General features: G+C 51.7%; 54 protein-coding genes (1 of these 54 only partly in view). 16 read left to right on the top strand and 38 right to left on the bottom strand.

The window, feature by feature from the left end:
- From KK062_RS02525 to KK062_RS02485, 9 genes are all read right to left on the bottom strand, one after another.
- On the bottom strand, positions 1-2,321 hold the 5' portion of the coding sequence (locus tag KK062_RS02525) for a TonB-dependent receptor (RefSeq protein ID WP_254082654.1). It extends 388 nt beyond the left edge of the window; 2,321 of the gene's 2,709 nt are visible here — the first part of the coding sequence; the start codon lies at positions 2,319-2,321; its stop codon lies off the left edge, out of view.
- 95 nt (positions 2,322-2,416) lie between these two features.
- Positions 2,417-3,463 (bottom strand): agmatine deiminase family protein, encoded by a 1,047-nt coding sequence (locus KK062_RS02520; protein WP_254082653.1) that lies wholly within the window; start codon positions 3,461-3,463, stop codon positions 2,417-2,419.
- A 67-nt stretch (positions 3,464-3,530) separates the two neighbouring features.
- Positions 3,531-4,409: a carbon-nitrogen hydrolase gene (locus KK062_RS02515; RefSeq protein ID WP_254082652.1), complete on the bottom strand. Its 879-nt coding sequence runs from the start codon at positions 4,407-4,409 to the stop codon at positions 3,531-3,533.
- A gap of 226 nt (positions 4,410-4,635) precedes the next feature.
- The gene (locus KK062_RS02510; protein WP_254082651.1) at positions 4,636-6,111 is read right to left on the bottom strand and encodes a glutamate synthase subunit beta; all 1,476 of its coding nucleotides are present in this window, start codon (positions 6,109-6,111) and stop codon (positions 4,636-4,638) included.
- 30 nt (positions 6,112-6,141) lie between these two features.
- Positions 6,142-10,689, bottom strand: coding sequence for a glutamate synthase large subunit (gltB, locus tag KK062_RS02505; RefSeq protein ID WP_254082650.1), 4,548 nt, complete (start codon positions 10,687-10,689; stop codon positions 6,142-6,144).
- A 242-nt stretch (positions 10,690-10,931) separates the two neighbouring features.
- Positions 10,932-11,600, bottom strand: a complete 669-nt coding sequence (gene mnmC2, locus KK062_RS02500) for a tRNA (5-methylaminomethyl-2-thiouridine)(34)-methyltransferase MnmC2 (RefSeq protein WP_254082649.1) — start codon at positions 11,598-11,600, stop codon at positions 10,932-10,934.
- A gap of 3 nt (positions 11,601-11,603) precedes the next feature.
- Complete coding sequence (ispF, locus tag KK062_RS02495; protein ID WP_254082648.1) at positions 11,604-12,083, bottom strand: 2-C-methyl-D-erythritol 2,4-cyclodiphosphate synthase; 480 nt, start codon at positions 12,081-12,083, stop codon at positions 11,604-11,606.
- Positions 12,084-12,105: 22 nt separating this feature from the next.
- Positions 12,106-12,855, bottom strand: coding sequence for a tRNA pseudouridine(38-40) synthase TruA (truA, locus tag KK062_RS02490; protein ID WP_254082647.1), 750 nt, complete (start codon positions 12,853-12,855; stop codon positions 12,106-12,108).
- A complete protein-coding gene (locus KK062_RS02485; protein ID WP_254082646.1) occupies positions 12,852-14,054 on the bottom strand; it encodes a thiolase family protein in 1,203 nt (400 codons plus the stop codon). The genes truA and KK062_RS02485 overlap by 4 nt, the downstream gene beginning before the upstream one ends.
- Before the next feature lie 60 nt (positions 14,055-14,114).
- Between KK062_RS02485 and KK062_RS02480 the strand changes: the two genes are divergently transcribed.
- Entirely contained in the window at positions 14,115-14,579 is a 465-nt protein-coding gene (locus KK062_RS02480; protein WP_254082645.1) for a DUF4293 domain-containing protein, read from the top strand.
- Between the two features lie 104 nt (positions 14,580-14,683).
- A complete protein-coding gene (gene htpG / locus KK062_RS02475; RefSeq protein ID WP_254082644.1) occupies positions 14,684-16,585 on the top strand; it encodes a molecular chaperone HtpG in 1,902 nt (633 codons plus the stop codon).
- Positions 16,586-16,773: 188 nt separating this feature from the next.
- On the opposite strand, the gene KK062_RS02470 is transcribed toward htpG, so the two are convergent.
- Positions 16,774-17,532 (bottom strand): LOG family protein, encoded by a 759-nt coding sequence (locus KK062_RS02470; protein ID WP_254082643.1) that lies wholly within the window; start codon positions 17,530-17,532, stop codon positions 16,774-16,776.
- A gap of 49 nt (positions 17,533-17,581) precedes the next feature.
- Positions 17,582-18,490: a TIGR01777 family oxidoreductase gene (locus KK062_RS02465; protein WP_254082642.1), complete on the bottom strand. Its 909-nt coding sequence runs from the start codon at positions 18,488-18,490 to the stop codon at positions 17,582-17,584.
- Positions 18,491-18,533: 43 nt separating this feature from the next.
- Here KK062_RS02465 and KK062_RS02460 point away from each other — a divergent pair, with 43 nt between their 5' ends.
- Positions 18,534-19,235 carry a hypothetical protein gene (locus KK062_RS02460; protein ID WP_254082641.1) on the top strand — a complete coding sequence of 234 codons (702 nt, stop codon included), beginning with the start codon at positions 18,534-18,536 and terminating at the stop codon, positions 19,233-19,235.
- A 294-nt stretch (positions 19,236-19,529) separates the two neighbouring features.
- The gene (locus KK062_RS02455; protein WP_254082640.1) at positions 19,530-20,498 is read left to right on the top strand and encodes a hypothetical protein; all 969 of its coding nucleotides are present in this window, start codon (positions 19,530-19,532) and stop codon (positions 20,496-20,498) included.
- A gap of 187 nt (positions 20,499-20,685) precedes the next feature.
- Here KK062_RS02455 and KK062_RS02450 read toward each other — a convergent pair whose 3' ends face one another.
- The 3 genes from KK062_RS02450 to KK062_RS02440 all read right to left on the bottom strand — a co-directional run bounded on the left by KK062_RS02450 (position 20,686) and on the right by KK062_RS02440 (position 26,216).
- A complete protein-coding gene (locus tag KK062_RS02450; protein ID WP_254082639.1) occupies positions 20,686-21,900 on the bottom strand; it encodes a beta-helix domain-containing protein in 1,215 nt (404 codons plus the stop codon).
- Positions 21,901-21,997: 97 nt separating this feature from the next.
- Entirely contained in the window at positions 21,998-24,823 is a 2,826-nt protein-coding gene (locus tag KK062_RS02445; protein ID WP_254082638.1) for a TonB-dependent receptor, read from the bottom strand.
- 406 nt (positions 24,824-25,229) lie between these two features.
- Positions 25,230-26,216: an AAA family ATPase gene (locus KK062_RS02440; protein WP_254082637.1), complete on the bottom strand. Its 987-nt coding sequence runs from the start codon at positions 26,214-26,216 to the stop codon at positions 25,230-25,232.
- 99 nt (positions 26,217-26,315) lie between these two features.
- On the opposite strand from KK062_RS02440, the gene KK062_RS02435 reads away from it, so the two are divergent.
- Positions 26,316-27,005, top strand: a complete 690-nt coding sequence (locus KK062_RS02435) for a metallophosphoesterase (RefSeq protein WP_254082636.1) — start codon at positions 26,316-26,318, stop codon at positions 27,003-27,005.
- Between the two features lie 7 nt (positions 27,006-27,012).
- Here the strand turns inward: KK062_RS02435 and KK062_RS02430 are convergent, their stop codons facing one another.
- The 5 genes from KK062_RS02430 to KK062_RS02410 are packed head-to-tail and all read right to left on the bottom strand — an operon-like array spanning position 27,013 to position 29,857.
- A complete protein-coding gene (locus KK062_RS02430; RefSeq protein ID WP_254082635.1) occupies positions 27,013-27,729 on the bottom strand; it encodes a 3'-5' exonuclease in 717 nt (238 codons plus the stop codon).
- A 22-nt stretch (positions 27,730-27,751) separates the two neighbouring features.
- Positions 27,752-28,153 carry a hypothetical protein gene (locus tag KK062_RS02425; RefSeq protein ID WP_254082634.1) on the bottom strand — a complete coding sequence of 134 codons (402 nt, stop codon included), beginning with the start codon at positions 28,151-28,153 and terminating at the stop codon, positions 27,752-27,754.
- Positions 28,150-28,866: a lipoyl(octanoyl) transferase LipB gene (gene lipB / locus KK062_RS02420; RefSeq protein WP_254082889.1), complete on the bottom strand. Its 717-nt coding sequence runs from the start codon at positions 28,864-28,866 to the stop codon at positions 28,150-28,152. The genes KK062_RS02425 and lipB overlap by 4 nt, the downstream gene beginning before the upstream one ends.
- Positions 28,847-29,650: a hypothetical protein gene (locus tag KK062_RS02415; RefSeq protein WP_254082633.1), complete on the bottom strand. Its 804-nt coding sequence runs from the start codon at positions 29,648-29,650 to the stop codon at positions 28,847-28,849. Before KK062_RS02415 ends, lipB begins: the two co-directional genes overlap by 20 nt.
- Positions 29,651-29,665: 15 nt before the next feature.
- Positions 29,666-29,857 (bottom strand): hypothetical protein, encoded by a 192-nt coding sequence (locus KK062_RS02410; protein WP_254082632.1) that lies wholly within the window; start codon positions 29,855-29,857, stop codon positions 29,666-29,668.
- Positions 29,858-29,988: 131 nt separating this feature from the next.
- On the opposite strand from KK062_RS02410, the gene KK062_RS02405 reads away from it, so the two are divergent.
- Positions 29,989-30,345, top strand: a complete 357-nt coding sequence (locus KK062_RS02405; RefSeq protein ID WP_254082631.1) for a YraN family protein — start codon at positions 29,989-29,991, stop codon at positions 30,343-30,345.
- Here the strand turns inward: KK062_RS02405 and KK062_RS02400 are convergent.
- Positions 30,338-31,162 (bottom strand): toxin-antitoxin system YwqK family antitoxin, encoded by an 825-nt coding sequence (locus KK062_RS02400; protein ID WP_254082630.1) that lies wholly within the window; start codon positions 31,160-31,162, stop codon positions 30,338-30,340. The two genes, KK062_RS02405 and KK062_RS02400, sit on opposite strands and share 8 nt — an antisense overlap.
- 117 nt (positions 31,163-31,279) lie before the next feature.
- On the opposite strand from KK062_RS02400, the gene KK062_RS02395 reads away from it, so the two are divergent.
- The 5 genes from KK062_RS02395 (at position 31,280) to KK062_RS02375 (ending at position 34,793) form a co-directional block, all read left to right on the top strand.
- Positions 31,280-31,807, top strand: coding sequence for an NADPH-dependent FMN reductase (locus KK062_RS02395; protein ID WP_254082629.1), 528 nt, complete (start codon positions 31,280-31,282; stop codon positions 31,805-31,807).
- Between the two features lie 77 nt (positions 31,808-31,884).
- Positions 31,885-32,838, top strand: coding sequence for a lytic transglycosylase domain-containing protein (locus tag KK062_RS02390; protein ID WP_254082628.1), 954 nt, complete (start codon positions 31,885-31,887; stop codon positions 32,836-32,838).
- A gap of 11 nt (positions 32,839-32,849) precedes the next feature.
- Positions 32,850-33,632 carry a creatininase family protein gene (locus KK062_RS02385; protein ID WP_254082627.1) on the top strand — a complete coding sequence of 261 codons (783 nt, stop codon included), beginning with the start codon at positions 32,850-32,852 and terminating at the stop codon, positions 33,630-33,632.
- 51 nt (positions 33,633-33,683) lie between these two features.
- Positions 33,684-34,157 carry a response regulator transcription factor gene (locus KK062_RS02380; RefSeq protein ID WP_254082626.1) on the top strand — a complete coding sequence of 158 codons (474 nt, stop codon included), beginning with the start codon at positions 33,684-33,686 and terminating at the stop codon, positions 34,155-34,157.
- A 102-nt stretch (positions 34,158-34,259) separates the two neighbouring features.
- Positions 34,260-34,793, top strand: coding sequence for a DUF4199 domain-containing protein (locus KK062_RS02375; RefSeq protein ID WP_254082625.1), 534 nt, complete (start codon positions 34,260-34,262; stop codon positions 34,791-34,793).
- A gap of 26 nt (positions 34,794-34,819) precedes the next feature.
- Here the strand turns inward: KK062_RS02375 and KK062_RS02370 are convergent, their stop codons facing one another.
- The 9 genes from KK062_RS02370 to lysA all read right to left on the bottom strand — a co-directional run bounded on the left by KK062_RS02370 (position 34,820) and on the right by lysA (position 44,392).
- Positions 34,820-35,761: a proline dehydrogenase family protein gene (locus tag KK062_RS02370; RefSeq protein ID WP_254082624.1), complete on the bottom strand. Its 942-nt coding sequence runs from the start codon at positions 35,759-35,761 to the stop codon at positions 34,820-34,822.
- Between the two features lie 115 nt (positions 35,762-35,876).
- The gene (locus tag KK062_RS02365; RefSeq protein WP_254082623.1) at positions 35,877-36,731 is read right to left on the bottom strand and encodes a DUF2306 domain-containing protein; all 855 of its coding nucleotides are present in this window, start codon (positions 36,729-36,731) and stop codon (positions 35,877-35,879) included.
- Positions 36,732-36,819: 88 nt separating this feature from the next.
- A complete protein-coding gene (locus tag KK062_RS02360) occupies positions 36,820-37,902 on the bottom strand; it encodes a DNA alkylation repair protein (RefSeq protein ID WP_254082622.1) in 1,083 nt (360 codons plus the stop codon).
- A gap of 80 nt (positions 37,903-37,982) precedes the next feature.
- On the bottom strand, positions 37,983-38,444 hold the full coding sequence (locus KK062_RS02355) for a hypothetical protein (protein ID WP_254082621.1): 462 nt from the start codon (positions 38,442-38,444) through the stop codon (positions 37,983-37,985).
- Between the two features lie 5 nt (positions 38,445-38,449).
- Entirely contained in the window at positions 38,450-39,364 is a 915-nt protein-coding gene (locus KK062_RS02350; RefSeq protein ID WP_254082620.1) for a hypothetical protein, read from the bottom strand.
- Positions 39,365-39,376: 12 nt separating this feature from the next.
- The gene (locus KK062_RS02345; RefSeq protein WP_254082619.1) at positions 39,377-40,297 is read right to left on the bottom strand and encodes a pirin family protein; all 921 of its coding nucleotides are present in this window, start codon (positions 40,295-40,297) and stop codon (positions 39,377-39,379) included.
- A gap of 127 nt (positions 40,298-40,424) precedes the next feature.
- Positions 40,425-40,835: a hypothetical protein gene (locus tag KK062_RS02340; RefSeq protein ID WP_254082618.1), complete on the bottom strand. Its 411-nt coding sequence runs from the start codon at positions 40,833-40,835 to the stop codon at positions 40,425-40,427.
- An 88-nt stretch (positions 40,836-40,923) separates the two neighbouring features.
- The gene (locus KK062_RS02335) at positions 40,924-43,059 is read right to left on the bottom strand and encodes a protein-disulfide reductase DsbD family protein (protein WP_254082617.1); all 2,136 of its coding nucleotides are present in this window, start codon (positions 43,057-43,059) and stop codon (positions 40,924-40,926) included.
- A 100-nt stretch (positions 43,060-43,159) separates the two neighbouring features.
- Entirely contained in the window at positions 43,160-44,392 is a 1,233-nt protein-coding gene (gene lysA, locus KK062_RS02330; RefSeq protein ID WP_254082616.1) for a diaminopimelate decarboxylase, read from the bottom strand.
- 76 nt (positions 44,393-44,468) lie between these two features.
- Here lysA and KK062_RS02325 point away from each other — a divergent pair, with 76 nt between their 5' ends.
- The gene (locus tag KK062_RS02325) at positions 44,469-45,248 is read left to right on the top strand and encodes an alpha/beta fold hydrolase (protein ID WP_254082615.1); all 780 of its coding nucleotides are present in this window, start codon (positions 44,469-44,471) and stop codon (positions 45,246-45,248) included.
- Between the two features lie 12 nt (positions 45,249-45,260).
- Here the strand turns inward: KK062_RS02325 and KK062_RS02320 are convergent, their stop codons facing one another.
- The 4 genes from KK062_RS02320 to KK062_RS02305 form a co-directional block, all read right to left on the bottom strand.
- Positions 45,261-45,899 (bottom strand): CBS domain-containing protein, encoded by a 639-nt coding sequence (locus KK062_RS02320; RefSeq protein ID WP_254082614.1) that lies wholly within the window; start codon positions 45,897-45,899, stop codon positions 45,261-45,263.
- Positions 45,900-45,958: 59 nt separating this feature from the next.
- Positions 45,959-46,711 carry an alpha/beta fold hydrolase gene (locus KK062_RS02315; protein ID WP_254082613.1) on the bottom strand — a complete coding sequence of 251 codons (753 nt, stop codon included), beginning with the start codon at positions 46,709-46,711 and terminating at the stop codon, positions 45,959-45,961.
- A 63-nt stretch (positions 46,712-46,774) separates the two neighbouring features.
- Entirely contained in the window at positions 46,775-47,272 is a 498-nt protein-coding gene (locus KK062_RS02310; protein ID WP_254082612.1) for a CvpA family protein, read from the bottom strand.
- Positions 47,273-47,278: 6 nt separating this feature from the next.
- Positions 47,279-47,731 (bottom strand): GatB/YqeY domain-containing protein, encoded by a 453-nt coding sequence (locus tag KK062_RS02305; protein ID WP_254082611.1) that lies wholly within the window; start codon positions 47,729-47,731, stop codon positions 47,279-47,281.
- Positions 47,732-47,811: 80 nt separating this feature from the next.
- On the opposite strand from KK062_RS02305, the gene KK062_RS02300 reads away from it, so the two are divergent.
- Positions 47,812-48,528 (top strand): pyridoxine 5'-phosphate synthase, encoded by a 717-nt coding sequence (locus tag KK062_RS02300; protein ID WP_254082610.1) that lies wholly within the window; start codon positions 47,812-47,814, stop codon positions 48,526-48,528.
- Between the two features lie 12 nt (positions 48,529-48,540).
- On the opposite strand, the gene KK062_RS02295 is transcribed toward KK062_RS02300, so the two are convergent.
- A complete protein-coding gene (locus KK062_RS02295) occupies positions 48,541-50,883 on the bottom strand; it encodes a lamin tail domain-containing protein (RefSeq protein WP_254082609.1) in 2,343 nt (780 codons plus the stop codon).
- Between the two features lie 52 nt (positions 50,884-50,935).
- On the opposite strand from KK062_RS02295, the gene KK062_RS02290 reads away from it, so the two are divergent.
- Positions 50,936-51,931, top strand: coding sequence for an aspartate-semialdehyde dehydrogenase (locus tag KK062_RS02290; RefSeq protein WP_254082608.1), 996 nt, complete (start codon positions 50,936-50,938; stop codon positions 51,929-51,931).
- A 263-nt stretch (positions 51,932-52,194) separates the two neighbouring features.
- Here KK062_RS02290 and KK062_RS02285 read toward each other — a convergent pair whose 3' ends face one another.
- Both KK062_RS02285 and prfA read right to left on the bottom strand, forming a co-directional pair.
- A complete protein-coding gene (locus tag KK062_RS02285) occupies positions 52,195-52,785 on the bottom strand; it encodes a LemA family protein (RefSeq protein ID WP_254082607.1) in 591 nt (196 codons plus the stop codon).
- A gap of 44 nt (positions 52,786-52,829) precedes the next feature.
- Complete coding sequence (gene prfA / locus KK062_RS02280; RefSeq protein ID WP_254082606.1) at positions 52,830-53,909, bottom strand: peptide chain release factor 1; 1,080 nt, start codon at positions 53,907-53,909, stop codon at positions 52,830-52,832.
- 114 nt (positions 53,910-54,023) lie between these two features.
- Here prfA and KK062_RS02275 point away from each other — a divergent pair, with 114 nt between their 5' ends.
- Positions 54,024-54,524: a transposase gene (locus KK062_RS02275; protein WP_254082605.1), complete on the top strand. Its 501-nt coding sequence runs from the start codon at positions 54,024-54,026 to the stop codon at positions 54,522-54,524.
- Here KK062_RS02275 and KK062_RS02270 read toward each other — a convergent pair.
- A complete protein-coding gene (locus KK062_RS02270) occupies positions 54,521-54,754 on the bottom strand; it encodes a Kazal-type serine protease inhibitor family protein (RefSeq protein WP_254082604.1) in 234 nt (77 codons plus the stop codon). The two genes, KK062_RS02275 and KK062_RS02270, sit on opposite strands and share 4 nt — an antisense overlap.
- A 63-nt stretch (positions 54,755-54,817) precedes the next feature.
- Positions 54,818-55,072 carry a Kazal-type serine protease inhibitor family protein gene (locus tag KK062_RS02265; RefSeq protein ID WP_254082603.1) on the bottom strand — a complete coding sequence of 85 codons (255 nt, stop codon included), beginning with the start codon at positions 55,070-55,072 and terminating at the stop codon, positions 54,818-54,820.
- Between the two features lie 129 nt (positions 55,073-55,201).
- Between KK062_RS02265 and KK062_RS02260 the strand changes: the two genes are divergently transcribed.
- Positions 55,202-56,791, top strand: a complete 1,590-nt coding sequence (locus tag KK062_RS02260; protein WP_254082602.1) for a M20/M25/M40 family metallo-hydrolase — start codon at positions 55,202-55,204, stop codon at positions 56,789-56,791.
- Positions 56,792-56,839 lie beyond the last annotated feature (48 nt).

Genomic DNA, 56,839 nt, shown 5'->3' with positions numbered 1-56,839 from the left:
TGGTCATAGTTGGAGGGGTAGCGCTTACCCTCGTTTACCTTCTCTTCGTCCAGGGGACCGTCTACCTTACGCCAGGACCGCGAGTAGGTATAGCTCAGCGTCGTTAACAACCGGCCTTTTACTTTACTGCCCGAAACTTCGACGCCATATGCCTCAGCTTTTCCCGGCAATAGCGCTGTCTCCAGATTCTTGTTGAGAATTAAGTTTGCACCGTCTTTAAAGTCCAGGACGTTATCGATGGTCTTATAAAAACCTTCGACGTAGGCCTCGTAGGTGTTATCCTGAATCGCCCTATAATACCCCAGCGATATTTGGTCCGCTACTTGCGGTTTAAAATATGTATTGCTGGACTGCCAAATATCCACCGGGGTTATGGCGGCCGTGTTTGAGATCAGGTGCATATACTGATACATGCGGTTGTACCCCAGCTTTACCGATGCAAAGGCCGTCAGCGTATAGCGCAGCGACAGACGCGGCTCCAGGCCGACGTACGTCTTCATGTTTTCGCCAGCCCCATACACTGTCGAATCGACGACGTTCTGTGGTTGGCGCGGTTGGCCTTCGGCATACTGATAGGTCGTTCCACGACCAACCCGATTGTAGAGGGAGGCTCGCAGGCCAGCTTCCAACAGGAATTTTTCGCGCCAATAGAATGCATCACTCAGGTACAGCGCCGATTCGGAGGAGCGCTCGTGAAGCATGTGGGTCGCCTTCACATTAGACTCAGCAGCGGTGGGTGTCAGCGATCCGGGCGCAAAGTCATACCACGTGTGGTGGGCGCCGAACGACAGCTTGTGTTCTCCTTCATAGTTGAAGTCCAGCTTAACCGAGGGATAGGTTACATCGTAGGTCAGATCGAAGGCTCTATTCGGATCTTCTTCGCGCATGCTGTAGGCATATTTGCCAAACGATACTGACATGGTACCAAATAGTTTTTCGCTAAAGGACCGGTCATAGTGTATCGATGCGGCAATGTTGCGCGAAGTATATAATGTGTCGTTGGTTAGGCTGAATCGGTCGTAGCTGGTGTAGCCGGACAAGGTCAACTTGGACTTGCTGTTTATTTTGTGAATGAGCTTGAGGGAGGCATCATAGAAGGAGACGGAGCTGTTGCGCAGGCTTTGGTAATCGGACTTGATGGTATTTAACATCCAGTCGGAGTACGAGCCACGTACCGAAGCAATTATGGACGTGGTGTCGGGTTTGATCGGTCCGCCGGCTGTGAGGTAGCTCGAAATGATACCGATGCCACCGCCGCCGTGCCATTTATCGAGCGGGCCCTCTTTTGACTTGATGTCGAGCACCGACGACACACGACCACCGAACTCGGCCGGTATACCGCCTTTGTAGAATGACACCTGACTCACGGCGTCTGCATTAAACGCGGTAAAGAAGCCCAGGGCGTGCGAGGTATTAAAGACGGGAACGCCGTCGTATAACACGAGGTTTTGATCGACTCCGCCACCGCGTACGTTAAAGCCGGAGGCGACTTCACCGACGGTCGTTACGCCGGGTTGATTTTGCACTTGCTTGATGAGGTCGACTTCGCCGAGAAAGGTTGGCGCGCGCTTCATATCTGTCACCCGCAGCGTGGTTTGGCTCACCCGGCGGTTTAGCACGGCCTGGTCGGAGATCACTACTTCGTCCAGCACAGTGGGAGCCTCCTCGAGTATGATGTCAAGCGTTGCATTGGTATATACCTTCGCATCAATTACCTTTTCCCTAAAATTTATATACCGAAAGTGGATCATATTCTCGCCGGTCGACATGGTAGCGGTATAATTTCCTTTTTCGTCGGTCACAGCGGTTTCCTGGTCGTTGACCAATATTACTACCCCTACCATGGGATGTTTGGTGGACTCGTCACGGACAAATCCTGTCACGGTTGCGCGGATGCCGGGCTTGTAGTTTCGGCGGTCGCCGAGCTCGCGTAATTCTATTGCCTTTTTTTCGGCGATGGCCGTTTGCAGCCGTGCTTCGTGGTCGAGCGCTCGCTGGGGATCGCGCACAAAGATGACGGCATAGCCAAACATGAAGGAGTAATGAATGTCACTGCCTTTCAGAAGTTGGTCTAATGTTGCTTTTAAGGATTGGCCGTTAAACCGAGCGTCGACGGTATAAGGCTCCAGCCATTCGGGTGCAAAGAAAAATCGGACCGGATTGGTCTTTTCCAACCGGACGAGCACATCGGCGAGCGGCTCGTCGTTTTGCATGCCGGTCAGGGTAATTGCCGGCAAGTCCTGCCTCGCGGCAGGCAAGTCTTGTGCGTCTATCCAAAACGGAGTGGCCGCGAATACACACAGCAGTAATAATCTTTTCAATAGGCAACAGTTTATAGCTATTAAATATAGCTACAACGCGCCGTCTTATCACAAAGCGGCGGTGTAAAAAATGACCTCCATAAACGGGTGATATGTTATACCGACGGCTCCTGCTGGCTGAGGCAGTGGAACGAGCCCAGGCCCCAGATGATATCAACCGAATCCAGGCCGATCACTTTCCGATCGGGGAAACATTTCTGGAGTATGTCCAGCGCGCGGTCGTCGTTTTTGTCGCGGAAGGTTGGCACGACCACGTATTTATTGCTGATGTAGAAATTGGCGTACGAGGCGGGCAGGCGCATGTCGTCGTATACCACGGCACCCGGCATGGGCAGTTCCACGACGTTCAGCTGCTTGCCGTCTTCCAGGCGCAGGCGGTGCAGCTCGTGCAGGTTCTCTTGCAGAAGTGTGTAGTTTTCGTCGCTTTTATCTTCCTCCACCACGGTCACAACGGTGTCGGCATTGACAAAGCGCGTCAGGTCGTCGATGTGGCCATCGGTGTCGTCGCCCACAATGCCGTCGCCGAGCCACAGGATGTGGTCGACGCCGTAGTAGTTGCGCAAGTATGTTTCGATCTGTTCCTGCGTCAGGTGCGGGTTGCGGTTTTCGTTTAACAAGCAGGCGCGCGTCGTTAGTAGCGTGCCACGACCGTTAAATTCCACTGAGCCACCTTCCATGACGATACCGGGATATACCACCGGCACGCCATAGTGCTGTGCTATGAGTGTCGGTATATTATCGTCGAGGTCAAATGGAGGATATTTACCACCCCAGGCATTGTATCCCCAATCGACGATTATTTTCTTCTGCGCTGCTTTTGGATTGATCAAAAATGCAGGGCCGTGATCACGGCACCAGGCATCGTTGGTGGGGTGCATAAAAAACTGCACGCTGCCCAGGTCTGCACCGGCTTGTTGCAGGTACCCCAGGGCTTTTTGTTTCATCGCCTCGCTTAGCACGTTGATGTTTACCTTCTCTCCTTCGGCTACGCGTTTGATAAACTCGGCATATACCGGATAGATGGCTTCAATCTTACCGGGCCATGAGGCTTCTTTGTGCGGCCAGCTAAGCCAGGTGGCGTCGTGTTTGGCAAACTCTGCCGGGAAAAAATATCCTTGTTGCTTGGGAGTAGTCGTGCTCATGAAAATGCTCTGCGAGATAATGGATGGTGCAAAACTCCCGGCAGGATCGCTGCCGGAAGTTTCGATATTATTCTTCGTCTATGTAACGTTTGGTGATCGGCTGGTAGGAGTCGATGCGACGGTCGCGCAGGAACGGCCAGTGTGTTCTGTAGCGATCGCTCTTATCCATGTCGAGTGTATGTACATGTACTTCTTCTTTGTCGTGCGAAGCCAGGTACTCGATCTTACCGAAGGGGTTGGAGATGAATGAGCCGCCCCAGAATTTCATGGCCCCTTGTTGCTCGAAGCCCACGCGGTTTACGCTTACTACATATACACCATTGGCAACAGCGTGACTGCGCTGAATGGTTTGCCAGGCGTTGTATTGCTCGGTGTTGGTGTCTTCATCTTGCGAAGTAGCCCAACCAATGGCGGTGGGATAAAACAAAATCTCGGCACCCATCAGCGATGTGATGCGGGCGCCTTCGGGATACCATTGGTCCCAGCAGATGAGCACGCCGATCGTGGCGAACTTCGTCTTGAACACTTTGTAGCCGAGATCGCCGGGGGTGAAGTAAAACTTCTCGTAGTATGCCGGGTCATCGGGAATGTGCATTTTGCGATACTTGCCCAGGTACTTGCCATCGGCGTCCAGCACAGCAGTGGTGTTGTGGTAGAGGCCTTCGGCGCGTTTCTCAAACAGCGAGGCGATGATCACCACGCCGAGCTCTTTGGCAAGCGAGGAGAGCACGTCGGTGGACGGGCCTGGAATCGGCTCTGCCAATTTAAAGTTGTCGTAATCTTCCACGTCGCAGAAGTACAGCGAGCGGAACAACTCTTGTAAGCACACGATCTGCGCGCCCTCTGCAGCGGCTTCGCGTATTTTGACGACCGCTTTTTGGAGGTTTTCGTCGGGGTTGGCTGTGCAACTCATTTGCACGGTACCTACTTTCACTGATTTACTCACGTCTTATTCCGTTTTTTTGGCTTCAGAACGCAAAAGTAGAGAAAGTAATTCCGCCAGCAAAAATCAGTGTGAGCGTGCGTGGGAGAGCGAAGAAAAAGCAGGGCAGAATATCAGTGTGCGTGTGAGCGCGAGAGCGAAGGAGATGCAGGGTATGATGGGCAGGGGACAAGAAAAAAGCCTCCCGGCGATGCCTGGAGGCTTTTGTATTCTACTTTAGAGGGGATTTTTACGCTTCTTGCTCGATGTGTATGAACGACTCGTCTTTCGCTTCGAGGTTTGACGAGCCCATCAGCCAGGTGTCTACGGCGCGGGCGGCTTCGCGGCCTTCCGAGATTGCCCACACCACCAGTGACTGTCCGCGGCGTACGTCGCCGGCAGAGAATACACCTTCTTGCGTGGACATGTAGTTTTGCGTCTTGATGTTGCCGCGCTCGTCCAGCTCCAGCTTGAGCTCTTCGACGAGGCCGCCTTTTTCAGCGCCTACGAAGCCGATGGCCAAGGTGACGAGCTCGCAGGGAATGACACGCTCGGTACCGGCGATTTCTTCAAAGCCCATTTTACCTTGTGCGTTTACACCCCATTTGATGTCGACCAGCTTCATGCCGGTCAGACGGCCGGCGCTGTCGCCCACAAACTCTTTGGTCAAAATAGCCCACTGGCGGTTGGCACCTTCTTCGTGTGAGGAAGAAGTGTTGAGGATCATGGGCCAGAGGGGCCAGGGGTTGTTTGCGTCGTCGCGTTTTGCCGGCGGCTTGGCCAGCAGCTCGATTTGTGTCACGGACTTCGCACCGTGACGGTTGGAAGTACCGACACAGTCAGAGCCGGTGTCGCCACCACCAATCACCAATACGTTTTTGTCGGTTGCCATGATCTCTTCGATGGCCAGCTTGTCGCCTGCCACGCGCTTGTTTTGCTGCGAGAGGAAGTCCATGGCAAAGTGTACACCTTTCAGGTTGCGGCCTGGAATGGGCAGGTCGCGCGGCGCCGAAGCACCACCACACATTACGATGGCGTCGAATTCATCTTGCAGGTGTTTCGCGCTGATGTTTACGCCTACGTGCGCGTTGGTGCGGAAGACGATGCCTTCTTGTTCCATCAGGCGCAGGCGACGATCGATCACGTGCTTCTCTAATTTGAAGTCGGGAATGCCGTAGCGCAGCAAGCCACCGATCCGGTCGCTGCGTTCGAATACTGTTACCCAGTGTCCTGCTTTGTTGAGCTGTGCTGCAGCCGCGAGGCCTGCCGGGCCTGAGCCAACCACCGCTACGCGTTTTCCTGTGCGATGCTTGGGCGGTGTAGGCTTGAGGTAGCCTTTTTCAAAGGCTTGCTCGGCAATGGTCTTTTCGATGTATTCGATCGTGACCGGTTTGTTGTTGATGCTGAGCACGCAGCTCGCTTCACACGGGGCCGGGCAAATGCGACCGGTAAATTCGGGGAAGTTGTTGGTGCTGCTTAGGATCCTAATCGCCTCTTCCCACTTGCCGTTGTATACGGCATCGTTGAAGTCGGGAATGTTGTTGCCCAGGGGGCAACCGTTGTGGCAGAACGGCACGCCGCAGTCCATGCAGCGCGCAGCCTGTTGTTTTACTTTCTCTTTATCGAGCGGGTTGTATACCTCTTTATAGTCTTTGATCCGTTCTTTGGTGTCGCGCGATTTTGGCATTTCGCGCTCGAACTTCATAAATCCATCTATCTGTCCCATGTGTCTGTTGCTTAATATGATTGAACTGCATTACTTCTTTACCAGGGCCGGCGCTGCGGTCTTGGCGCTGGCGGCTTGCTTGCCGGCAGCTTTTTGCTTTTGAAGAACGGCTTTGTAGTCGCGCGGCATCACTTTTACAAAAAGCTCTGACGCTACGGCCCAGTTCTCCAGCACCCACTCGGCCGGGTCGCTGCCCGTATACTTGTGGTGCTTTTCAATCATCGCCCGCACTTCCACCTTATCTTCTTCTTCCATGGTTTCGAGGTCGACCATTTCGCGGTTGGTCAGGCGCTCGAGCGCATGTTCGGGATCAAATACGTATGCTATACCTCCGCTCATACCGGCGGCAAAGTTTTTACCGGTCTTACCGAGTACCACTACGCGTCCACCGGTCATGTATTCGCAGGCGTGATCGCCTACGCCTTCCACCACGGCGGTTACGCCTGAGTTGCGTACGCAGAAACGTTCGCCGGCTTGTCCGCGGATATAGGCTTCACCTGCCGTGGCACCGTAGAAGGCTACGTTGCCAATGATGATGTTGTCTTCCGGTTTGAAGCTGGCTTCGCGGTCGGGGTAGATAATAAGCTTGCCACCCGACAGACCTTTGCCAAAGTAGTCGTTGGCTTCGCCTTCCAGCTCGAACGTGAGGCCTGGTGCTCCAAACACACCAAAGCTTTGTCCGGCGGAGCCTTTGAATTGGAAATGTATGGTATCTTCCGGCAGGCCTTTGCCTTTATATTTCTTCGATACTTCGTTCGACAACAGGGCGCCGACAGAGCGGTCGATGTTGTGTATGACGAACTTTTCCTGTACGGCTTCGGCGTCATCGAGTGCTGCACGTGCTGCCTCCACGAGTTTCCAATCGAGTACTTTCTCCAATTCGAAGTCTTGCTCGATCTGTTTGTACAGGCCTACTCCTTCGCGGGAAGAGTCCACGTGCAGGATTGGTGACAGGTCGAGCTTCTTCACTTTCCAGTGTTCGACATCCTGCCGTACGCGCAGCATGTCGGCGCGGCCAATCATTTCATTGACGGTGCGGAAGCCGAGCTCCGCCATGTTCTCGCGCAGGTCTTGCGCGAGGAAGCGGAAGAAGTTTACGACGTGGTCGGGGTCGCCGGTGAAGAGCTTGCGCAGGTCTTCGTCTTGTGTAGCGATACCGACAGGGCATGTGTTCAGGTGACACTTACGCATCATGATACAGCCTTCTACTACGAGGGCAGCAGTCGCTACGCCCCATTCTTCAGCACCCAGCATGGCAGCGATCGCGATGTCGCGGCCTGTGCGGATCTGTCCGTCGGTCTGTAACACGACGCGGCTGCGCAGGTTGTTTTTCACCAGGGTCTGGTGTGCTTCGGCAAGGCCGAGTTCCCATGGTAGGCCAGCGTGGCGTACCGAGCTGATCGGCGAGGCGCCTGTGCCACCGTCGGCACCAGAGATGAGGATCGCGTCCGCTTTCGCTTTGGCGACACCGGCTGCCACGGTACCTACACCCGCTTGCGACACCAGCTTGACGTTGATGCGTGCCTGGCGGTTGGCGTTCTTTAAGTCGAAGATCAGCTGGGCTAAGTCTTCGATGGAGTATATATCGTGGTGGGGCGGCGGCGAGATCAGGCCCACACCGGGTGTGGAGTGACGCACGCGACCGATCCAGTCGTCTACTTTGTGACCAGGGAGCTGGCCTCCTTCGCCGGGTTTTGCACCCTGCGCCATTTTGATCTGCAACTCGTCAGCATTGCTGAGGTAGTAGCTTGTTACGCCAAAACGTCCGGAGGCTACTTGCTTGATGGCAGAACGTTCCCAATCGCCGTTGGCTTTCTTTTCAAAACGTGCGGCATCTTCTCCTCCTTCACCGCTGTTGCTTTTACCGCCGATGCGGTTCATGGCAATGGCCAGCGTGCTGTGCGCTTCGTGCGAGATAGACCCGAACGACATTGCGCCGGTGGCGAAGCGTTTGAAGATTTCTTCTACCGGTTCTACTTCCTCCAGCGGTACGGGGTTGCGCTTCTTGAACTCAAACAAACCGCGGATGGTGATCTGTTCTTTTGTTTGCTCGTTGATGCGGTGCGCGTACTTCTTGTATTGTTCGAAGTTGTTTGTCTTGGTAGAGTGTTGCAGCAGGTGAATGACTTCGGGGCTGAACATGTGTTTTTCGCCGCGGCGTTTCCACTGGTAGATACCGCCCACTTGCAGCTCTTTGCTTTCTGCTTCGTAGGCAAGTTTGTGACGTACGAGCACTTCTTGCGCCAGGTCGTCGAACGAGAGGCCTTCGATGCGGCTGATGGTGCCGCGGAAGCATTTCTCGATCACGTCGCTGCCCAGACCGAGGGCTTCGAAGATCTGCGACGACTGGTATGATTGCAGGGTGCTGATACCCATTTTCGACATGACTTTCAACAGACCGTTACCGATGCCTTTCTGATAGTTGGCGTATGCTTCCTCATCGGGCAGCGGCTTGTAGAACATGCCATGCTTGTTCATGGAGTGGATGGTCTCCAGCACCATGTACGGGTTTACCGCGCTGGCTCCGTAGCCAATGATGGTAGCATAGTGATGCACTTCCCACACGTCGCCGGCTTCTACTACGATGCCTGCTTGTGTGCGGATGCGTTTGCTTACCAGGTATTGGTGCACGGCACCTACCGACAGCATGGACGGGATCGGTGCGTGGTCGTTGCTGATCTTTTTATCCGACAGGATGAGGATCTTCTTGCCGGCACGTACGGCCTTCTCGGCTTCTGCGCAGATGCGGTCAATGCTTTCTTCCAGGCGACCGGGGGCGCCGTCGGCGTTGAACACGCATTGGATCACGGCATATTCAAAGCCCTGGTCTTGCAGGTGCTTGAGCTTTTCCAGGTCGTCGTTCAGCAGCACGGGCTGCGAAATGTGAATCTGGTTGGTGTGCTGTGGTGTTTCGTCCAGCACGTTGAGGCTGGCGCCGACACGCGTGAACAGCGACATCACCAAACGCTCGCGGATCGGGTCGATCGGCGGGTTACTTACCTGCGCGAAGAGCTGCTTGAAGTAGTTGGAGATGTGACGGCTTTCTTTTGAGAGTATGGCCGGCGGTGTATCGTCACCCATGGAGCCGATGGCTTCGTAGCCTTTCTCAGCAACAGGAAGTATGATCGTCTTGATGTCTTCGGCGGTGTAGCCATAGGCATTTTGACGTTGTACGAGTGTCTTTTCGTCGAAGGAGGTTTCTACCCACTCTACTTCGGGCTCGAGGCGCAGCTTGAGGCGGTTCTGGATGATCCAGTTGTAGTATGATTTGCCTTCGTAGACGGCGCGTTTTACTTTGTCGTCGTCGAGGATTTTGCCGGCTTCGGTGTCGATCATGAGCATTTTGCCCGGCGTGATGCGACCCTTTTCAATAACATCTTTCGGATCGATCTGCAGTGCGCCGGCTTCTGAGCCGGCGATGACGCGACCTGTGCGTGTTACACAATAACGTAGCGGGCGCAGACCGTTACGGTCCAGCGTGGCACCGATGCGGGTACCGTCGGTGAAGACGAGTGCGGCGGGGCCGTCCCACGGCTCCATCATGGAGGCGTGGTACTTGTAGAACGCCTTGCGGTGCGGATCCATGAGCTTGTTGTCCTGCCAGGCTTCGGGCACGAGCATCATCATGACGTGTGGAATGGTGCGGCCAGAGAGCACCAGCATTTCTACCAGGGCGTCGAGGTTGGCCGAGTCGGAGCCGTCGGGGCTGGTGATCGGCACAAGCTTTTTCAATTCTTCGTCGCTAAACAACGTCGATTTGAAAAGCGCCTCTTTGGATTTCATTTTGTTGACGTTGCCGCGGATGGTGTTGATCTCACCGTTGTGTGCGATGTAGCGGAACGGCTGCGCCAGTTTCCAGTTCGGAAAAGTATTGGTCGAGAAACGCGAGTGTACCAGTGCCAGGGCTGTTTTGAGTCGCGTGTCCTGAAGGTCGTCAAAGTATGCGCGCAACTGCTCCGTGCGCAGCTGACCTTTATAGATGATTGTACGCGCGGAGAAGCTCGTGATGTAAAAGTCTTTGTTGTTTCCTTTTACGGTGTCTTCGATGATGTGCTGCGTATAGTTGCGCAGAACAAATAGTTTTCGCTCCAGGGCGTCGCCGGCGAGAGTTTCGTCCACGGGTTTAACAAACACCTGCTCGATCGTAGGCTCCACTTCGGCAGCACCCGGGCCGGGCACGCTGTGGTCTACCGGTACAACGCGAAAGCCGATGAGCTCGAAACCCAGTTCTTTTATATTCCTGCGCAGTACTTCGCGGCAGGCGTTTTGCACTTTCTTATCACGCGGAAAGAAGACCATACCCACACCATATTTCCCGAGGACGGGCAATGTGAAGCCCAGGCGTGTTGCTTCTTCGATGAAAAATTCGTGGGGCAGCTGGATCAAGATTCCGGCACCATCCCCTGTCTTTGGGCTGCTCCCTCTTCCTCCCCGGTGCTCCATGTTCTCGAGCATGCACAATGCATCGCGCAGGTTTTGATTGGTTTTGTTGCCGTTTATGTTGGCAACAAAGCCGATCCCGCAGGCATCGTGTTCCAGTTCAGGGGTGTACAGACCACGGCTGGTTGTTTCTTTCATTACTTCTGGCGTTTACTAGTTGTTATGGGTGTGTTAATTCTCTGTTTTGAGCGGAACAGAGTCTATAAAGTTATGGAGAAAACAGAAGAAATTTCTGAGGTTTCAGCGATGCAAAGAATTTTTTGAATCTTTTCACAAAAAATTCAGAATGCTTCAAAAACTAAAAAACGAATACGATTGCACCCTGTTCAGTTTTGAAAAATTCAAGAAACAGCGAAAACGATTGAAGAATTTTCAATGAATTATACGCTCCGCACACCGCGCACCATTTCCTTCTTGCCGGGAGGTCCTGGAAGTGTTTCTACCGTCAATCCCAGGGCTTTCAGATCGCGTTTCAACTGGCCTTTGGCACAGTACGTCACAAACATTCCTCCGGGCCGCAACGTTTGCACGGCTTTTGCCAACATGTCGTAGGTCCACATCTCGGGTTGCTTGTTCGGCGCGAATGCGTCGAAGTAGATCACGTCGGTTTGCGCCGTCGGTAAGGTTGCGTCCTGCAGCGATACCGTTAGTTTCTGCAATTGAAATGTCGGGCGTACAGCGACCGACTGGTTCCAGGGGGCCTGGTGTATTGCGTGAAAGAGTGTTTGCGCGGCGGGCGTGGTAGTATAATTCAGCTGTACCCACAGGTCTTCGGGCAGCGGCGCAGTTTCCAGCGAGGTATAGTGCACGGTCACACCTTTTTCTTCGGTGTGCTGTGCGGTGAGTAACGCGTTGAGGCCAGTGCCAAACCCTATTTCCAGCACGGCCACGGTGGTGGCGCCGGAGGCCAGGAAGCGATCGAGGCCCTCTTGTATAAAGACGTGTAGCGACTCTTGCACAGCGCCGTGGCGCGAGTGGTAGGTCTCGTTCAGGGCGGTGTTGAGCAGGGAATGCGAGCCGTCGCCGGTGGTAATGATTTCGATACTCATTCTTTATTTATAGATCAGCACCACGGCGGATGCATTCACTCCCTCTTCACGGCCTACGTAGCCCAGCGTCTCCGTTGTAGTCGCTTTGATGGCGATCTCTTCTTCGGTTACGTTCATGAGGGGCGCCATGGCTTTTTTCATGGCATCGATGTGCGGGCCGATCTTGGGTTTCTCCAGGCAGATGGTGCAGTCGACGTTGCCGACTTTCCAGCCTTTCTCGGTGATCATACGCGTGACTTCTTTTAGGAAGAACTTGCTGTCCATGCCTTTCCACCGGTCATCGGTGTTTTTAAAATGAAACCCGATGTCGCGCATGTTGGCCGCACCGAGCAGGGCGTCGCAGATGGCGTGGATCAATACGTCGGCGTCGCTGTGGCCTACGGCACCTTTGGTGGCGGGCAGCTTGATGCCTCCCATCCAAAAATCTCTTCCTTCTTCTAATTGGTGTACGTCATAGCCCATGCCTACGCGAATGTTTGTCATTGCTTCTCTGTATTAAGTACGATTATTCTTTTACAAATATACGGCTGTGGTATTTAACCCGGGTGAGGTACAGTCCGTGGGGCGGCACGTTGGCACCGGCCTGTTTACGATCGCGGCTTTGCACGATGGTTTGAAATTCGCGCAGCGAGGTGCGACCACTGCCCACATCGAGAAGGGTGCCTACGATGGCACGCACCATGCCGCGCAGAAATCGGTTGGCGGTGATGATGAACTCCAGCCGCGCGCCGTCTTCGCGCCACTCGGCTTTTTTCATGTCGCAGCGAAAGTGGTTGACATCGGTTTGCACCTTGCTAAAGCAGGCAAAGTCGTGCTCGCCTAACAGCGTTGCCGCGGCGCGGTTCATGGCGTCGACGTCGAGGGGTCGGAAATAATACAGCGCGAGCCCTTCGGTGAACGGGTCTTTCACGCGCGTGATGCGGTAGTGGTAGGTGCGCTCATACGCCTCGTACCGCGCGTTGGCCTCGGGCTGTACGGGCCGGATGGCGTGGATGGCGATGCTTTTGGGTAGAAAGGAGTTAAGCTTTACGAGCAGCGTGGGCCGGTCGAAGTCTTTTTCAATATCGGCGTGGAAGTACTGCTGCTCGCAGTGTACACCCGCGTCGGTACGGCCGCTGCCGGTAATGCTGATTTCTTCGCGCAGCAACTTTGTCAGTGCGTCTTCTACCACGGCTTGTACGCCGACAGCATTGGGCTGTGACTGCCACCCGCTATAGGCAGCGCCGTGATAGGCTATCTCAAAAAAATACCTCATAAAGATTCATACACGATGGCGGCCCCCTGGCCCACGCCGATGCACATCGTCGCCAGTCCATAGCGGGCGTCGCGGCGTTTCAGCTCGTGCAGCAAGGTAGCGCTGATGCGCACGCCACTACAACCCAGGGGATGGCCGAGGGCGATGGCTCCGCCGTTGACATTTACCCGGTCGGGGGACAGGCCCAGGTCTTTTATACATGCCAACGCCTGGGAAGCGAAGGCTTCGTTGAGCTCGATCAAGTCCAAATCTGCTACGGTCAGGCCCGCGCGTTGTAAGGCTTTTTGCGTGGCCGGTACGGGGCCGACACCCATGTAGGCGGGATCCACACCGGCGACAGCGGTCGATACGATGCGTGCCATGGGCTTCAGGTTCAGTTGTCTCAGCAGGGCCTCGCTTACCACCAGGCAGGCGGCGGCACCGTCGTTTATACCGGAGGAGTTTCCGGCGGTGACGGTACCCTGCTCGCGAAAGGCGGGCTTTAAGGTGGCGAGCTTTTCCAGCGTCATGGTGCGTGGGTGTTCGTCTTTATCAAATATTATGATTTCCCGGCGCGCGGTTGGCGAGGGTAGGGCCACGGGTACCAGTTCCGCCTGGAAACGGTTTTGCTCATACGCGTGTTGGTAACGCGCCTGCGACTCCAGCGCGAAGCGATCTTGCTCTTCGCGCGTGATGCGCCATTTCTCCGCTACGTTCTCGGCGGTTTCGCCCATGGACCAGGGATGGTAGAGCGCTGAGAGTTTGTCGTTCACAAACCGCCAGCCGAGGGTTGTATCGAAGATCTCTGCTTTGCGGGCAAAGGACTCTTCGGCTTTGGCCATTACAAAGGGTGCGCGGCTCATGCTTTCTACGCCGGCGGCGAGGTACGCATCGCCCGCACCGGTCATGATGCCCTGGGCGGCTTGCATGATGGCTTGCAGGCCCGAGGCGCACAGGCGGTTGACGGTCACCCCCGCCACGGTGATGGGCAGGCCCGCTAACAGCAGGGCCATACGGGCTACGTTGCGGTTGTCTTCGCCTGCCTGGTTGGCCGCGCCGACGATCACATCTTCAATAACCGAAGCGTCGACGGCGGGCTGACGTTGCAGCACCTCGCGCAGCACGTAGGCGGCGAGGTCGTCGGGACGCACGGAGGCCAGCGTACCGCCGTAGCGGCCGATGGGCGTGCGAAGTATATCGACAATAAAGGCAGCTGGCATACGCGGGCTGGTGTGAATTATTTTTGATTACTTTTGCCCTCAAGTTAACGCAACCGGCACATGTGGCAAAGAATTCAAACTGTATTTCTGGGTATTACCATCCTTAGTCTGATCGCTTCCATCTTCCTACCGATCTACATGCACGTAGACGCCTCCGGCAAAACGCATGCGCTTTACGCGCTGCATTATACCGTTATTGAGAACAACGTGCGTACCAGTCAATATTTCCCGTATAGTGTCATCGCTGTCCTGTACATCGCGGCGGCAACGATCGCTTTTATTGAAATTCAAAAGTTCCGCAACCGCCTGTTGCAGGTGAAGCTCGGCGCGTTGAACGCCGTCTTCCTCGCTGTCGCTGTCGGCGTGGCGGTTTACTTCGCCAGCGGACTGCTGAAGGCCAACCAGGAGGGCAACTACGACTACGGTCTGTGGGCGCCTTTTGTGGCGGTGATCTGTAACTGGGCCGCGATCCGGTTTATAAAACGCGACGAAAAGATCGTACGCGACTCCGATCGCCTGCGCTAAGCGCTCGAAATTCTGCCACCTTGGCACATTCCTGAACTGGAACAACATTTGAAATCCCCGCCTGTCGGGGATTTTTTTATTCCCCACCCTTAAATCTGACAAATATGGCAGCAACACAAGAAAAAGGTACGATCTCCATTCACACCGAGAACATCTTTCCCATCATTAAGAAGTTCCTTTATTCCGACCATGAAATATTCCTGCGCGAGCTGGTTAGCAATGCCGTAGACGCCACCCAAAAATTGAAGAAGCTGGCGTCGCTGGGCGAGTTCTCCGGTGAGCTGGGCGACCTGAAGGTGGAAGTGAGCTTTGACAAAGAGAAGAAGACCATCACCGTTAGCGACAAAGGCATTGGCATGACGGGCGAGGAGATCAAAAAATATATCAATCAGATTGCATTCTCGGGTGCTACTGAGTTTGTAGAGAAGTTTAAAGACAAGACCGATGCGAAAGATATCATCGGTAAGTTCGGTCTCGGTTTCTACTCCGCCTTCATGGTGTCTGACAAGGTAGAGATCGTTTCCCGCTCTTTTAAAGTAGGTGCCGACGAGGCTGCCCGTTGGGAGTGTGACGGTTCGACCGAGTACGAACTGACGCCTGCTGAGAAGGCTGAACGCGGTACGGATGTTATTCTGCATATCAATGCCGACTCTGAAGAGTTCCTCGATGAGTGGAAGCTGAAAGGCATTCTCGATAAGTACTGTAAGTTTTTGCCGGTGGAGATTAAGTTCGGCACGCAGGAGAAGAACGAAGAGGACGGTGTTGACGAGGAAGGTAAGCCTAAGTATAAGTCGGTTACAACCGACCGGATTATCAACAATCCTGCTCCCCTGTGGGCGAAGTCGCCGTCTGAGTTGAAGGATGAGGATTATCTCTCTTTCTATAAGGAGTTGTATCCCTTCTCGGAAGAACCGCTGTTCTGGATTCACCTGAATGTTGATTATCCTTTCAACCTGACGGGTATTTTATACTTCCCGAAGGTGAAGAACGATTTCGAGATGCAGAAGAACAAGATTCAGCTGTACTCACGCCAGGTGTTTATTACGGACGAAGTAAAAGATGTCGTGCCCGACTTTCTCATGATGTTGCACGGGGTGCTCGACTCGCCCGATATTCCGCTGAACGTGTCGCGTAGCTACCTGCAAAGCGACGCTAGCGTGAAGAAAATCAGCGCTCACATTACGAAGAAAGTGGCAGATAAGCTGCAGGAGATCTTTAAGAAGGACCGCGCCGACTTTGACAAGAAGTGGGATGACATCAGCGTGTTTGTTAAGTATGGTATCATCAGCGACGAGAAGTTTTACGATAAGGCGAAGGATTTTGTCCTGTTGAAAAATACCGACGGCAAGTATGCTACGATTGAGGAATACAAAGAGAAGGTGAAAGCTACGCAGACGGACAAAGACGGCAACCTGGTGTATATCTATTCATCTGATCCGGGTAAGCAAGATAGCTTTATTCAGGCGGCTAAAAATAAAGCCTATGATGTGCTGGTGTTAGACGGTGTGTTGGATAGTCACTTTATCAATACGCTCGAGCAGAAGCTGGAGAAGACGCAGCTGAAGCGTGTTGATAGCGAGACGGCGGATAAGCTGGTGGATACAGACAGCAAGACTGAGAGTGTGCTGAGCAACGAAGAGCAGGAGCAGGTGAAGGGCATCTTTGAGAAGGCTATTAATAATAAGAGCTTTACGGTGGCGATTGAAGCGCTGTCACCCGATGATTTGCCGGTGTTGATTACGTTGAGTGAGTTTATGCGCCGGATGAAGGATATGGCGAAGCTTGGTGGTGGCGGTTATGCTTTTATGGGTCAGATGCCGGATAATTATGCGGTGGCTGTGAATGGTAACCATGGGATTGTGCAGAAGATCCTGAAGGCTGACGCGGAAGAGCAGAAGATCAAGCTGGCGAAGCAGTCGTTTGATTTGGCGTTGCTGTCGCAGGGTATGTTGACGGGGGCGGATTTGACGAGCTTTATTAAGCGGAGTGTTGAGTTGGTTTCGTAGTCTTAATTCAGTCAGCTATATATATACAAAAGGGCCCCGGCAGTGTCGGGGCCTTTTTGTGTGACGCACCTTCGCTTGCTTGGTGCTTGGTGACACTACGGCCCTCGCCAGTCTGAAGACTGGCATTGGGGCAGGTCCAAGTCGCCCTCCCTTCGGTCGGAAGACTTGAACCAGATGTCACCGTACCGTTAGAAGTTGGGGGAGAGTAGATATTTGGAATAGAATTCTTCGATGACTTTTACGGCGTCTTCTGGGGTGTCTACTACTTCGAAGAGATAGTGGTCGTCGGCGTCGATCATCTTTTCTGCTACTAATACCTTCTTCCACCATTCGACGAGTCCGCTCCAGAATTTTTTTCCTACCAGGACGATGGGGAATCTTCCAATTTTCTTCGTTTGGATCAATGTTAATGCTTCCATTAGCTCGTCGAGTGTGCCGAAGCCGCCGGGCATTACGATGAATCCCTGGGAGTATTTTACGAACATTACCTTGCGCACGAAGAAGTAGTCGAATGTGATGAGCTTGTCGGGGTCGATGTATATATTTCCTTTTTGCTCGTGGGGTAGATAAATATTTAAGCCTACGGATTTTCCTTTTGCGCGGTTGGCGCCTCTGTTGCCGGCTTCCATTATCCCGGGGCCACCGCCGGTGATGACACCGTAGCCATGTTTCACCAGTTGAAAGGCAATTTCGTCGGCCATTTTATAGTAGGGATTGCTGGGCTTTACGCGGGCTGAGCCAAAGATGGTTACGCAGGGGCCGATCTTTGCGAGCTTGTCAAAGCCTTCTACAAATTCGGACATTACTTTAAAGATCACCCAGCTGTTCGAGCTTTTGATCTCGGCCCAATCTTTGTCTTGAAATGCCTGGCGGATACGTTGCTCTTCTTCCAGGCTTTGTTGAAACGCCGGTGTTTCTATTTCCTTTTTCTTTGATTTTTTTGCCATGATGTCAAACCTTGTTACGGCTGTTTATACGTATGCAATACGGTGGAAGTTAGTGAAGAAGGTCTTTTAATGCACCCTCCAGTGTCTTAAATTGAAATTGAAAACCTTCGCGCTGGATCTTTTCCGACGACACGTTGCTGCCGGTCAGTACCACCTCGGCCATTTGTCCAATCAACATCTTCAACACAACGCCCGGCACAGGGGGCATAAACACCGGCCGGCCCATGGCCTTGCCGATGGCTTTTGTCAGCTCGCGGTTGTTAGTAGCATACGGGCCCGTGCCATTGTAGGGGCCTTGCATGGCCTCATCGTCCATGGCCTTGATAAACATGCGGCAGATGTCGTGGATGTGAATCCAGCTTACGTTTTGACGCCCGGTGCCCAGCGGTGCACCGACAAAGAGCTTTACCGGCCTGGCCATCTGTTCCAATGCGCCACCCTCTGCTGCCAGTACTATGCCGATGCGAATCTTTACCACGCGAATGCCCAATGTAGCGATGCGGTCTACTTCTTCCTCCCAGGCCCGTGTTACTTGCGCCATGAAATCTTTGCCGGCGGGATGTTCTTCGGTTAGCAAAGAGTCGTTGTCTTCAAAGCCATAGTAGCCAATCGCCGAGGCGGAGACAAAGGTCTTGACCGCGTGCGGATTGTGGCGCAAGGTGTCGTACAGCAGGCGCGTGGAGTGCGTGCGGCTTTCGAGGATTTCCTTTTTGTAGGAGTTCGTCCATCGCTTTTCGCCGACGCCAGCACCGGCCAGGTGTACAATCGTATCAGTGCCTTGCAGGGCGGCTACATCAAGTTTTGCTTGAGCGATGTCCCATAAAAAGGTGGTTGTCTTGTTGCCACGGTTGCTGCGACTGAGGTGTGCCACGTGGCGGCGTTCGCGTTGTAAGAGCTCGGTGAGGTGCGTACCGATAAGACCTGAAGCACCGGTAATTAGTATATTTTTTGCAGTCAATTTTTCAGTAGTTTTGAGCCCTCAATTCTACAAAGTAAACAACATGTCGCTAACGAAAAAGTTTGCCCTGATCTTTTCATTTTTTGCGCTTACACTTACCACCACCGCCCAAACTGTAAAAGTTAAAAAAGAGACCGCCCGTGTAAAGGGAGAAAATCTCCAAGGTTTTGAGGTAGAGCTCGACGGCACGCCTGAGGAGGTTAACACTGCGCTGCTCAAGCTTGCCAAGTCGCTTGGCAAGGCCAAGCAGGCTACCGACGCTATTACGATCAACGAACCCACCGTTGGCGCCATTCCGTACGCTACACCGGCTTATGCGGTGATGAAAACCAAAAGCACTACCAAGGCGGCCGCCTGGATCGGTGTGAAGCCGGAAGGGGGCTCTGCGGAAACTACGGCACATGTTAACAAAGAGCTTGAGAAACTGATGCACGACTTTGGCGTGAAGTTCTATCGGGAGAAGATCCAGGTGCAGATCGATGAGTCGATGCGTGCCGCACAGGCAGTAGATAAGCAGCAACAGAAGTTGACGAATGAGAATAAGAACCTGAACACCAAGGTAGAAGATAACAAACGCGAGAAGATTCAACTGGAGAAGTCGATTGAAAATAATAAGCTGGCGAACGCTGACCTGTTGAAGAAGATCGCGAAGAATAAACACGATCGTGACTCTGTGGCGCTGGCGGGTGTGCAGATTAAGAAGGTGATGGAGGCGCAGAAGGAGAAGCAGCGGAAGGTAAATTGACGTAGACAAAAATTGGTTAACCTGATTTATCCGGTTAATAGGGATTGCGCTAATTAGCTGTATGTCTGGTATGGCTTATGTATAGCTGTGGTATATGTTTGATACGGGTAATCCATAGCGTTGCCTTAGGTGGGTAGTAGGGATGGCCCGGGTAGTGGCCAGGTTTGACCCCCGCAATTCAATTACCGTTCGTGGACAGTTGAGATTAATGCCAAATCTTCTAATGACATCTCGTCGCATTTTCCTGGTCAATTCGGCGGCGAAAGACGATCTTAGGTTTATACTTAAGAGCGTATGGCGAAACAAACGGGCACTATTAAGTTAATAGGCAAGTTAGGTGGAAACAGCTATTACTATACTAAAGATAACGGCTATCTCGTCCGAAAAATAACGTCTGTCGATGCTGAGCGTATTCGTACTGATCCTGCTTTTGAGCGTGTGCGTGAGAACAACACGGACTTTGGACGGTGTGCATGGGGTGTTAAGCTCTTGCGCGCTGCGTTTATACCGCTGTTCGCCGGTGCAGCGGATACACGCATGACCAGCAGGCTTACTCAGGCAGTTATGGCGGCCATGCAGTTCGACACAACCAATATGCCTGGCATGCGACGTCTGGAGTCGGGCGATATGGGATTGCTGCGTGGGTTTGAGTTTAATAAAGAGACTTCGCTGAAGCGCGTGTTAAAGGCGTCGTATGCTACCGATGTTAATCACGAAAAAGGTATTTGTACGGTCACGATTACGCCGTCCGATAAGAAGCTGGTGCTTCAGCATGCGGATGCCTCGCGTTTTCGGTTTGTGGTGGGCATAGCCAGGATTGATTTCAAGACCGGTGCACATTCCGTGGAGTACATTCGGTCAACGGAGATATCAACACGCAAGATGGAAACAATGCCTATGGTATTTACAAGCCGTATAATGCCCGTTAAGAATGAGTTTCTTCTTATAACGTTAGGTATTGAGTATCTCCGGCAGGTTGACGGCGAATATTGTGTGGTGGAGGGTAAGAAATATACTGTGTTAACGCTGATTCGCGTGGAAAAAGCGTGTCGGAAAAAGGAGAAAAAAACCGCACACGGTAAAAACCGCATTTCCTGGCAGCGAAGGATTACGCGAGCCCTACGTCTTCGTCCCGCGGTTCATATAAATAGATTCGCTACTAAACGTTGCTGTCTGTTTTCCAGGCGCAATCGATATGTACCAGAACTCGAGTTGCCAAACCCGCTCAAGTCTACTTTAGACACGTTTTATGGAAGTTCATAGAACTTCACAAGAAACACAATGTTAAACGTTACTTAGAAAAATGATGATGAATTTTGATAACGAGGTCTCAGACGCTGTTTACGTGGAGACTAAAAAATAAATAAGACAGAAATGAGCTTCATTCCCGCCAGACAGTAAAAAAAAGGGCTGCGATTGCAGCCCTTTTAATTATGTCAGGACAGATATCTTATTTCTTAGTCCAAGTACCTTTCCAGGAGTCGAAGTTAGCACCAGTAGGCTCGTTTGCCACGAGGGCTGCTTCTAGTTTCCCTTTAGCAGTGTCAACTGCTGAACCGGGATCTGTTTCGCCGTCGTCAAGCTTAACGTCGTAGTTCTTATCAGCAACGTCAGAATAAACGTTTGTGAACTTCAGGGAATTGTCGCCGAGATTCTGCAACGTTACCAGTGAACGAGCGTCGATTGCGTCGTCGCTGTAGCCTTTGATAACGATGTTGTCGAAAGTCCCTTTCGAACCTTCGCGGATACGGATACCGTCTACAGTCTCGCCGTCGCCGTTTTTCACTACTTCATAACCCATGATGGTAACGTTTTTAACAGTGGGGTTAGAAAAAGGAGTAGCGGCATTGTTAACGTCCAGGTTGTCAGCTTCGATACCTTTGTCTTGCAGGTAGTTAACATCGTTCATTTGCTCCGTGTACAGGTACTGTATAGTACCCGACCAGCCTTGTGCCCAGTCGAACTGGTCATCTTGCGAACCGTAGCAGAATACGTAGCTCAGGTTTACCGTGCCACCGAACATTTCGATGCCATCGTCAGCACCTTTGTAGGCTTCGATGTGATCGATCACTGTACCGCTACCCACACCGTAGAGCGTGATACCGTTGTGTTCTTTTTCAGCGTTGATCTTGCTACCGGAGTATTCCGTACGCAGATATTTGATAGTACCAGAGTTGTCAGCTGCAGCTGTGCCACCATAACTTGCATCACCGATTTCAGTAATAGCAGTAGTGCCCACGTTGATCGGAGCGCGACCGCAAACCAGCAGACCACCCCATGAACCGGGCTGCTCAGCTTCAGCTGTCAGAACGATCGGTTTCGCATCGGTTCCTTGAGCATCGATCTTAGCACCTTGCTCGATTACGATAAACATTGCGTTGCTAGAACCATCTTCAGAAGCAGTAACTGTTACACCGGCTTCGATCTTCAGCGTGCCACCATCTCTTACGCGCAGCGCTTTGTCAATGGTGAAAGAACGGTCTGCTTTCAGAGTCAGAGTTTCGCCGCTTTTCACCTCACCAATCAGTGTCTCGCCATCTGCCGGCTCCAACGCTGTAGGCTCGTTGCTGCCATCTTCGTCATCGTCATCGCTACATGCTGTGAAGGCCACCGCCGCAGCCAGCAGGATAATCAGTGACCAGCTTAATTTCCAAGCTTTTTTCATAAGTGAATTTTAGTTAGTACGTTAAAGTTGAGTGCAAAGAAAAGGCCTTAATATTAAGATGTTGTTAAGACGCCTTTACCAAACCTTTACTCTTGAATTAGTTTCCCATCAGGCGATAGGTCAGCGAAAGACCCAGGTTGATACCCGCTTTATAGGACTGTGTAATGGTATCATCTTTGGTTGCATTGGGGCCGGACTCCTGCTCAAGACGGATGTCAGGATTCAGCAGGTTCTTTGCCGACAGCTTTACCCCGAAACCGCTCTGCCAGGTATTCTGAATGACGAGATCCAGTGTGCCGAAAGATTTTTCATACTCGTCACCACGCTTGTCGGTACCGACGTTGTAGATGCGGTCGCCAAATACATTGTATGTCAACTCTATGCTGGACTGGACAGACGATTTTGTAAACAGATCGTCATATCCCATCGACAGGTTAACCATGTACGGAGAAGCGCCCTGCAGCTGACGGGAAGTATTGGTAATCGCCGACAGCAGATCGCGCGTACGTTGATCCTTGAACTTGCTCGGATCGGTATCTACCTCACTGTGCAGCACGCTCAGGTTACCGTCGAACACGAGGCCGTTGACGAGCTTGGAAGAAGAGCTGAAGAAGCTCGAAATGCGTTTCTTGAACTCGAACTCAAACCCGTATACCTGGGCGCTTGCAATATTGAAGAAGCTGATAAAATTCGGGCCGCTTCGAACCTGCTCGATGGGCTTGTCAATGTTTTTATAGAACACGCCGAACGAAACCAACTCACTTCCGGTCGGAAAAATCTCGTACTTCAGGTCGACGTTGTAAATTGAAGAGTTCGACAAGAGCGGATTACCCACCGTGCTCTGTAAGTTTTCGTTTACATACGCCACCGGTACCAATTCCACGAAGTTGGGACGCGTCAGGGTTTTCGATCCTGACAACCGCAGGATCTTGGTGTCCGTAATGTTATATTTTGCGTTTACAACTGGCAGCAGATCAAAGTCGTCGCTTTCGATCTTAGTGAACCGATCGTTAAAACCAGTGCCCTGCAGGCGATAGTCCACACTTTGATTTGTTTTTTCAACACGCAAGCCTGGTATGATTGATAGTCGGCTTGTAATGTTCAAATCGGCATAAGCGTAGCCCGCATCGATGGTTCTGTTGGCCTTTGAACGGTTCGAGCCGTCGACAATGTCGTTGTAGGTGTAGTCGCCACTGCCATACGCTTCGTCGTCGAGTACCTCTTCCAAACGGTCAACATTCATCGGTACATTCAGGAGAGCCGATCCTGGAGGAAACAGTAATTGGTATGAGCGGAAGCTCACATCGCGATCTTTGTTTCTCCGCTGGTAGCCAAGGGTAATTTTGTTGCGCTTGTCCTGGCTGTTTGGCTTGCCGAAAGAATAAGCCGCTTCACCAAAGGCGTAGTACTCTTTCTCATCGGTCAGCTGGTAGTAGCGCTGGCTACCACCCAGACCCGTGCTGCTTACCGTACCTTCGTTCTTAACACCCTGGGGTGTTGTAAACGACAGTTCGCGGCGATCCGGCTCATCCGTGGAAGCCGTCGAATAGCTGCCACCCCACTTCACCTTCAGGTTATTCGATATTGTATTGTCGCTACCAAGCTGAATGTTGTGCATGCGGGTCTGCAGATACCGGCTTCTCAGACGCAGGCGATCCGTTGTTGACGGTGAGTCCACATCAAAGTCGTCGCCGAGGCTTGTGGTATAGGTATTGTTCGAATTGTTGACGAACAAGTAGTTTGCACGAATCACATTATTCTCATTCCAAGCGAAGGAAGTACCCAGCAGGCCGGTGAGGTTCGTGTTGAACGCATAGCGGTCGCGGTCGAAATTCTTGTCGGGATCCTGCATGCTGTTCAGCACCAGGTTGGGACCGAAGTCAGCGCGGTATGAGTTCCGATAAGAGCCGGAAAAAATGATACCGAGTTTGGAAGTACCCAGGTTGATGGAGCGCCCCGCATCAATATTAAAGTTGTTATCGATCGGCGCATTGATATGCTGGCGACCAAAGGTTGTCTTAAACGGATCGGTTTCACCGTTGAAGCGGTGGATACCGTTGTAATCAACGGCCACCGGTCCTTCACGCTTGCTACCCGAAAGGCCCAGGTAGTCCGAAGAACCGTCACGATTTGTGATAAAGTCTTTATAGGTAGTAACGGTGTTGTAGTTTACGCCAAGACCTACTGTGAGAAAGTTCTCCTGTGCAGGGTCTTTCGTGAAAATGTCGATCGAAGCACCCGATACGTCTCCGAACTGGTCGGCCTGGTAAGTTTTCGCAACGGCGATATTCCGTACGATTGTAGTTGGGAAGATATCCAGCTCGACCACCTTCTTGTTCTGATCCGGTGAAGGTAGTGGCATAGAGTTCAGGTATGCATTGTTGTAGCGGTCGCCGAGACCTCTTACGTAAATACCGCGCGAAGCGACTTTGGTAATGCCGGTCATCTTTACAAGACCAGAACCTACGTCGTTTACACCCTTTACAGACAGCTCGATGGCGCCGATATTTTCAACAGCGATGGATGCGTTCCTTCTTTCGCCTAACAGAATTTGGTCGCTGGCCCGGTCGCGGATCCCACCGATCACAACTTCGTTCAGTTGAGTACCTTCCTCGAACAGAGATGTATTGATCGTGGTAACTTCACCGGCAACAACGGTGACATTACTGACAGTATCTGTTTTATAAGACAGGAACGAAACGATCAGTTCGTATGTGCCAGGTGTTACCTTGGCAATCTCGAAATTGCCTTCCAAGTCCGCCGTATTACCCAACGCCGTCCCTGCGAGACGGATGCTGGCACCGATGATGGGCTCACCCGATACAGCGTCTTTGACGGTCCCTTTAATCGTCCCTGTTTGCGCCATGGCACCCAATGCAGCCATCATAACAAGCGAAAGAGAAAGAAGAATGCTTCTTAACATAAACCTTTTATTTGCCACAAAGGTCTATCACTAATATTACCTGATGGGGATGCCGCTGTTACGAAATTGTTAAGTGCAAAAAGCCTTGCTAACGGGCGTTTAATGTGTTTTCGCTACCTTTTTTGCGCTTTCGTGTGACTGTCAAGGAGTTCAGTTTTGGGGTCTTAACAATTCTTACAAGATTTTTTAATCTGCATAATCCGCAGGTAATAGAACTTCTTAAAAGTTTCCGCAGAGGAAACAAAATGTCGTTCGGAATGTAGGCTCGAACCCCATATTTTACCGCTTATGACATCTAGTGGGGTCGAAAAATTCCCGCGAGGACACTAAATGTTTAAATAAAGAGCCCGACCCTACCTGCTAATGGGTTGAGTCGGGCTCCCAATCCGGGACACCGGATGTTATCTTAATGGTTGATCGGAATCTTGTTCAGGATGGCACGGACGATGTCTGCCGGGCGCACATTGTCGGCTTCCGCCTCGTAGTTCAACAGGATGCGGTGACCCATTACGTCGATGGCTACCTCTTTAATATCTTCGGGCAGCACATAGTCGCGTCCTTCGATGTACGCTATGGCCTTGGCTGCCAGGTTGAGGTTGATACTGGCACGTGGTGACGCCCCGAACTGGATGTACTGGGCCTGCTCCGTTAGTTTATAGTCCAGCGGCTTGCGTGTGGCGTATACCAGCTCGACAATGTAGCGCTCCAACGATTCTGACATCTTTACGCGGTTGATCTGCTCGCGGATGGAGAAGATCTCTTCTTTCGTGAGCATGGTGTTGACCTTGTAGTCGAACTTCATGTTGGAGATGCGGCGCATGATCTCGATTTCCTGCTCTTTGGTAGGATAGTCGATATGCACCTTCATCATAAAGCGGTCTACCTGGGCTTCGGGCAGCGGGTAGGTACCTTCCTGATCGACTGGGTTTTGTGTGGCCAGTACGAGGAAGGGTTTGTCTAGCTTGAACGTTGTCTCGCCGATGGTCACCTGTTTCTCCTGCATGGCTTCGAGCAATGCCGACTGCACCTTGGCGGGCGAGCGGTTGATCTCGTCGGCCAGGATGAGGTTGGCAAAGATGGGGCCTTTCTTTACCTCGAACTTACCGTCTTTTTGATTATAGATCATCGTACCGACGAGGTCGGACGGCAGCAGATCGGGCGTAAACTGAATGCGTTGAAAGTCCAGGTGGAGTACCTGGGCGAGGGTACTTACAGTCAGGGTCTTGGCGAGCCCCGGTACACCTTCGAGCAGGATGTGCCCGTTGGTAAACAAACCGATCATCAACCGGTTGACCATGTATTCCTGGCCCACGACCACTTTGGCTACTTCGGCATAGACCTCTCTTACCTTTTCCTTATGCGCTTCGTGCTTTTCAACGGCTACGGATTCCATACAAAGTATTTTGATTTAAACCTGTCAAAAATAGTGTAAATATTGAAAAAGTAATCCCCTTAGGCATATGGATTACAAACAAAGGACGTAAAAGGAGTCATGGGCAAAACATTTGTGATGGGGGACATGCACGGGGCATACCGTGCATTGCGGCAGTGCCTGGACCGGTCTGCATTTGATTATAAACACGATCACCTGATCTGTCTCGGTGATGTGTGCGACGGCTGGCCTGAAACCCGCGCGTGTGTGGAAGAGTTGCTACGCATCAAACACCTGACGCTCATCTTAGGCAACCATGACTTCTGGACGCGGCAGTGGATGATTACCGGTCATATAAATGACATCTGGTATGACCAGGGCGGCCTGGCTACGTTGCAGTCGTATGACGATGGCGTGCCCGATTCGCACCGTGCACTCTTCCGCAAGGCCCTGCCTTACTACCTCCGCCACAACAAACTTTTTGTACATGCGGGCATCGACCCCACCCTACCGCTGCGCCGGCAGGACGAGGATATGTTCCTGTGGGATCGCTCGCTGGCCAAAGAAGCCATGGACCGTTTTACGCGTGATGTTCCCGGCAAGCTAACCAGCTTTGATGAAGTGTATATTGGTCACACTGGCACAGGGTACCCGCACCCTATACAAGGCGGTGACGTGTGGTTGATGGACACCGGCGCCGGCTGGAGTGGTGTATTGTCGATGATGAATACCGAGACGAAAGAAGTGTTTACGAGCGACCCTGTGCCGGACCTTTACCCTGGCATAATCGGACGCGTCAAGCGCGCCTAGCGATGTGTCAGGATACCTGCACGATGAGCTCCTGTTCCAGCGGTATGCCGCGGAGCTTTAGAAACAGCTGCGCCAATACGGCTACGTCGCGCAGGCAGTAGTCTTTGATCTTCTCGAGGTCTTTATCCACATAGTACACGCGGTTTACCTGGCTGCCGTCAATGCCGCCTTCTTTACTGGAGGGAATGTTAAACACCGCTGCCAGCAAGTCGAGCGAGGTGAAGTGTTTGTAGTCGCCGAACTTCCACATGTCCATGGTGTCGTAGTGCGGCACTTCCCATGGCTTTTTGCCCGCCAGGTCGAGCAGGCCGGGGAGCGGAATGCCGTTGATGAGCATGCGCCGTGACAGGTAGGGAAAGTCGAACTCTTTGCCGTTGTGGGCGCATAGCCGCTCCGAGACGCTGAGTCGTTCGAGCATGGTTTTGAATTCGAGTAGCAGGGCGTGTTCGTCGTCGCCGGAGTAGGCTTTGGTGCGCAACGTCAATGCGCCGTTTTCGCCATCTACAAACTTGCCCACGCAAATGCAGATGATCTTACCAAATTCGGCAAAGATCGCAGCACGGTCCAGGTATAGCTCGCCATCCGTCAAATCACTGTCGCGGCGAAGGTTGGTAGCTTTGCGCGTCCAGAGCGACTGGATACGGTCATCCAACAAGCCGAAGTCCTCTACGGCAGAGACCGTTTCGATGTCGAGGAAGAGTATATCGCGAAGCTCTGGTAACATGGTGGCGTGCGGGTGAAACCGATCAGGAATGAAGTACGCCTTCCATTTCCAATTCCTTGATAAAGGAGATGTTCTCTTCGCGAATGGCGTCGGGCACGAAGATAAAACGTTTGTCAAAGATCTGCCGGCCTATGTAGTAGCTCACCCAGTACTCGTTGTTCAGGTGAAATACGGACGGGTCAATGGGCTCGATCAGTATGGCGGCATGCTCGGCGATGGTGTCGAGAAAATGGCGCAACACGGAGGTGCGCTGCTGCTCGCCATCTTTTTCGCCATAGCCCTGGCTGGCCACAAGTGTATTTTCAATCGGGACCTCGTTGTTGTTGATGAGGTATACACGCCACTCGTCTTGCCCCTCTGTACGCTGACGGGCCACGGCCAGTGTTACATTTTTTACTTCCGGTATTTCGATGTCCTTCATCATAGCCACTCCATGTCAAATTGCGCCCGAATCTTTTCCTTGAGGATTTGCTTGACCTCTTCGAGGTCTACTTTTTTGCCCAGCTCTTGCTCCAGGGAGGTAACAGCCTTGTCCTGGATGCCGCAGGGCACGATGTAGCCGAAATATCGCAAGTCCGGGTTAACATTAAAAGCAAATCCATGCATTGTTACCCACCGGCTGGTGCGCACTCCCAGCGCACAGATCTTACGCGCCCGGAGGAAATCTTCGGGGTCCAACCACACACCGGTCTGCCCGGGACTGCGGCCGGCTTCGATGTTGTATTCGCGCAAGGTTTGGATAACAGCTTCTTCCATAAAGCGCATGTAGCGATGGATGTCGGTGAAGAAGTTTTCCATGTCGATGATGGGATACCCGACGATCTGTCCCGGGCCGTGATAGGTGATATCGCCGCCGCGATTGACGCGATAGTAGGTAGCCTGCACGTCTGACAACTCTTCTTTGGGAATAATCAGGTTTTCTTCGTGGCCGCTCTTACCGAGGGTGAACACGTGCGGGTGCTCGCAAAATACGAGGTAGTTGTCGGTGAGCTGCTGCACGTCGGCAGGCAGGTCGCGGTTGGATGTTTTGGTCGCCAGGATTTGTTCGAACAGTGAAGCCTGATAATCCCAGGCTTGCTGGTAGTCTTTCAGACCAATGTCTATAAAGCGCGTTTTTTTATTTTGTACCGGGTTCATCTCTTTCATTCGCCTCCTCCAGGTCGGTATCAGTCATTTCAATCATGTAGGTTACGTTCAGGTTCTTGATGTCGTCGTAGGTAACAACAAACAAGTCGCCGGGCATGGCATAATAACGATCGTCCAGATGTCGGTTCAGAAAGCCCACGTTGGGGGCATCGGCATCGAGGTCGTTTTTCAGCAGGCGGCGGTATACATTGGTGAGATAGAGCCGATCCAGACCGTTGTTGTCGCGCGACAAGTAGTAGTCTTCCAGAATGCCGCTATAGATCATGTCGCCTTCGCTGGAGCCCATTACGACATCGATCTGGATGAAGGCAATGGAGGATGGGTTGATATTTTTGGAAAGATAGAATGCCTCGCCGCTGAATAAATAATGCCACTCGTTGCCAAAGCGCAGAAACTTGGTATGCAAATCAAGCCTATAGCGACGCACGAGGCGGCGGGCAACAACGCCAAAAAAGACACTCGCCAGAAGCAGCAGCGTGATGTATATCAGAAAAGGCAACAGGCTTTGCTCGATCACAAAAAAGTCCAGGGCGTCGTTGCTGGTGATCAGCTGATAGATTACTTCCAGCCGAACTTCATATGATGTGACATGATCGACGACCAAGATGGCGGCGAGCTGTAAGAATAATGCGGGGATTAGGGCCCAGAAAATTTCTTCTACTGCCGAGACCTTGAAAGTTAGCTTGGCGTAGGTGCCCTGTAAATATGAAAACCGGAAAATGAGGCCCGGCGAAATGAGAATAAACAGGAAAAGCGAGCTGAATACTAAACTCATGCTTCAGCGTTACTGTTACTCCTTGCTGGAAGTATAGTTGATGGCGGTAGCGCGGGTGAGGGTAAGTTTTTGGCCGTCTACGGTAATGGTACGCCCCTCGATGTCGTCGGGATTGCGCCGTTCGGACTGAACCACCATCATCAGCCGCTTGGACAGCGTGCGATCGGCAAGGATTCTTCGTACAAGGTCACTCATGGGAGCTTTCATACCGGGTGCGTTTAAAAAGTGAAACGTTAGTATAAAGGTATAACGAAAGAAGGGCTAAACAAGTTCTGTTGACGCTTATCTGCGTATATTTGTCTACTCTGCTATTAATAACGTTATCTAAAGAACCGTTTATGAAAACTTCCACACACCTGGAAATCGGCAAACACGGCGAGCAACTGGCGGCAATCTTTCTGGAAAAGAAAGGCTACCAGATATTGGTTCGAAATTATCGCGCCTCCTATACCGAAATCGACCTGATTGTAAAACGTGATAACTGGATCATTTTTGTCGAGGTGAAAACGCGCAGCTCTACGGCCTTTGGCGAGCCTGAGCAGGCGGTCAGTGCCCTCAAGGCCCGGCACATCTTCCGGGCGGCGGAGCATTATATCTACAGCACCAACTGGCACGGGCATGTGCGGTTTGACGTTGTGGCCGTGAAACTAGGCTTTGAGCCTGCGATCGACCACTTTGAAGACGCTATTAATTAGCCACCATCTTGTTGTTACGATAGATCTCTTTGCCCTTCTCGTTCCATTCCACTTTGATGTAGGGCTTAACTTCTTTGTCGAATGGCTCTTTGGAATAGGTGACGATCTTTTTGCGCTTGCCGGTGGCATAAAACTCGGTCCAGTCGCCAACGCGCTGGTCCCAGTGGTATTCACCCTGTACGGCCAGGGTGCCATTTTCGTGAAAGAGGTAGTAGTAGCCTTCTTTTTCCCCAAATTCAACCGGCGTCATTTCTTTCATGCGCTTGCGTTCCATGGGATCGTAGTAGGTCACCGTTGATTCCCGCGGCCAGCCGCGGTAGAATTTTTCTTTGTCGGTCAGGACGCTGTCGCGGTTGTAGGTGAGCCAGCGGCCATGACGCAGACCTTTGTAGTAGATGCCTTTGACGAGGACCGCTTCGCCCTGACGTTTTTCATACGGGCCGTGCAGCAGTACCCCCTTGGTAGGATCGAACGTCGAGGTTTTGCGGACTTCCTTGCGGGTGAAGTCGTACCAATAAATGTCGCGAACAAACGTCTGCGGCTTTTCGGAGCTTTTGATGTAGTAGAATGTTTCGAAGGTGGTGCGGTCGCCAAAACCCTTGCGGGTGAATCCTTTTTTGGTTTTGATGCCGTAGAAGACTTTCTTTTTCTTCTTTTTCTTTTTAGGCTCTTCGGTCTGTTCTTCCTGGCTAAAGTCGAGGCTGGCGGGTGAGTCGATCGTAAACCGCTGTTCTTCGGGCGCGCTGCCCTCCTGGGCAAACGCTGACGTGTAGGCTCCGGCCACTAATAATCCAGCAAAAATTGCCTTTAACCGCATACGTTATCCTGGTATTTTTGAGTTACCTCCACAACGAAATTACTTAAAAAATAGTATGACGCAGACGTCGCGCCCAACATCTTTGCGACATTCACGTTTGTTGTCCCTATCCACGGCATGAATGACACCTACCATATCCTGACGATCGCCGGAAGTCTCCGCGAAAATTCCTCTACCGCACACGTTTTACGGGCAGCCGAAAACCTGGGCCAGGGCATTCTACATTTCACGCGCTACCACGGCCTCGCGTCTTTGCCGGCCTTTGACGACAACGACGAGATACCCGCTGCGGTGGCAGATTTTAAACAACAGGTACAGGCCGCCGATGCGGTACTGATCTGCACCCCCGAGTATGCTTTTGGCGTGCCCGGTGCATTAAAAAATGCGCTCGACTGGACGATCTCTTCGGGAGAATTTGTCAACAAACCTGTTGGGCTCATCACCGCCTCTACCCGGGGCGAAAGCGGTCACGCTTCGCTGCTGCTGACGTTGTCGGCCATTTCAGCCATCGTGCCGGAAGGGGCCTCACTGCTGGTGCCGTTTATTCGCAGCAAGATCGACGCGGATGGAAATATTGTCGACTGGCAAACCCGTCGCGGCCTGAGCGCCGTCATTGAAAATTTGGCGCTTGCATTACGGGAATGATCTTTTAGAATTTTTGCCCTGCGCATGTCCCTGGCAATGACTACTTTTCTGGCACAAAGATCCACATATCTCTATTTATGTTGAAAGACCTTACCACGGCCACGTTTATTTCCATTGCCACCCTGGTGATTTTGTTCGGATACATTATTTACCAGGAGGGTCGGCAGGGGTCCGTTGCACCTGACGTGGAAGAAGTGATTTCCGACGAGGGCGTGATCGAAACCGGCGCTGACGACCTCCTGCGCGTGCCCGCCGTATCGTTTGACATTCCCGAAAAGATTTCCTTCGCCGACGAATCCGTGCCCCTCAACATTCCCGATGTGCGCGAGCGTCTGGACAAGGAGTTGCAGATAAACTGTTATCTGCACAGTAATACCATTTTCCTCATCAAACGGGCCCATCGCTGGCTACCGCAGATGGAGAAGATCCTGAAGAAATACAATATTCCCGAAGACTTTAAGTATTTGCCGCTGATCGAAAGCAACCTGCTCAACGTCACGTCGCCGGCCAACGCCGTGGGCTACTGGCAGATTCTTTCAACCTCCGGTAAAGAGCTGGGCCTTGAAATTACGAACGAGGTGGATGAGCGCTACGATCCGCTGAAGGCTACCGAAGCGGCCTGCAAGTATCTGCGTACGGCGTATCATAAATTCGGCAACTGGACCATGGTGGCCGCCTCGTACAACCGCGGCATGGGCGGCATGGCCCGCGCCATGGCAGACCAACATGAAAACTCGTACTACGACCTATACCTCAACGACGAAACATCGCGCTACGTTTTCCGCATCATTGCTATTAAAGAGATCATCAACAACCCGGCGAAGTATGGCTTCCGCATTCATCCGAAGCATCTATACAATGAAGAGCCCCTGCGGTACGTCGATGTAAACGAGACGATCAAAGACCTGGTGGATTTTTCCCGCAGCCAGGGCATTAATTATAAATTACTGAAGCGTCACAACCCGTGGCTACGGCAGGAGAAGCTTACCGTAAAACGCGGTGAGCGCTATCGTATCGCTATCCCATCTTAAGTATACAGACCATGAGCACCACCCCTACCGGACCCCGTCCGTACATCCTCGCCGAAAATACCTGGAAGACTGTCGCTTCCACACCGTACACGGTAGCGGTGTTGCCCTGGGGTGCCTGCGAGGCGCACAATTATCATTTGCCTTATGGTACCGATATACTCGAGGCGGGCCTGGTGGCCGCGGAGGCGGCGCGGATTGCGTGGGATCAGGGTGCAAAGCTTACGGTGCTGCCGGTCATACCGTTTGGCGTTAATACCGGGCAAAGCGATATTAAGCTCGATATGAACATGAACCCCAGCACACAACTGGCGGTGTTGCGTGATGTCATTGAAGTATTAAACCGGCAGGGGATTTATAAGCTTGTTATTCTGAATAGTCACGGCGGCAACGACTTTCGTACGATGATTCGCGAGCTGGGGCTGCAATACCCGAAGATGTTTTTATGCAGCTGCAACTGGTGGCAGGCTGTGGATCAAAAAGCATTCTTTGAACACAAAGACGACCACGGTGGCGAGATGGAGACAAGTGTGATCATGCACCTGGAATCTCACCTGGTGAGCCCGCTGACGGAGGCTGGTGATGGAGCTGCCAAGAAGTTCCGCATCAGCGGCATCCGCGAGGGATGGGCCTGGGCTGAGCGTAAGTGGTCGCAGGTGACGAAAGACACGGGGGTGGGTGATCCGCGGCAGGCGAATGCTGATAAGGGTCAACGCTATTTTAAAGCTGCTACGGAGAAGGTGGCGGCGTTTTTCCTGGAGGTGGCGCAGGCGGATGTGAAGGATCTGTATATATAGGATAGCATCCTTAGCTTGATTCAAACGACCCGGGGCACTACCTTTGAAAGGATGAGTGCCCTCAAAAACATATTCACCCGTTACCGGTACATCGTTCTCTATGGTCTGATCATGGCCGTGCTGGTGTTTGTGCTCAAGTGGCTGCAGTGGCGCTTTCTTATCGTTGATAACTCCATTGATATTTATGTGGGCTTGATTGCCGTCTTTTTTACCGTGCTAGGCATTGGTGTGTCGTTGCAGCTTTCTAAACCCAAAGTCCACACTGTCGTGATTGAGAAAGAGGTACCTGTTGCCATGCAGGAACCTGTTGATGTTGTTGAACTGGAAAAATTGAACCTGACTTCCCGGGAGTACGAAGTGTTACAGCTGATGGTGAAAGGGTACAGCAATACGGAAATTGCCGCCGCATTGTTCCTCTCGCTCAGCACGATTAAAACCCATGCGTCCAATCTATTTGCAAAAATGGATGTGACCAGCCGGACGAAGGCCATCGAGAAAGCTAAGCGTTTGAGAATCACCCCCTAGGCACACCGGTACTTTGGTCTGAAAACGCATTTCGGTACTTTAGTATGAAGCGAAACGAGCCTGTGCGGCCTAGTTTTACGGCCAGATCAAAACCAAATTTGTATGAAACGTAACGTCGTCATTTTCGGCTCCATCCTGGGCGCCATTTTATTGGTGAACCTGGTGTACATGTGCAACATGTGTTACAACAATCCCGAGTTTGAAAGCAACGACACGCTGGGCTATGCCGCCCTGATCGTTGTGTTCTCGCTGGTCTTTTTTGGCACGCGCAACTACCGCAACAAAGAGCTTGGCGGGATCATCTCGTTTGGCAAGGCCTTTAAGACAGGTGCGTTGATTGCGTTGCTGGGCGCAACGATCTATGTTGTCTTTTGGCTGCCGTATTATTACCTGGTTGTTCCCGACTACCTGGATAAGTATACGATTCATGTTATGAAAGACGCTGAGCGCAGCGGTGCTACCGCTGCCGAACTGGCGGACAAAGTCACAGAGATGAACACCTTTAAAGAGATGTATAAAAATCCTCTGTTCGTTGTTCTTATCACCTATGCGGAAGTATTACCGATCGGTCTGATCGTGGCATTGGTCAGCGCACTGGTGTTGAAAAAGAAGCCGGGTGCAGTGGTGCCGGGTTGATGGACGGATACCGCGCCGCACTGTCTCTACTCGGCTACCATATCATTTAGTGCATGAAAAATGTTCAAGGGATGTTCTGCTATACGGTTGCAAAGATATAGATACCACTCCAGGCCGTAGACCAGGTACATCTTGGTAGGATAGCCCTCCCCTTTCAGCGCGGTGAGCTGTGCGGTTTGAATGCCGTACAGGCTTTCAAATTCATATGATGCAGGTGCGGGCTGATGTTTACCGATGAGTTGCTTGACGGATTGCTGTATAAAAGGGTCATGGGTTGCGATGGAGCATAGGTGGCCTGTAGATAGTAATTGCTCTGCGTAGGCCAGGTAGGTCTCGTCGAGCTCTTTACCACGCGGTAGCGAGAGGCCTGGTGATGTTTCAAAGGCTCCCTTTACGATCCGGATGCGTCCTGGCAACGAAAGGACCTGTTTCAGGTCGTCGGACGTGCGGTGCAGATAAGCTTGTACCGTGATCCCCACATTCTTATGCGTCGCGGAGATCTTTTGATACATGGCCAGCACGGCATCGGTGCGTTCTGTACCTTCTGCGCTAATGATCACCTCTGTATTGGCGGCAGCAGCCTCCTGACTTAGTTGTGTGAGATTGGCAAAGCATACGTCGTTCGAGAGGGCAAGGCCTATGTGCGACAAGTCTAACGATACAGAGGCGTTGAGCTTATTTTCGCGAATGGTTCGGCAGACGCGTAGAAATTCGTCTGTCGCTTCTTTTGCTTCCCGTTCATTGCGGGTGCTTTCGCCGATAAATTCCAGGGAGCAACGGAAGCCCTGCTGGTTTAATGATGCGGCGATTGGGACAGCTTCTGTCAATGTGTCGCCAGCGGTATACCGGCGGGCTGCCTTTTTTAAGAGTCCGAATAAAACCGGATTGGCCAATAAATAGGTTTTGGCCTCTTCGTTCAGTGCAGCCTTTTTAAGCGCTGTGGATCCTAGCTTGAGTAAGTCTTCCAACGTCGTGATGTTATCTGGCTTGCAACGGCGGGGCCTATCGTTGGGTTTCTTATTGTACGAATTTTTTACTCCTTAGGATCCTGCGATACCTTCTTTTATGCTGAATTTCAGCCCGTCAGAATCCGAACATACCGATAATCGCTGGTCCCCAATAGAACTTGGTGAAGAAATAGGTACCTGTGAGCAGGAAGGCGGTCATCAATAATAACAGGATCGCTGATAGGATGTTTACAATGGCCGGGGCAACATATTTTCGTTGATGGATAAAAACCTCGGCTACCAGTAGGTTCGGAATGTAAAAGGAGAAGGCCATGATGCGATCGAATATACCGGTAAATTCGCTCGTGTGCCCTATCTTACCCGCTAACATAAACCAGAATCCATAGTCCATGCGGTATAACCACGAGCCGATGGCCAGCGCATAGAGCCGCAACGCCCAGGCACGGTGCTCTTCATAACGGCCCGACACTGCATGGCGGTATGTCTCTACTCCTGCCACCAACATCAGTACGCCGTACAGGCCGAAGCCGAGGTCCATCGCCAGGCCACCAATCGTACCTTTGATAAAGATAAATGTAAGTCCACCGAGCGCCGCCAGTAAGGAAGCAACAACATAGATACGGCCTACCCAGCGATGAAATGCAGAGTACCGTACGCGCAAGGCTTCGACCAATTGAATGCTCCCCAATATCAGGATGATGCCGCCCATGGCGAAATGCAGGCCGATGCCCGTGGTCGCTGTACGCGAGCCTTCTTCGTATAGTCCGGGTAGAATCTCATTCCACTTTACCATGTTGCCATCAACCAGGGCCAGGGCGTAGAAGGCGATGATGTATAGACCGAATAAGCCGGCACTGGTCCAGACGGTGGCCACCAGTAAAATACCCAACCAGCGGACGATGTTAGCGTCCATGCGTTTTTGCGCTATTGCCGGAGCGGATGTCGCGGTGCTGATCTGTACGTCTTGCATAAGCGTGGCGAGGTAAAGTGTTTTGCTATCGGCCTTTGCGACGAAGGTAATTATATTCTTTTTCCCGCGGAAGATGGACAAGACGCCGTTATCGCACCAGCTCGAATTTTTTGCTTAGTACCACCTTGCCGTTTACCATTACTTCCAGTACGTGCGTGCCGGCATGCAAGGTGCGGGTGGTAAAATCCTGGAAGCGTTGTTTTTTCGAGATGTGTATTGTCTCGCCAGGCGCCAACTCGATTTCCTTTAGTTTAAAGACCTTGGGCAATTGTACACCTGTCTTTTTAACATAATGAATGCGATAGTCGATCATCAGCTTTTGTGCCTTCGTTTTTTCGGAGGTGATTTCAAAAGCGAATTGCAGGTTGTCGTTTAATTGTATGGTTGTGCTGTCGAGTTTCAGCTTGCTAAGTTTTACCCGTACGTCGGCCGTGAGGCCAAATACTGCCATGGATTTTTCATGCCCTTGTTTCAACAGCGAGCGGCAGCCGCGTTTGATGATCCAGGCGGTGTGCGTGTGGGTTTTGTCCCACGACTGGATCAGGTTCATGACATAGTCGGGCGAGTCTTTGGTGATGTCGTTGAGGTGGTTGGCGACGGATTTGCGTACGTATAGCTCGTCGTCGGCCTTGAGGTTTTCCAGAATCGGCGCTGTGAGGGCTGGGTTGTTTATGACAGCGTCCAGTTTAAATGACCAGGGCAGCCGGGGCCGGCTTCCCTCCGACGCCAGTCGCCGCACGTGTACGTTGTCGTCTTCCGACCAGGTATACATGGCGCGGAGTGTCTTCTCCTGGTCTTGTTTGAAGAATGTGCGGATGGCAAATTCAGATGAGCCGAATTGGGTGAAGTATTTGAGCGCGTCCAACGATGTGCGGAGGTCTTTGGTGCCGAACTGGCTGACGAAGTCCGGAAAGACTAGCGTGGTGTAGCCGGCGTTTAACAGCGGCACGACCTCTTTCATGATACCGACGGCCGTGGTGTATTTTTCAGGAAGGTATTTTTGCAGTACGCGCGAGGTGTGGCGCATTCGTTCGTTGAGCGACAGAGGCTCCAGGCCTGTAGTGACTTCCTTCAGGAAGGGTGCTGCGGGGAATGGTTTGTGTACAGATGAAATCGCTCGCGCCAGGTTTTGGTAGTAGGCTTTGCCGAACATTTCTTTTAGTGGCTCCATAAATGCGTTGATATTTTCCGAAAGAACGTGTGGGCAAGTGACAGCCTTATGTCAGCAACTTTAGTCTGGCTGTCAGGAATCTATAGATTTTCAGTAACCTTCGTACTGGCCTTTTCTTTCAGGAGTTGCTGAAACGGCGTTAGTTCCTGCCGCTGGTCCAGTTCCTTCAAAGGAAAGCGTTCATGCGTATCCTCTATCGTACGAACACGCATTACGATGCCGTTGCGGGTGGACGAATACAGGCAATAGGCTCCCATGAGAAATGGGATAACCGGAACAAGAATCTCTTGGATGGAGACCCTCCCGCTTATTCCATAAGTAAGGAAATTAAACATACCCACGGCATAATACAGAGCGAAGGACGTAAGCGCTATTCCCAACACAAGAATAGCAATCCAATTGTTTAGCTCTTTGCCTCGTTCGATGGTGATCTTTGCGACCTGATTAAAATCGATAGTCTTATAATTATACCGGCTTCGCAGCAAGTGTATTCCTTGATCGGACACACCAAACTCCCGGGTCTCAAAATAGTATTTGCTCATAAGATTTATGAGTTTACGGACTCTTGTTTAATACTCTCTCTTTTGAAATATGTTTCTGAAGACATCCGGATTATCCGAATATTTATAATAAGACTCGTGCTAATGATGGAGCCTAGCATAACCTGCTGCTGCTCCTTTTTTGTTTTCTTTTTCTGTCCGAGACAATAAGAATGATACAATAAGGTGTTGAGGTATTTGTTAAGCTGGTACTTCTTAAAGCTCTCTTTGGCCCGCCTTTTATCGATCGTCAGCTTGAAGTCAGGAAAGTTGAGATCCTGGAACTGGTAGTACGGCTGGTTGTTAAACATCGGGTAATCTTCTATTACGCCCATGGCCCTGTCAAAATTGGGCGGCTTAACAACATTCATGAATCCCCAGATCATCATGCCGAACGTATCCATTCCCTCCAGAAACAAAATGCCCTTTTCCGTGTCGTCTTTCAGCCCGTACGTATTCAGGGTGAAGTTCGCGTCCGACATGTTCAACGGTCTATTTTTATTTCCTACCGATGTGAAAAGCATCCCATAATACGCTGCCAGCTGCTCGTACGTGCTGGCGGGGAATTTATTCAGGCTGTCGATCACCTCCGCATTATCTTTTGCCTCTGCATTATGAAGGTTCCAGTTTATCGAACGAATTGTAAACAGGTGCTTAAGCGTAAGAGAATCTGGCCTGGTCAGGAACGGCGTGGCCGCGATCTTGTTGTTTTGGCGTGTCGCCTCTGCGATGAACTTCTTTACCGTCTGTAATTCGGGGTGCTTGATCCCGTCCAACTGTGCCGCTTCCGAGGAGGGTGCATTCGCAAAATGGAAACTCTTATAAAATTTTCCCAGTTGGATCAACTCGTCGTTGAGCGACTGCGTGTGTGCATGGTGGATGCACGCCATCAGCACCAGGGCAAGTAGGAATTGCTTTGTCATTGTTAGGGGGTTTCATGACAGCAGGCCCGGTGCGGGTGGGTTACCGCCCGCAGGCCGGGTATGGTCTTCCGGCAGTTGGATGAATTCGTGATTATCTGTAGGGGGCAGAATGATCCGGCCTTCTTTCCAGTCAGCCTTTGCCTGCTCGATGCGTTCTTTACGAGACGATACAAAGTTCCACCAGATATAACGATCGCCTACCGGTTCGCCGCCGAGCATCATGAGTGTGGTGTCTTCCAGCGCATTCAATGCCGGGTCTACACCTTTTGTAAAGACCAGCATTTGGCCGGCTATATACGGGCGGCCTGATACTTCAATGCTTCCTTTCACGACATAGATGCCTCGCTCGGAATATTCTTTTGGCAGACCGAACCGGGCACCTTTCTTCAATACAACGTGCAGATAAAATAAGGGCGAGTGTGTTTTTACGTCGCTGTGAAGGCCGAACGCATTGCCGGCGATCTGCCGCATCCATACATCTTTTTCGATGAAGATGGGCAGCTGTTGTTCTTTATAGTTACTGAAGGTCGGATTCGCTTCTTCGTCTTTCTCGGGCAGCGCTACCCAGGTCTGAATCATTTCCAATGCACCGCCGGCCAGCATGGCGGGGTCTTCGAAACGCTCGGAGTGCGAAATGCCTTTTCCGGCTGTCATCCAGTTTACTTCACCAGGCCGAATGATCTGCAGGGCACCGGTGCTGTCGCGGTGTGTTACCTGGCCCCCAAACAAATAGCTTACGGTAGAAAGGCCAATGTGTGGGTGCGGCAGTACGTCCATGGACGAAACATTTTGCGGCTGAATATCTACAGGGCCGGCATGATCCATGAAAATGAACGGACCGACCATACGCCGAAGGCGGAATGGCAGAATTCTTTTTACTTCCATGCCGGGAGCAATGGCGGCCTTGCGTGCTTCTATAACAATGTCGAGCATATGCAGATCAGGTTTTTAGCAGTTCAAAGATAGCGGTTTATACTATGTAAAGTTAGGAATACACAATGGCCTATGTCATGAAAAGGTTGTACGGATGCGCACTTACCCAGATATGGCCGAATCTATTCTATGAGTCGGCGATGTGCTTCTCGAGGATCTCACGCACGTGCTCCTCGTCCATCTCTATAGTCGTCTTGTTGTCGCCGCGGTTAATGATCAAAACAAAGCGCCAGTCTTTTCCTAACTTTTCAGAAACATCCACAAGTTTCGCTACAATCTTCTCTGATAACTCCTTCGCCTTCTCAGGATCTTCTACATAAATCTTATCGGGATTAACCAGCGTTACCTCGACCCGCTTCTGGCTTCCTGTTTCAGAGCTATAATTCGAACTCCAATTAACAGTGGCATTGTCCGATCCAGCCATTGATCGAATCTCGCTGATCGTTGCGAGGTCGACAGGCATGAGCGAACAGCCTGTGACTATTACGACAATTAGGAAGTACACGATCCCGAGCAGAATTGAATTTACATTTTTCATAATTGATACCTGATAACCTATACAAGATACGCATAAAAAAAGCGACCCTTGCAGGGTCGCTCTATTTGTATGATTTGATACCTGAACATTATTTCTTGTATAATTCGGCAAATTTCTTTTCGCCAGCTTCCAGGAATTTTGCAAACTCCTCAGGGTTCTTATTGTAGCCGTAGGGCGACACTAATACACGCTCGTCCAATCCTACCAGCACGTAGAACGGTTGGGCGTTGTTGTTCAGGTTTTTGATTTGGAGGTCGGCGTTTTGCTTGCCAATGGTTTTCTTTACTTTCTGGTCGTATTGCGAGGTATACCATTCTGTTTCGGGTAGCTCGGTTTTGTCATCCACATACAGCGCTACTACGACGAAGTTTTCTTTTAGCTTTCGTAGCACCTGAGCGTCGGGCCATACGGTGGCTTCCATTTCGCGGCAATTGGTGCAGCCATGGCCGGTGAAGTCTATAAACAGGGGCTTGCCTTGCTGGCGTGCGCAGGCGATGGCTTGCTTGTAGTCGAAGTAGCCGCTGATGTTGTGTGGCAAGTGTAAAAATTCGCTGTATTTGGGCTCGTCGCAGATTTGGTTGGGCTTTGAGCTTCGTGTGGCGGCGGCCAGGTCGAAGTCGTGCGTGTATGCGGGTGGCAGGTAGCCTGCCAGTGCTTTTAGCGGCGCGCCTACCATGCCCGGTATGAGGTATACCACAAATGTAAAGGCTATGATAGCCAGCGTCAGGCGCGGGACGCTGACACGTTTGTCTTCTACGTCTTTACCAGTATCACCCGGCAGACGAAAGGCTTTCATAAGGTATAACCCGATCAATGTTACGATGACGATCCAAATGGCGATGTTGATCTCACGGTCGAGGATGCGCCAGTGGAATGCCTGATCGGCAATGCTCAGGAATTTAAACGCCAGGGCAATTTCGATGAAGCCCAGCACTACTTTTACCGAGTTAAGCCATCCGCCTGACTTGGGCATGGCGTTTAGCCACCCGGGAAAGAAAGCGAACAACGTAAACGGTATGGCAAATGCCAATGAGAAGGCAAACATGCCTACGATTGGCTTCAGAAACTCACCACCGGCCGATGACACGAGGATGCTGCCGACCAGCGGACCCGTACAGGAAAATGATACCAGCACCAGTGTGAACGCCATAAAAAAGATACCGATGAAGCCGCCTTTTTCTGCTTGTGTATCTACCTTATTGATCAGTGTGCCTGGTAACGCGATTTCGAACAGACCCAGGAATGAAAGGCCGAATACGATAAAGACGATGAAGAAGATGAGGTTAGGTATCCACTCCGTTGACAAATGGTTGGCGGTCTCGGGGCCCATCAGGGGAGCAATCGCCGCACCGATAAGCGTGTAAATAAAGATGATAAAAAAGCCGTAGAGTAATGCTTGTCCTTTCGATCGGCCTTGTGTGAAGAAGCTCACCGTCATAGGGATCATTGGGAATACACACGGCGTGAGGAGGGCTGCCAGGCCGGCGACAAAGGCCAGGATGAAGAATCCTAAGAATGATTGCCTGGCGGGATCTTCCTGCACCAGCGCAGTGTCGAGTGTGGGGCCTTTTATCTCAGCGTAGTTGGTGGCAGCAGCTTGCGTATTCGTAGCGACTTCATGGACCGTGTCGATCGTAACGGTTGGCTGGGGTACAATTACGGTTGGGGTGCTGTTTGTTGGCGGCGCAGCGGCGCTGACGGACTGCTTAGGATCTTCTTTTTTTTTATCGTCTGCCGATGGCATAGCGATCGCTTTGCCTTCGGCCTGGATGGTGAACGATACATCACCGTCAAACAATACGCATTTACCTTCTACTTCCGAGCATACCTGCCCTTCGTATGCGCCCTTGATAGTCACCGACGGTGCGAGGATTTTTACTTTCTGCCGAAATTCACCCGTGCCTTCGAATGTGCGTACGTCGCAGTCGAAGATTTTGTCGTGTTTGGCTTTGTCGTGTATGGCAACCACTCCGTCTACCAATTCAAAACCCGCACCTTTGTCGAGGGTGATGGTCATGGGAATCGGACCGCAGTCGGCGTCAAACCCTACCGAGTATATATACCATGTCTTATCTATGTCGGCTTTGAAGACAAGCTCTACTATGTCACCTACTTTGACTTTTTTGTCCAGCGGCACACTCACAAGACGGGCCGGTTCCAGGACCTGGGCCTGGCTTGCCAGGGCCAACAACAGCCCTGCACATACGAGAATACGTTTCAGCATAAGGTTAAATGAGAATTCTGTTCCGAAAGTAACGAACTAGCCGGAATAAAAGTTTAGTACAATACACATACGGCTAACCCTAATGCGGTTCGGCTGTATTTTATAAGTCGATGATTACCTGATTCTTTAAAAGGTCGTCCTGTTGCTCGCGTGCCCGGATCAGCTTAGGCTGGCCGTCTACGATCAGCACTTCCGCGGGTCGCGGCCGCGAGTTGTAGTTGGAGGCCATCGAAAAGCCGTAAGCGCCTGCATTTTTAAAGGCCAACACGTCGCCCTCGCGCACTTCGTTCAATGGACGGTCGCTTCCAAACGTATCGGTTTCGCAAATATACCCCACGACGGTGTATACCGCTTCTTTGCCGGAGGGGTTAGATACGTTCACAATATGATGATACGCATCGTACATCATAGGGCGAATGAGGTGGTTCAGTCCGGAGTTCACGCCTACAAATGTTACGGTAGGTGTGGGCTTTACGACATTCACGTGTGTGAGCAGCGTACCCGACTCGCTTACCAGAAATTTACCAGGCTCGAGCCACAGCTCCAGTTTGCGGCCGTACTGTGTACAAAATTCGTTAAACGCTTTTGTCAGGCGTGCTCCGAGATCTTCGACATTGGTCACCACGTCTCCGTCTTTGTAGGCTACTTTAAACCCACTGCCAAAGTCCATAAACTCCAGATTGGAGAAATGTTTGGCGGTATCGAACAATACTTCGGCCGTCTTCAAAAACGCTTCCGTCTCTTTAATGTCAGAGCCCGTATGTATGTGTAATCCGCGAATGCGGATATTGTGCTCTTTTATCAGCGCCTGGATCTCCGGCAATTGCAACACGGAGATACCAAACTTGGAATTGCTGTGGCCTGTAGAGATTTTGATATTGCCGCCGGCCATGATGTTCGGGTTCAGGCGTATACCGCAGGGGTAGTTGCCTTTATACTTTTCGCCAAACTTGCGCAGCGTGGACAGGTTATCAATGTTAATAGCGACACCTTGGGCCACTCCTTCTTCGATTTCGCTGAAGTCTACGCCGCTGGGTGTGAAGGTGATCTCTGCCGGTGTATAGCCGGCCTGGCGTGCCAGGAAGACTTCGCCGAGCGATACGGCCTCCAGACCTACGCCGTGCTTGTTCATGAGCTTGAGGATCGACACGTTGGTCAGGGCTTTGGCCGCGTACTTGAGGCGCACGTCGGCTGCCGCATACGCGTCCTTCAGGCGGTTGATTTGCCGGACGATGATGGCGGCATCGTATACGTACAAGGGGGTACCAAACTGTTCTGCCAGTGATAAAACCGGTACGCCCTGCAGGGTGTACGTGTCGTGTGATCGTTCCATGTAAAAAGCTAAAAGTTTCAAATATAAGGGGGCGATTCTAATCTGACTTGTGGATTTTGAATTCTATTTTTGGCCCATGAAGCTTTTCTTTCGCGAATACCCGGCTGCAAACCCTGCCCAGAGCACCCAAACAATCGTTATCCTGCACGGCCTGTTCGGCTCGGCTGATAATTGGTTGACGCAGGCCCGCGTGTTGTCCAATCATAATTACCGTGTATACACGGTGGACCAGGGCAATCACGGCCAATCGCCGCACAGCGACCGCTTCGATTACCCCTCCATGGTAGCCGACCTGGCAGAGCTGTTGGCCGACCAGAATATCCAGAACCCGGTCATTCTGGGTCATTCCATGGGGGGCAAAACGGCTATGAATTTTGCCGTTGCGCATCCCGATAAGCTTTCAAAATTGATTGTCGTCGATATTGCCCCACGCTACTACGACCTGGAGCATTATGCGATTGTCAAGGGCCTGAATGCGTTGAACATCGATACTATTACTTCGCGACAAGAAGCGGATGAGCGCCTGTCGGCCTATGTGCCGGAGCCCGATGTGCGTCAATTCCTGTTAAAGAATTTACAGCGCAAGGCAGAAGGTGGATTTTCGTGGAAGCTAAACCTGCCGCTGATTACGGAGCAACTTAAAAACATTGGTGTAGACTTACAGTACCCGGGCACTTTCGACAAGCCTACATTGTTTGTTCGCGGTAAATACTCGAAGTATATAGCCGACGCGGACCTTGCACGTATACAGCAAGTATTCCCGCAGGCTACTTTAGAAACATTGGAAACAGGTCACTGGGTGCAAGCTGAAAAGCCGCAAGAGTTTGTGGACCTGGTCATGCAGTGGTTGGCGTAACTACCGGCGGACTTATATGTCCAGGTAGCGCAGCAGCATATCAATGCGGTCTTTCTCGCCTGCGATCGGTTTGTTTTCCTGATAGCGACCGATAACCTTATAGTTGAAACGCTCGAGTGTGGCTACGATGCGCGACATCTCCTGTTGATTGATCTTGAGTGTAAGACGGATTTTGTTTGCGTCGAGCGGATCTTCTTTTACAATGCTGCTAAGAATTTTTGCGTGGTTCTCTTCGATGAGGCGGCTGATCTCCGACAGTGAATAGTCGTTGAAGTTCATCGACAACACGAGGATGCCGCCAGGCAGTTGTACGGCGGCTGTTTGTGCGAATGAGGTTAGGGTATCCTGCACGGTGATTACACCGCAGTACGTCAGCTGTTCGTTGAGCACCGCGACCATTTGCAGTTTGTGCTCGGCAGCTACCTTCAGAATATCGTAAAAGTGTGTGTCGAGGTGCACATAGCACTGTTGGCCTACCAGCGCAAAGTCGCGCACGGGCTTGTCGACTTCGTTCCGTTCGAAAATGATCTCTTCTGAAATAAATCCTAACAACTTGCCATCGTCGATCACGGGCATATAGTTACAGCGGAACTCTTCCATCCAGACAATGGCTTTGTGCGCATCGTCTGTTCCCTTCAATGGAGGGATCATGTGGTTTATGAGGTCTTCCGCCAGCAAGTAGGTTATATTTTAGCGTTTCTTGTCAGTTCTCAGTGTAAGACGAAGTCTTCTACGATTTCGTTGAATTTTTCAGGGTGCTCCATCATGGGCGCGTGACAGCACTTGTCGACGAACTTTAGCGTCGAATTGGGAATCAACCTGTTAAACTCATGGGCCACGACGGGTGGCGTAATAGTATCATTCAAACCCCATACCAATAATGTCGGCACTGTGATATTGGGGATCTCTTCTGCCATGTTATGGCGCTGCGCAGACTTGGCAATTGCTACGATCCGCATGCATTTGGGGATGCTATTGGTGATTTCAAACACTTCGTCCACCAATGCTTTGGAGGCTACGGCCGGGTCGTAAAACGTGTACGCGACGCGTTCTTTGATGTACTCGTAATTTCCCCGTTTGGGATAAGATCCTCCCATAGAATCTTCAAACAGGCCGGAGCTACCGGTCAGGATGAGCTTTTTTACCTTATCGCCGTTTCGCAACGTATAGATCAATGCAACGTGTCCACCGAGGCTGTTGCCCATGATAATCATGTTGCTCAGCTTTTGCGCGGCGACGAAGTCCTCTACAAATTTGTTGAGTCCTTCCAGGCCCGCTTCCCTGATGGGCATTTCATAAATGGGCAGCATGGGAATTACTACCCTAAAATTTTTAGAGAATCGGGCCACAACGCCTTCCCAATTGCTCAATGCACCGAATAAACCGTGCAGGAGTAGCAAAACCTCACCCTGCCCCTCGTCGACAAACTTAAACCCGTCCTTCTCTTTAACCGCGATGGCCATTGTTGTTCTATTAAACGTCAATAAGTAAAGAAAAAATTCTATTAGAATGAAAAAATTCGAGCGTTAGAAAATCCCTCTGAAAAAGGGCAAAATATACCCTATACCATGGATAATATTGGGGGCAAGCTTCGAGACCATCGGTAGGACCCAGGAATCAGCCGTCCAATCATCGGGAAAGCCGAATTTTAAAGAATAAAAAAGCCACAGGAACACGCTCATCATAAAGCCCGAGCGAAACAGGCCCATTAGTCCGCCGGCTACCTGATCTACCTTCCCTAAAAATGAGTGGTCTACTTTCTTGGAAATAAACCTGGACAGGAGGTTGACGGCAAATACCACGAGGACAAGAACAGCGGTGAAGGCGATGTAGGGCAGTGCTTTCGCGTCGATATGATAACTTTTTTCGAGATGCACCATGACCCAGCCCATGAGCTTAAAGCCTGCAACGATACCCAGCAAAATGGAGAGGAACGAGATAAGCTCCAACAGGAATCCATCGCGGAATCCGTTGTAGGCGCCTACCAGAATAATGATTGCGAGGGTTATGTCGACTTTACTCATGACTCCTTACGGGGTGAGCAATTTTTTGACAAGTTCGGAAATAATTTTGCCATCGGCCTGTCCGGACAGCTTTTTTGTGGCTGTGCCCATAACCTTGCCCATGTCTTGCGGACCTTTGGCACCCACTTCGGCGATGATCTCTTTCACCGTTGCCTCGATCTCTTCATTGGAAAGCTGCTTGGGCAGATAACGGGTGATGATCTCGAGCTGAAAGTTTTCTTTATCGGCCAGGTCCTGGCGGCCCTGCTGTGTAAAAATATCGGAGGATTCTTTCCGTTGTTTGGCAGCTTTTGTGAGGATCTTGTTCTCGACATCGGTTGACACGTCACCCGAACCACCCTTCTCCGTCTCGGCCAGCAGGATCATCGACTTAATGCTGCGCAACGCCTCCAACTCTTCTTTGTTTTTGGCAAGCATGGCTTTTTTGATATCACCATCTATTTGTTGCTTCAGGCTCATATGAATTTATTTTTAAGTACTACTTTTCGAAACCCATTTACCGGGATCCAGTTTTATCAAAGCATTCGAGGGAACGACCTATGACCAGACTGAGCGTCAATATTAATAAAATTGCCACACTCCGGAATGCACGGGGAGGAAATAATCCAGATGTGATCAAGGTCGCCATTGACTGCGAACGGTTTGGCGCCCAGGGCATCACTGTGCATCCACGCCCCGACGAACGCCACATACGTTACAAAGACGTGTTGATGTTGCGCGATGTCGTGACGACTGAATTTAACATCGAGGGCTATCCTGACGAACGTTATGTCAAGATGATGCACGAGGTGAAGCCTGCGCAAGCCACACTGGTACCGGACCCGCCCAACGCCATTACTTCCAATGCCGGATGGGATACGATAAAGCATGAATCTTTCTTGCGTGACATTGTTCAGGAGATCAAGTCGCTCGGTGTACGCGTGTCTATTTTTGTAGATCCGTCGCCCCGCATGGTCGAAGGCGCCATCGCCGTCGGTGCCGACCGTGTTGAATTGTACACGGAGCCTTATGCCGTGGAGTACCTTGTCAATAAAGAGGTCGCCATTAAACCCTATATCGAAAGCGCTAAGATAGCCCACGCGGGAGGTATTGGCATAAACGCCGGCCACGACCTGGACCTGAACAACCTGAAGTATCTGCATCAAAACATCCCGCACCTGGACGAGGTCTCTATCGGCCATGCGCTCGTATCCGATGCCTTGTATTACGGTCTGGAAAACACCATTCAACTATATCTTAAACAGCTCAAGGATTAGAGATCTTTAGCCTTAGTGAAGGCGAGCTGCCACGGCTACGCGCTTGCGTATGGTTTGTACGTTTCCTTTTGGGTCGATCAGCTCCATCCATATCATGTAGTAGCCTACCCGTGCTTTCGTGCCATCGTCGCAGTCGCCGTCCCATCGCAGAAAACCTTCGCTGCCTAGCAGCGCATTGTTGGCAAGCTCGCGAACGACCCGTCCGTGGGGATCGACAATACGAACGTTGGCTGCGTAGCCCCCTGGGTCGAGTCTATAGTGTATTTCTGTAAAATCAGGCTGGCCGGTAAGCGGTATAAAAACTTCCGGTGTTATAACAACGGCATCGCCAAACATCTGTGCGGGCCGGGCTTGTGAGTTGATATACCCCGGCGTGGCATAGCCGGCCGTGGTACTGGCGGACTTCCAATTAGCGGACGCATCGGTGGCACCGGTAAACGAGATGCGCTCGAGGGAAACACCTTCGGTGTCTTTTAGGAACGGTGAATGATAGATGTCTTTGTAATGAAAGCTATCCAATATGTGGCCCGTGCTGTCGGTCAAGGCAACGGACTCGTCGTCGTCGTTCAGAGATGGGAGTATCATTTCAACCAGGTGCTGTGCCGTTGGGTAATGATTCGTGAGCGTAGCGGCATCGGTCGTGAGCGCCAGGTAGCCGCCGGGTGGCAACAACAGATCGTCTTCACTGACGACTTCGGCTTCCTTTACCTGATCATCCTCTCTGCGGCCCAACGCCCAACCTTTCAGGTTGAAATATTGTGTAGAAGTGTTTACGATCTCGACAAAGTCTACGCCTTGCGGGCGAGGATTGAAGAGGACTTCGTTTAACACGACCTGGTGTTCCTGAGGTTCGGCGGGCAGGCGGAAGGTAGCGCGGCCGTTGGCCGGCAATAGCGGGTTACCGATGCAGTCCCAGATATTTTGCGTGGTCAGTGTGTAGGTCTTTTCAACATCAAGTGGTGTGCGCAAGAGCAGGTCCAGGCGACGCAACGACGGGTCGGCGAAAGAAACGGAAGCGATCTGCACTGCCGGAGAGAATGTAAAGTTTGTCGTGACCGGCACATCGGCCGCCAGGCGTTCGTTGAAGCGCAGCGTGACGTGTGTGGCATCGGTGGGAATAACGGAAACCAATACCGGACCCGTATTGTCGGTTCGTTGTGCCCGCACGCTGTTTTGTGTGCCGGGTGTACCGCCAGCGGGTGCGAGCGAGGCAGTCCAGTTTACGTCGTCTCCGCACAGGTCGTTTGGATCGATGATCTCCAGCGACCATCCGCCGGCGCGCTTGTCGGCACTGCTATACCAACGGTCGGAATATTGCACCGAGTCAATAACGGTACCGTCGGCCAGGCGTAGGACAATTTTATCGCCGGCGTTGTTAAGCAAGGGAAAGATTTGCGTCGCGGCGATGGCTCCATAAGCTTTAAAACTATCTGCTACGGCGGCTCCGGTAATGATGGCATAGCCACCGGCGGGTAACGTCGTCGCGGGTAATGTAGCGCGTGTTGTTCCGTCTGTCAGCATCCAGCCGCCCAGATTGAATGTTTTCGTGCTGCGGTTGTGTACCTCCACAAATTCGGTATCGGGCAGGCCGACCTCGGGTGTGGGGTCGGCCATGACTTCAGAAATGATCACGTCTTTATATGCCGGCCGGGCGCCGGGCGCTACCGGTTTGCCGGTAATGAGAATGTCGTCGAAGTAAAAAAGGTTTGAGCGGGTGGCCGTGTAGTCGCAAAAGACCCCGGCGTACAGCGATGTTGCATGCATGACATCCGTAGTGGCTCCTTCTAACGTATAATAACCCGTTATGCCTACGTCCGTATAGAGTTGCCATTGCCCGGCAGCGTCACGTGTTACCTTAATTCGCATGCTGGAATTGGGAAATGCCAGGCGGCCGTTCACGCCGTCGATGATCTTTACTCGTGTCGTGCCTGTTTGGCGGTATAAGCTTATTTCGTCGTCGGTGTTACCGACCATGACGTAGTAGCCCTGCAGGGCACTGCCCAGGTTGGCGGTGCTGGATGCCAGGTATACGCGTGCATAATTCGACGACGAGGGATCAAACCCGAGCCAGGCGGAAAACTCCCACGATGCGTCGGCGAGTGCCTGACTGGGGGTCGCCAGGTAGGCTTCGCCGGCCTCTTCGGCTGCCTGCAGGCGGAGGCGGCCGGACGATATGATGAAGTGCGTGGCGGTGCCGGTCCACATTGGATTGTTCGTAAAGTTTCCATCTGCAAAAGAATCAGACACTTGAGCGAACAGTTGTTGGCTGGCGAGCAAAAACGCAAACGTTATAAAAGTCTTTTCCGTAAACGTTTTCAGGATGGAAAAAATGAATATTTGTAGGGGCTTCGACATAGGCACAACGGGAATAGATTATTTTTGTAAACTATAATAAAATCATAACAAAATGAAACTCGCAGTTGTAGGTGCTACCGGTCTGGTAGGCCAGGAAATCCTCAAAGTACTTGAGGAGAGAAGTTTTAAGTTTGACCAGTTATATCTCGTAGCCTCGGCCAAATCGGTGGGGCAGATCATAAAGTATAAGGGTAAGGAATATTCCGTTAAGAGCATGGAGGAGGCTATCAAGCTCGCTCCCGATGTGGCTATTTTCTCGGCGGGCGGCAACACTTCCCTGGAGTGGGCGCCGAAATTTGCAGCCGTAGGCACGATCGTGATCGACAACTCTTCGGCCTGGCGCATGGACCCGACTAAAAAACTGGTTGTTCCCGAAATCAATGGTCATGAAATTACCATTGACGACCGCATCATTGCCAACCCCAACTGTTCGACGATTCAGATGGTGATGGCGCTGGCGCCGCTGCACGTTAAATATACCATTAAACGCATTGTCGTTTCAACCTATCAGTCCGTAACCGGTACCGGCAAAGACGCAGTACAGCAGATGATGGATGAGCGCCAGGGCATCAATGGCCCGAAGGTGTACCCGCACAACATCGATATGAACGTGTTGCCGCACATCGACTCGTTCCTCGATAACGGCTACACCAAAGAGGAAATGAAGATGGTGAACGAAACCCGCAAGATCCTGGGCAACCAGTCGATCGCGGTAACGGCTACCACCGTGCGTATCCCCGCTGTCGGCGGTCACTCGGAAGCTGTGAACGTAGAGTTCGATGAAGATTTCAACCTGAGCGAAGTGCGTTCGATCCTGGCCGACACGCCGGGCGTGATTGTTCAAGACGATCCAAAAAACAATATCTACCCGATGCCGATCAATTCACACGGTCGTGACGAGGTATTTGTAGGTCGTCTGCGTCGTGATGAGTCGCAACCGAATACGCTGAACATGTGGATTGTGGCGGATAACCTCCGTAAGGGGGCTGCAACGAATGCTGTGCAGATTGCGGAATTTATGACCGAGAGAAGCCTGGTGGCGGAATAATCGTTAGGCGCTTGTGATATCAAGGCCGTTCCGCTGGAATGGCCTTTTTTTATGTTTTGGATAGGCTCTGCTATAAGTTCCTATATGTCAGGGATAGCTAAGGTATGGCTTTGGTATGGCTTTGGTATGGGTTTGATACGGGTAATCCCCGGCTTTGCTATAGGGATGGCCTATTGTTGGGGTGGGTTTGAGTAGGGGATACAATAAAAAAGCCCTCCCGATTCCGGGAGGGCCCTCTCTAGTGCAAGCAGAGAGTTTGGATCTTATTTACTTTCGTTGAAATCTACTTTCGGAGCGTTTTGGGCATCGGCAGAAGCTTCGAAGCCTTTGCGTACGCTGAAGTCCTCGCCACCGCCAAAGAGGCCGAGGGCAAAGCGTTTAAAGAAACCGCGGACGAAGACGTTGTAGTTCCGAACAGCCTCGTTGTAGCGCTGGCGGGCTACGTTGATGCGGTTTTCGGTGCCTTCCAATTGTGACTGCAATTCCTGGAAGTTTTCGGTTGACCGGATTTGAGGGTACGCCTCAAACGCCAGGTTGATGGCTGTATTGATCTGGCGACCGGCCAGCTCAAGGTCTTCCGGCGTTTTGGCATTAACGATACCGGCACGGGCCTGTGTTACTTGTGTCAAAATGCTCCTTTCGTTTTCGGCGGCACCTTTTACTGTTTGCACGAGGTTGGGGATGAGATCCGCCCGGCGCTGATAAGCAGCCTGTACGTCGGCCCACTGGGCGTTGACGTCTTCCTGTGCGGCGACGGCTTTATCATAGACACCGCTACCCCAAGAAATAAATCCGAAAACAATTACGACAATGACACCCAGTACAATCAGTACGGTCAATAATCCTTTGCTCATAGTTTTTTATATGCTTTATCGAATGTAGCCATTAGAATCAATAATCAGGCCGCTCCGGCGCCCTCTGCCATTTTTTCAGCACTGTCGGCAATCCGCAATTGCTCTATGAAATCTTCCAGGTCGCCGTTCATGACGGCCGGCAGGTTGTACACCGTGTAGCCAATGCGGTGGTCGGTTACACGGCTTTGCGGGTAATTATAGGTGCGAATCTTTTCGGAGCGGTCTCCACTGCGGACCAACGAACGGCGGGCGGCCCCTATTTCGTTTGCCTGTTTTGTGACCTCCATCTCATAGAGCTTGGTCCTCAGCATCTGCAATGCGCGCTCGCGGTTGCCATGCTGGGAGCGTTCGACCTGACAGGTAATAACAATACCGGTAGGCTTATGCGTAAGCTGTACTTTGGTTTCAACCTTGTTTACGTTCTGTCCACCAGCACCGCTGGAGCGTGCTGTTTGTATTTCAATGTCGGCCGGATTGATTACGACCTCCTCGACTTCGTCTACTTCGGGCAATGCTACAACCGATGCGGCCGAGGTGTGTACCCGACCCTGTTGCTCGGTAGCCGGCACACGCTGTACGCGGTGTACACCCGACTCGAATTTGAACAGACCGTACGCTCCGTCGCCGCTTACGCTGCTGATCACTTCTTTATAGCCGCCAGCAGTGCCTTCGGTCACGTCCAGTACGGCCATTTTGAGCCCGCGCTTTTCGCAGAAGCGTTGGTACATGCGCCAGAGGTCGCCTGCAAAAATGGCGGCTTCGTCGCCACCCGTACCTGCCCGAATTTCCAGGAGCACATTGCCGTCATCATTTGGATCTTTGGGGATCAGCAGCTCTTTTAGCTCAGCTTCAAAACCGTCGATGCGCGGTTCCAGCTCATCTATTTCCATCTTTGCCAGCTCGCGCAACTCGCTTTCCTTTTCTTTCGCCAACACGTCTTTGGCTTGCTGCAGGTGGTTACGGGACTCCTTAAGCTGATTGTATTTCAATACGATCTTTTCCAGATCGCGGTATTCTTTGCTCAGCTGCGAGAACTTCTTCAAGTCGCTCATCGTGTCGGGCTGGGCCAGCAGCAGGCCCACATCTTCAAAACGGAGCTTTATTTCTTCCAATTTCTCTATCATACAATGTAATCAGCCTACAAAGTTACGACAAAGAATACGGATTTCCCGGGCCGAGGGTTGACACCGGAAAGACAACAATTTGGATTTTCAATGCTTACCCACAACCTTTGGGTCATGAAACCCAGGATCGTCATTTTATTGCTTTGCCTTACTGCGTGCGGAGGCACCCTAACCGAAGAACAGCGTCGCAAATTGCACGAAGGCATGGAGGAGCAAAAGATCGTACAGATGACCGATGCGGAAATTATGACCACCGCCCACGAACGCGGCCGCGAGGTTTTTGCGGCCCTGGAAAAAGTACACTTTAACCCGGCGAAGGCCGACTCGATTGGCGAGCGTTACAAGGCACGCATCCATTGGACAGTGCCGGGCACGGCTAGTAATCAGGAAATCGAACAGCAACTAATTGAAGCCTATATTTCCGGTATGGTGACAGGTTCACTGCAAGACAATGTGCAGCGACTGTATACAGACGCCAAGCAAGGTGGCTACGACTCGATCTTATATTCCAAGCCGGTGGTAAGCCCCATGCCTGACGGTGTTGAAAAGCTTGACGGCGTGTGGAATATTTACCTTTCCAAAAAACAGGTCGTTCTTACGGCGCCGCGCCACTAACACGGGCCTGTCGTCCATTTCAGGACGCCGTTTGCCTTTGCTTCACAGTCGTTATCATAGGTATTACCATCGCAACCGCAGACGGGATCTACTACCGCCGGACACATGGCATGGTCGTCAATCTTAGCAGGGTCAACGCAACTCGTTGCGCCGTTATCATCGTCGCTGCCACAAGAGAACGATGTGATCAACAGCAGGCCCAGTATCATGGCATAATGACTTTTCCTCATAACGTTGTGCTTTAGTTTCTCAGGCATAGACGCTAAAAAACTATTCCGCAACAAGGATCCTGACTATCTGTTGCGCTGCCCTAATTGACATGGGCCTACAGACCATTGCTGTACGCCCTGGGTACTGGCCGAGCACGCATTACCGTAGGTCTTGCCGTTGCAACCGCAGACGGGAGCATACTCCATCGTGCACGCGGCATCTTTCACGATCTTATTCGAATCGATACAATCGGATATGATGCCACCACCGTCCTCCTCGCAGGAGGACAATACTATAAACAGCAATCCAGCCATTCTGGCAAACCAATTTAGTCGCATACGTTTTGCTTTGTTATGCCTGAATAGACACCAAAAATCTGTGTTTCGTTGGAAAGATTTAAATGAACGGTATCTTCTGCTTCAAAATAGACACTACATTTAGGCATCATTGACCAAAACCGAATGTTTATGAAGAAACCTTTTACAAGCCTGCTAACCCTGGCAGTGCTGACGGCGCCGTTACTTCTGGCCGCACAGACTGTGGAAAAGATTGATACCGCCATGGTATCAAAAATTAAGAACGAGGGTATGAATCGCTCGCAGGTGATGGATATCCTGAGCATGCTGACCGACATTCACGGCCCACGGCTCACCAACTCCCCCGGCTATAAAAATGCGGCCAACTATGCCAAGACGACGCTGGAGTCGTGGGGTGTACAAAACGTTGTTTTCGATACCTGGGAAGAAGACTTTGGTCGCGGCTGGCAGCTGAAGAAGTTCAGCTTGAGCTCTTTGGCACCGGCGTATTTTCCGATGATTGCGTATCCCAAAGCCTGGTCGCCGGGTGTAAAAGGTGCCATTCAGGCCGAGGCGGTATACCTGGACATCAGCAAAGAAGAAGATCTTAAGAAATACGAGGGTAAGCTAAAAGGTAAGATCGTGATGTTTAGTTTGCCTACACCGGTGAAGCCTGGCTTTAAACCCGACGCTACGCGTCTGAGTGACTCGACGTTGCTGGTGATGGCTAATGCCGGTGTCATAGAGGCGCAAGGTGGCCGCCGTTTTTCGTCGCCGCAGGAGCCCCAACGTCTTGCCTATGCAAAATGGGCGTTGTGTCAGAAAGAAGGCGCCGTAGCCGTGATCGAAGCCAGCTCGTCGTTCCGTCTCGAAGATGGGACCCTTACCGTCGCTGCCGCTACCGTACCGTACCCGGCGGAAACACCTTTCAGCAAACGCGTTGCTGCCTACAAAGAAAACGTGCCGAAGATCCTGCCGCAGGTGGTTGTATCGGCTGAGCACTATAACCGCCTGGTGCGCCAGATTCAGAAAGGTCAAACGGTAAAGCTCGAGCTCGCGTTGGAGACGGCGTTTACGCCGTCGGCCCCGGGCTATAACGTCATTGGTGAAATACCGGGTACTGACCTGAAGGACGAGGTGGTCATGATTGGCGCCCACTTAGACTCCTGGCATAGCGGCACCGGCACGACCGACAATGCTGCCGGCTCGGCGGTGATGCTGGAGGCGATCCGTATTTTGAAGACGCTGGGTGTATCGCCGCGTCGTACGATTCGCATTGCGTTGTGGGGTGGCGAAGAGCAAGGTCTGCTCGGTTCGAAGTCGTATGTAAAGCGTACGTATGGCGAGCGTCTCGACAAGGCTTATCCGTACGACTCGATCAAGATGACGCCGGCTGCCGAGAAGTTTTCGGTATACCTGAACATGGACAATGGCTCGGGCCGCTTTCGCGGTATATACTTGCAGGGCAATGAGAACATCGGCAACATTTTCCGGGCGTGGTTCAAGCCATTCAACAAAGTGGGTGCCTCCACGCTCACCCTGCAAAACACTGGTGGCACCGATCACTTATCGTTTGACGCTATCGGCTTGCCCGGCTTCCAGTTTATTCAAGATCCGCTGGAGTACGGCACCCGCACGCACCACACCAGCATGGACGTATATGACAAAGCTGTCGAGGGCGATCTGAAGCAAAACGCCTCTATCGTTGCGTCATTCGCCTGGCTCGCCGCGATGCGCGATGAGAAGATGCCGCGTAAGTAACGCCATGGCTATACTTCACAAAAAAGGTGTGCTGACGAATTTGTCGGC

Origin of the sequence: Dawidia cretensis, from assembly GCF_018598175.1 — a bacterium.
GTDB lineage: Bacteria > Bacteroidota > Bacteroidia > Cytophagales > Cyclobacteriaceae > Ohtaekwangia > Ohtaekwangia cretensis.
This window is presented reverse-complemented; position numbering and strand designations above follow the sequence as displayed.

What these genes read in the sequence shown, in the direction of transcription:
- KK062_RS02520 (WP_254082653.1), bottom strand. Translation starts at nt 3,463, where the DNA reads ATGAGCACGACTACTCCCAAGCAACAAGGATATTTTTTCCCGGCAGAG.
- KK062_RS02510 (WP_254082651.1), bottom strand. Translation starts at nt 6,111, where the DNA reads ATGGGACAGATAGATGGATTTATGAAGTTCGAGCGCGAAATGCCAAAA.
- gltB (WP_254082650.1), bottom strand. Translation starts at nt 10,689, where the DNA reads ATGAAAGAAACAACCAGCCGTGGTCTGTACACCCCTGAACTGGAACAC.
- mnmC2 (WP_254082649.1), bottom strand. Translation starts at nt 11,600, where the DNA reads ATGAGTATCGAAATCATTACCACCGGCGACGGCTCGCATTCCCTGCTC.
- ispF (WP_254082648.1), bottom strand. Translation starts at nt 12,083, where the DNA reads ATGACAAACATTCGCGTAGGCATGGGCTATGACGTACACCAATTAGAA.
- truA (WP_254082647.1), bottom strand. Translation starts at nt 12,855, where the DNA reads ATGAGGTATTTTTTTGAGATAGCCTATCACGGCGCTGCCTATAGCGGG.
- KK062_RS02485 (WP_254082646.1), bottom strand. Translation starts at nt 14,054, where the DNA reads ATGCCAGCTGCCTTTATTGTCGATATACTTCGCACGCCCATCGGCCGC.
- KK062_RS02480 (WP_254082645.1), top strand. Translation starts at nt 14,115, where the DNA reads ATGTGGCAAAGAATTCAAACTGTATTTCTGGGTATTACCATCCTTAGT.
- htpG (WP_254082644.1), top strand. Translation starts at nt 14,684, where the DNA reads ATGGCAGCAACACAAGAAAAAGGTACGATCTCCATTCACACCGAGAAC.
- KK062_RS02470 (WP_254082643.1), bottom strand. Translation starts at nt 17,532, where the DNA reads ATGGCAAAAAAATCAAAGAAAAAGGAAATAGAAACACCGGCGTTTCAA.
- KK062_RS02460 (WP_254082641.1), top strand. Translation starts at nt 18,534, where the DNA reads ATGTCGCTAACGAAAAAGTTTGCCCTGATCTTTTCATTTTTTGCGCTT.
- KK062_RS02455 (WP_254082640.1), top strand. Translation starts at nt 19,530, where the DNA reads ATGGCGAAACAAACGGGCACTATTAAGTTAATAGGCAAGTTAGGTGGA.
- KK062_RS02450 (WP_254082639.1), bottom strand. Translation starts at nt 21,900, where the DNA reads ATGAAAAAAGCTTGGAAATTAAGCTGGTCACTGATTATCCTGCTGGCT.
- KK062_RS02445 (WP_254082638.1), bottom strand. Translation starts at nt 24,823, where the DNA reads ATGTTAAGAAGCATTCTTCTTTCTCTTTCGCTTGTTATGATGGCTGCA.
- KK062_RS02440 (WP_254082637.1), bottom strand. Translation starts at nt 26,216, where the DNA reads ATGGAATCCGTAGCCGTTGAAAAGCACGAAGCGCATAAGGAAAAGGTA.
- KK062_RS02435 (WP_254082636.1), top strand. Translation starts at nt 26,316, where the DNA reads ATGGGCAAAACATTTGTGATGGGGGACATGCACGGGGCATACCGTGCA.
- KK062_RS02430 (WP_254082635.1), bottom strand. Translation starts at nt 27,729, where the DNA reads ATGTTACCAGAGCTTCGCGATATACTCTTCCTCGACATCGAAACGGTC.
- KK062_RS02425 (WP_254082634.1), bottom strand. Translation starts at nt 28,153, where the DNA reads ATGATGAAGGACATCGAAATACCGGAAGTAAAAAATGTAACACTGGCC.
- lipB (WP_254082889.1), bottom strand. Translation starts at nt 28,866, where the DNA reads ATGAACCCGGTACAAAATAAAAAAACGCGCTTTATAGACATTGGTCTG.
- KK062_RS02415 (WP_254082633.1), bottom strand. Translation starts at nt 29,650, where the DNA reads ATGAGTTTAGTATTCAGCTCGCTTTTCCTGTTTATTCTCATTTCGCCG.
- KK062_RS02410 (WP_254082632.1), bottom strand. Translation starts at nt 29,857, where the DNA reads ATGAAAGCTCCCATGAGTGACCTTGTACGAAGAATCCTTGCCGATCGC.
- KK062_RS02405 (WP_254082631.1), top strand. Translation starts at nt 29,989, where the DNA reads ATGAAAACTTCCACACACCTGGAAATCGGCAAACACGGCGAGCAACTG.
- KK062_RS02400 (WP_254082630.1), bottom strand. Translation starts at nt 31,162, where the DNA reads ATGCGGTTAAAGGCAATTTTTGCTGGATTATTAGTGGCCGGAGCCTAC.
- KK062_RS02395 (WP_254082629.1), top strand. Translation starts at nt 31,280, where the DNA reads ATGAATGACACCTACCATATCCTGACGATCGCCGGAAGTCTCCGCGAA.
- KK062_RS02390 (WP_254082628.1), top strand. Translation starts at nt 31,885, where the DNA reads ATGTTGAAAGACCTTACCACGGCCACGTTTATTTCCATTGCCACCCTG.
- KK062_RS02385 (WP_254082627.1), top strand. Translation starts at nt 32,850, where the DNA reads ATGAGCACCACCCCTACCGGACCCCGTCCGTACATCCTCGCCGAAAAT.
- KK062_RS02380 (WP_254082626.1), top strand. Translation starts at nt 33,684, where the DNA reads ATGAGTGCCCTCAAAAACATATTCACCCGTTACCGGTACATCGTTCTC.
- KK062_RS02375 (WP_254082625.1), top strand. Translation starts at nt 34,260, where the DNA reads ATGAAACGTAACGTCGTCATTTTCGGCTCCATCCTGGGCGCCATTTTA.
- KK062_RS02365 (WP_254082623.1), bottom strand. Translation starts at nt 36,731, where the DNA reads ATGCAAGACGTACAGATCAGCACCGCGACATCCGCTCCGGCAATAGCG.
- KK062_RS02360 (WP_254082622.1), bottom strand. Translation starts at nt 37,902, where the DNA reads ATGGAGCCACTAAAAGAAATGTTCGGCAAAGCCTACTACCAAAACCTG.
- KK062_RS02355 (WP_254082621.1), bottom strand. Translation starts at nt 38,444, where the DNA reads ATGAGCAAATACTATTTTGAGACCCGGGAGTTTGGTGTGTCCGATCAA.
- KK062_RS02350 (WP_254082620.1), bottom strand. Translation starts at nt 39,364, where the DNA reads ATGACAAAGCAATTCCTACTTGCCCTGGTGCTGATGGCGTGCATCCAC.
- KK062_RS02345 (WP_254082619.1), bottom strand. Translation starts at nt 40,297, where the DNA reads ATGCTCGACATTGTTATAGAAGCACGCAAGGCCGCCATTGCTCCCGGC.
- KK062_RS02340 (WP_254082618.1), bottom strand. Translation starts at nt 40,835, where the DNA reads ATGAAAAATGTAAATTCAATTCTGCTCGGGATCGTGTACTTCCTAATT.
- KK062_RS02335 (WP_254082617.1), bottom strand. Translation starts at nt 43,059, where the DNA reads ATGCTGAAACGTATTCTCGTATGTGCAGGGCTGTTGTTGGCCCTGGCA.
- lysA (WP_254082616.1), bottom strand. Translation starts at nt 44,392, where the DNA reads ATGGAACGATCACACGACACGTACACCCTGCAGGGCGTACCGGTTTTA.
- KK062_RS02325 (WP_254082615.1), top strand. Translation starts at nt 44,469, where the DNA reads ATGAAGCTTTTCTTTCGCGAATACCCGGCTGCAAACCCTGCCCAGAGC.
- KK062_RS02320 (WP_254082614.1), bottom strand. Translation starts at nt 45,899, where the DNA reads ATGATCCCTCCATTGAAGGGAACAGACGATGCGCACAAAGCCATTGTC.
- KK062_RS02315 (WP_254082613.1), bottom strand. Translation starts at nt 46,711, where the DNA reads ATGGCCATCGCGGTTAAAGAGAAGGACGGGTTTAAGTTTGTCGACGAG.
- KK062_RS02310 (WP_254082612.1), bottom strand. Translation starts at nt 47,272, where the DNA reads ATGAGTAAAGTCGACATAACCCTCGCAATCATTATTCTGGTAGGCGCC.
- KK062_RS02305 (WP_254082611.1), bottom strand. Translation starts at nt 47,731, where the DNA reads ATGAGCCTGAAGCAACAAATAGATGGTGATATCAAAAAAGCCATGCTT.
- KK062_RS02300 (WP_254082610.1), top strand. Translation starts at nt 47,812, where the DNA reads ATGACCAGACTGAGCGTCAATATTAATAAAATTGCCACACTCCGGAAT.
- KK062_RS02295 (WP_254082609.1), bottom strand. Translation starts at nt 50,883, where the DNA reads ATGTCGAAGCCCCTACAAATATTCATTTTTTCCATCCTGAAAACGTTT.
- KK062_RS02290 (WP_254082608.1), top strand. Translation starts at nt 50,936, where the DNA reads ATGAAACTCGCAGTTGTAGGTGCTACCGGTCTGGTAGGCCAGGAAATC.
- KK062_RS02285 (WP_254082607.1), bottom strand. Translation starts at nt 52,785, where the DNA reads ATGAGCAAAGGATTATTGACCGTACTGATTGTACTGGGTGTCATTGTC.
- prfA (WP_254082606.1), bottom strand. Translation starts at nt 53,909, where the DNA reads ATGATAGAGAAATTGGAAGAAATAAAGCTCCGTTTTGAAGATGTGGGC.
- KK062_RS02275 (WP_254082605.1), top strand. Translation starts at nt 54,024, where the DNA reads ATGAAACCCAGGATCGTCATTTTATTGCTTTGCCTTACTGCGTGCGGA.
- KK062_RS02270 (WP_254082604.1), bottom strand. Translation starts at nt 54,754, where the DNA reads ATGAGGAAAAGTCATTATGCCATGATACTGGGCCTGCTGTTGATCACA.
- KK062_RS02265 (WP_254082603.1), bottom strand. Translation starts at nt 55,072, where the DNA reads ATGCGACTAAATTGGTTTGCCAGAATGGCTGGATTGCTGTTTATAGTA.
- KK062_RS02260 (WP_254082602.1), top strand. Translation starts at nt 55,202, where the DNA reads ATGAAGAAACCTTTTACAAGCCTGCTAACCCTGGCAGTGCTGACGGCG.